The 57,671-nt window shown below is 64.4% G+C and carries 50 protein-coding genes and 1 pseudogene (2 of these 51 cut by a window edge); 45 read left to right on the top strand and 6 right to left on the bottom strand.

Going from position 1 to position 57,671, the window contains the following annotated elements; all coding sequences use genetic code 11:
* Nucleotides 1-2,964, top strand: partial view of an RCC1 domain-containing protein gene (locus tag ACSS7Z_RS09975; protein WP_438254492.1) — the 3' portion only. The gene continues 150 nt to the left of window position 1, outside the view; the window shows 2,964 of its 3,114 coding nt (coding positions 151-3,114); its start codon lies beyond the left edge, outside the window; its stop codon occupies nt 2,962-2,964.
* A gap of 63 nt (nt 2,965-3,027) precedes the next feature.
* On the opposite strand, the gene ACSS7Z_RS09980 is transcribed toward ACSS7Z_RS09975, so the two are convergent.
* The gene (locus tag ACSS7Z_RS09980; RefSeq protein ID WP_438254494.1) at nt 3,028-3,534 is read right to left on the bottom strand and encodes a hypothetical protein; all 507 of its coding nucleotides are present in this window, start codon (nt 3,532-3,534) and stop codon (nt 3,028-3,030) included.
* 237 nt (nt 3,535-3,771) lie between these two features.
* On the opposite strand from ACSS7Z_RS09980, the gene ACSS7Z_RS09985 reads away from it, so the two are divergent.
* From ACSS7Z_RS09985 to ACSS7Z_RS10000, 4 genes are all read left to right on the top strand, one after another.
* A complete protein-coding gene (locus ACSS7Z_RS09985) occupies nt 3,772-5,211 on the top strand; it encodes a cell wall-binding repeat-containing protein (RefSeq protein WP_438254496.1) in 1,440 nt (479 codons plus the stop codon).
* 126 nt (nt 5,212-5,337) lie between these two features.
* The gene (locus ACSS7Z_RS09990) at nt 5,338-5,790 is read left to right on the top strand and encodes an aromatic acid exporter family protein (protein ID WP_438254497.1); all 453 of its coding nucleotides are present in this window, start codon (nt 5,338-5,340) and stop codon (nt 5,788-5,790) included.
* Nucleotides 5,791-6,000: 210 nt separating this feature from the next.
* Nucleotides 6,001-7,938 (top strand): threonine--tRNA ligase, encoded by a 1,938-nt coding sequence (thrS, locus tag ACSS7Z_RS09995; RefSeq protein WP_438254854.1) that lies wholly within the window; start codon nt 6,001-6,003, stop codon nt 7,936-7,938.
* Nucleotides 7,935-8,489, top strand: a complete 555-nt coding sequence (locus tag ACSS7Z_RS10000) for an HIT family protein (RefSeq protein WP_438254498.1) — start codon at nt 7,935-7,937, stop codon at nt 8,487-8,489. Before thrS ends, ACSS7Z_RS10000 begins: the two co-directional genes overlap by 4 nt.
* On the opposite strand, the gene pdxY is transcribed toward ACSS7Z_RS10000, so the two are convergent.
* Both pdxY and ACSS7Z_RS10010 read right to left on the bottom strand, forming a co-directional pair.
* Entirely contained in the window at nt 8,477-9,328 is an 852-nt protein-coding gene (gene pdxY / locus ACSS7Z_RS10005; RefSeq protein WP_438254500.1) for a pyridoxal kinase PdxY, read from the bottom strand. The two genes, ACSS7Z_RS10000 and pdxY, sit on opposite strands and share 13 nt — an antisense overlap.
* A 40-nt stretch (nt 9,329-9,368) precedes the next feature.
* Complete coding sequence (locus ACSS7Z_RS10010) at nt 9,369-10,676, bottom strand: aminotransferase class I/II-fold pyridoxal phosphate-dependent enzyme (RefSeq protein ID WP_438254501.1); 1,308 nt, start codon at nt 10,674-10,676, stop codon at nt 9,369-9,371.
* A gap of 96 nt (nt 10,677-10,772) precedes the next feature.
* Between ACSS7Z_RS10010 and pdxS the strand changes: the two genes are divergently transcribed.
* From pdxS to ACSS7Z_RS10065, 11 genes are all read left to right on the top strand, one after another.
* Complete coding sequence (gene pdxS, locus ACSS7Z_RS10015) at nt 10,773-11,672, top strand: pyridoxal 5'-phosphate synthase lyase subunit PdxS (protein ID WP_438254503.1); 900 nt, start codon at nt 10,773-10,775, stop codon at nt 11,670-11,672.
* A complete protein-coding gene (pdxT, locus tag ACSS7Z_RS10020) occupies nt 11,662-12,279 on the top strand; it encodes a pyridoxal 5'-phosphate synthase glutaminase subunit PdxT (protein ID WP_438254505.1) in 618 nt (205 codons plus the stop codon). The genes pdxS and pdxT overlap by 11 nt, the downstream gene beginning before the upstream one ends.
* A 9-nt stretch (nt 12,280-12,288) precedes the next feature.
* Nucleotides 12,289-13,164 carry a ribonuclease FAU-1 family protein gene (locus ACSS7Z_RS10025; RefSeq protein WP_438254507.1) on the top strand — a complete coding sequence of 292 codons (876 nt, stop codon included), beginning with the start codon at nt 12,289-12,291 and terminating at the stop codon, nt 13,162-13,164.
* A 121-nt stretch (nt 13,165-13,285) separates the two neighbouring features.
* Nucleotides 13,286-14,053 carry a YebC/PmpR family DNA-binding transcriptional regulator gene (locus ACSS7Z_RS10030; protein ID WP_438254509.1) on the top strand — a complete coding sequence of 256 codons (768 nt, stop codon included), beginning with the start codon at nt 13,286-13,288 and terminating at the stop codon, nt 14,051-14,053.
* Nucleotides 14,054-14,110: 57 nt separating this feature from the next.
* Nucleotides 14,111-14,692 carry a crossover junction endodeoxyribonuclease RuvC gene (gene ruvC, locus ACSS7Z_RS10035; RefSeq protein ID WP_438254511.1) on the top strand — a complete coding sequence of 194 codons (582 nt, stop codon included), beginning with the start codon at nt 14,111-14,113 and terminating at the stop codon, nt 14,690-14,692.
* A gap of 9 nt (nt 14,693-14,701) precedes the next feature.
* Entirely contained in the window at nt 14,702-15,322 is a 621-nt protein-coding gene (gene ruvA / locus ACSS7Z_RS10040; protein ID WP_438254512.1) for a Holliday junction branch migration protein RuvA, read from the top strand.
* Nucleotides 15,315-16,358 carry a Holliday junction branch migration DNA helicase RuvB gene (gene ruvB, locus ACSS7Z_RS10045; RefSeq protein WP_438254514.1) on the top strand — a complete coding sequence of 348 codons (1,044 nt, stop codon included), beginning with the start codon at nt 15,315-15,317 and terminating at the stop codon, nt 16,356-16,358. Before ruvA ends, ruvB begins: the two co-directional genes overlap by 8 nt.
* A 71-nt stretch (nt 16,359-16,429) precedes the next feature.
* On the top strand, nt 16,430-16,831 hold the full coding sequence (locus ACSS7Z_RS10050; RefSeq protein ID WP_438254515.1) for a preprotein translocase subunit YajC: 402 nt from the start codon (nt 16,430-16,432) through the stop codon (nt 16,829-16,831).
* 43 nt (nt 16,832-16,874) lie between these two features.
* Nucleotides 16,875-18,605, top strand: a complete 1,731-nt coding sequence (gene secD / locus ACSS7Z_RS10055) for a protein translocase subunit SecD (protein WP_438254517.1) — start codon at nt 16,875-16,877, stop codon at nt 18,603-18,605.
* A complete protein-coding gene (gene secF / locus ACSS7Z_RS10060; protein ID WP_438254518.1) occupies nt 18,605-19,594 on the top strand; it encodes a protein translocase subunit SecF in 990 nt (329 codons plus the stop codon). The genes secD and secF overlap by 1 nt, the downstream gene beginning before the upstream one ends.
* A gap of 70 nt (nt 19,595-19,664) precedes the next feature.
* On the top strand, nt 19,665-21,914 hold the full coding sequence (locus tag ACSS7Z_RS10065; protein ID WP_438254520.1) for a RelA/SpoT family protein: 2,250 nt from the start codon (nt 19,665-19,667) through the stop codon (nt 21,912-21,914).
* On the opposite strand, the gene ACSS7Z_RS10070 is transcribed toward ACSS7Z_RS10065, so the two are convergent.
* From ACSS7Z_RS10070 to ACSS7Z_RS10080, 3 genes are all read right to left on the bottom strand, one after another.
* Nucleotides 21,884-22,462, bottom strand: coding sequence for a type IV toxin-antitoxin system AbiEi family antitoxin (locus tag ACSS7Z_RS10070; protein WP_438254521.1), 579 nt, complete (start codon nt 22,460-22,462; stop codon nt 21,884-21,886). The two genes, ACSS7Z_RS10065 and ACSS7Z_RS10070, sit on opposite strands and share 31 nt — an antisense overlap.
* Nucleotides 22,463-22,512: 50 nt before the next feature.
* Nucleotides 22,513-23,877: a DUF349 domain-containing protein gene (locus ACSS7Z_RS10075; protein ID WP_438254523.1), complete on the bottom strand. Its 1,365-nt coding sequence runs from the start codon at nt 23,875-23,877 to the stop codon at nt 22,513-22,515.
* A gap of 114 nt (nt 23,878-23,991) precedes the next feature.
* The gene (locus tag ACSS7Z_RS10080; protein ID WP_438254524.1) at nt 23,992-24,279 is read right to left on the bottom strand and encodes a hypothetical protein; all 288 of its coding nucleotides are present in this window, start codon (nt 24,277-24,279) and stop codon (nt 23,992-23,994) included.
* Nucleotides 24,280-24,376: 97 nt separating this feature from the next.
* Here ACSS7Z_RS10080 and ACSS7Z_RS10085 point away from each other — a divergent pair, with 97 nt between their 5' ends.
* The 29 genes and pseudogenes from ACSS7Z_RS10085 to ACSS7Z_RS10225 form a co-directional block, all read left to right on the top strand.
* Entirely contained in the window at nt 24,377-25,705 is a 1,329-nt protein-coding gene (locus ACSS7Z_RS10085) for a replication-associated recombination protein A (protein WP_438254525.1), read from the top strand.
* A 161-nt stretch (nt 25,706-25,866) separates the two neighbouring features.
* Nucleotides 25,867-26,496 carry a 30S ribosomal protein S4 gene (gene rpsD / locus ACSS7Z_RS10090; RefSeq protein WP_438254526.1) on the top strand — a complete coding sequence of 210 codons (630 nt, stop codon included), beginning with the start codon at nt 25,867-25,869 and terminating at the stop codon, nt 26,494-26,496.
* Between the two features lie 118 nt (nt 26,497-26,614).
* Nucleotides 26,615-26,803, top strand: a complete 189-nt coding sequence (locus ACSS7Z_RS10095; RefSeq protein ID WP_438254527.1) for a hypothetical protein — start codon at nt 26,615-26,617, stop codon at nt 26,801-26,803.
* Between the two features lie 67 nt (nt 26,804-26,870).
* Complete coding sequence (alaS, locus tag ACSS7Z_RS10100; protein WP_438254529.1) at nt 26,871-29,531, top strand: alanine--tRNA ligase; 2,661 nt, start codon at nt 26,871-26,873, stop codon at nt 29,529-29,531.
* Nucleotides 29,528-30,004, top strand: a complete 477-nt coding sequence (gene ruvX / locus ACSS7Z_RS10105; protein WP_438254530.1) for a Holliday junction resolvase RuvX — start codon at nt 29,528-29,530, stop codon at nt 30,002-30,004. Before alaS ends, ruvX begins: the two co-directional genes overlap by 4 nt.
* 2 nt (nt 30,005-30,006) lie before the next feature.
* Complete coding sequence (gene mltG, locus ACSS7Z_RS10110) at nt 30,007-31,377, top strand: endolytic transglycosylase MltG (protein WP_438254531.1); 1,371 nt, start codon at nt 30,007-30,009, stop codon at nt 31,375-31,377.
* Between the two features lie 4 nt (nt 31,378-31,381).
* Nucleotides 31,382-32,197: a shikimate dehydrogenase family protein gene (locus ACSS7Z_RS10115; RefSeq protein WP_438254532.1), complete on the top strand. Its 816-nt coding sequence runs from the start codon at nt 31,382-31,384 to the stop codon at nt 32,195-32,197.
* Between the two features lie 64 nt (nt 32,198-32,261).
* Nucleotides 32,262-33,491 carry a chorismate synthase gene (gene aroC, locus ACSS7Z_RS10120; protein ID WP_438254533.1) on the top strand — a complete coding sequence of 410 codons (1,230 nt, stop codon included), beginning with the start codon at nt 32,262-32,264 and terminating at the stop codon, nt 33,489-33,491.
* Nucleotides 33,478-33,996 carry a shikimate kinase gene (locus tag ACSS7Z_RS10125; protein WP_438254535.1) on the top strand — a complete coding sequence of 173 codons (519 nt, stop codon included), beginning with the start codon at nt 33,478-33,480 and terminating at the stop codon, nt 33,994-33,996. The genes aroC and ACSS7Z_RS10125 overlap by 14 nt, the downstream gene beginning before the upstream one ends.
* The gene (aroB, locus tag ACSS7Z_RS10130; RefSeq protein WP_438254536.1) at nt 33,993-35,081 is read left to right on the top strand and encodes a 3-dehydroquinate synthase; all 1,089 of its coding nucleotides are present in this window, start codon (nt 33,993-33,995) and stop codon (nt 35,079-35,081) included. Before ACSS7Z_RS10125 ends, aroB begins: the two co-directional genes overlap by 4 nt.
* Nucleotides 35,078-35,548: pseudogene (locus tag ACSS7Z_RS10135) on the top strand (GNAT family N-acetyltransferase); the annotation flags it as partial. The gene aroB and the pseudogene ACSS7Z_RS10135, both read left to right, overlap by 4 nt.
* Nucleotides 35,549-35,587: 39 nt before the next feature.
* The gene (locus ACSS7Z_RS10140) at nt 35,588-36,052 is read left to right on the top strand and encodes a type II 3-dehydroquinate dehydratase (RefSeq protein ID WP_438254856.1); all 465 of its coding nucleotides are present in this window, start codon (nt 35,588-35,590) and stop codon (nt 36,050-36,052) included.
* 92 nt (nt 36,053-36,144) lie between these two features.
* Nucleotides 36,145-36,705, top strand: coding sequence for an elongation factor P (gene efp / locus ACSS7Z_RS10145; RefSeq protein ID WP_438254537.1), 561 nt, complete (start codon nt 36,145-36,147; stop codon nt 36,703-36,705).
* Between the two features lie 3 nt (nt 36,706-36,708).
* Nucleotides 36,709-37,119 (top strand): transcription antitermination factor NusB, encoded by a 411-nt coding sequence (gene nusB, locus ACSS7Z_RS10150; RefSeq protein WP_438254538.1) that lies wholly within the window; start codon nt 36,709-36,711, stop codon nt 37,117-37,119.
* Between the two features lie 86 nt (nt 37,120-37,205).
* Nucleotides 37,206-40,466 carry a DEAD/DEAH box helicase gene (locus ACSS7Z_RS10155; RefSeq protein ID WP_438254539.1) on the top strand — a complete coding sequence of 1,087 codons (3,261 nt, stop codon included), beginning with the start codon at nt 37,206-37,208 and terminating at the stop codon, nt 40,464-40,466.
* Between the two features lie 86 nt (nt 40,467-40,552).
* Entirely contained in the window at nt 40,553-42,121 is a 1,569-nt protein-coding gene (locus ACSS7Z_RS10160; protein ID WP_438254540.1) for a Rieske 2Fe-2S domain-containing protein, read from the top strand.
* Nucleotides 42,122-42,421: 300 nt separating this feature from the next.
* A complete protein-coding gene (gene pyrR / locus ACSS7Z_RS10165; protein ID WP_438254541.1) occupies nt 42,422-42,952 on the top strand; it encodes a bifunctional pyr operon transcriptional regulator/uracil phosphoribosyltransferase PyrR in 531 nt (176 codons plus the stop codon).
* Nucleotides 42,949-43,911, top strand: a complete 963-nt coding sequence (locus ACSS7Z_RS10170) for an aspartate carbamoyltransferase catalytic subunit (protein WP_438254542.1) — start codon at nt 42,949-42,951, stop codon at nt 43,909-43,911. The genes pyrR and ACSS7Z_RS10170 overlap by 4 nt, the downstream gene beginning before the upstream one ends.
* On the top strand, nt 43,911-45,215 hold the full coding sequence (locus ACSS7Z_RS10175) for a dihydroorotase (protein ID WP_438254543.1): 1,305 nt from the start codon (nt 43,911-43,913) through the stop codon (nt 45,213-45,215). Before ACSS7Z_RS10170 ends, ACSS7Z_RS10175 begins: the two co-directional genes overlap by 1 nt.
* Nucleotides 45,212-45,721 (top strand): PH-like domain-containing protein, encoded by a 510-nt coding sequence (locus ACSS7Z_RS10180; RefSeq protein WP_438254544.1) that lies wholly within the window; start codon nt 45,212-45,214, stop codon nt 45,719-45,721. The genes ACSS7Z_RS10175 and ACSS7Z_RS10180 overlap by 4 nt, the downstream gene beginning before the upstream one ends.
* The gene (carA, locus tag ACSS7Z_RS10185; RefSeq protein WP_438254545.1) at nt 45,718-46,860 is read left to right on the top strand and encodes a glutamine-hydrolyzing carbamoyl-phosphate synthase small subunit; all 1,143 of its coding nucleotides are present in this window, start codon (nt 45,718-45,720) and stop codon (nt 46,858-46,860) included. Before ACSS7Z_RS10180 ends, carA begins: the two co-directional genes overlap by 4 nt.
* Nucleotides 46,860-50,147 carry a carbamoyl-phosphate synthase large subunit gene (carB, locus tag ACSS7Z_RS10190; RefSeq protein ID WP_438254546.1) on the top strand — a complete coding sequence of 1,096 codons (3,288 nt, stop codon included), beginning with the start codon at nt 46,860-46,862 and terminating at the stop codon, nt 50,145-50,147. Before carA ends, carB begins: the two co-directional genes overlap by 1 nt.
* Nucleotides 50,144-51,007 (top strand): orotidine-5'-phosphate decarboxylase, encoded by an 864-nt coding sequence (pyrF, locus tag ACSS7Z_RS10195; RefSeq protein WP_438254548.1) that lies wholly within the window; start codon nt 50,144-50,146, stop codon nt 51,005-51,007. The genes carB and pyrF overlap by 4 nt, the downstream gene beginning before the upstream one ends.
* Entirely contained in the window at nt 51,000-51,905 is a 906-nt protein-coding gene (gene gmk / locus ACSS7Z_RS10200; RefSeq protein WP_438254550.1) for a guanylate kinase, read from the top strand. The genes pyrF and gmk overlap by 8 nt, the downstream gene beginning before the upstream one ends.
* An 83-nt stretch (nt 51,906-51,988) precedes the next feature.
* On the top strand, nt 51,989-52,246 hold the full coding sequence (gene rpoZ, locus ACSS7Z_RS10205; RefSeq protein ID WP_438254551.1) for a DNA-directed RNA polymerase subunit omega: 258 nt from the start codon (nt 51,989-51,991) through the stop codon (nt 52,244-52,246).
* A gap of 14 nt (nt 52,247-52,260) precedes the next feature.
* Nucleotides 52,261-53,457 (top strand): methionine adenosyltransferase, encoded by a 1,197-nt coding sequence (metK, locus tag ACSS7Z_RS10210; protein ID WP_438254553.1) that lies wholly within the window; start codon nt 52,261-52,263, stop codon nt 53,455-53,457.
* Nucleotides 53,458-53,479: 22 nt separating this feature from the next.
* Nucleotides 53,480-55,420 (top strand): primosomal protein N' family DNA-binding protein, encoded by a 1,941-nt coding sequence (locus ACSS7Z_RS10215; protein ID WP_438254554.1) that lies wholly within the window; start codon nt 53,480-53,482, stop codon nt 55,418-55,420.
* 23 nt (nt 55,421-55,443) lie between these two features.
* Nucleotides 55,444-56,361: a methionyl-tRNA formyltransferase gene (gene fmt / locus ACSS7Z_RS10220; protein WP_438254556.1), complete on the top strand. Its 918-nt coding sequence runs from the start codon at nt 55,444-55,446 to the stop codon at nt 56,359-56,361.
* Between the two features lie 92 nt (nt 56,362-56,453).
* On the top strand, nt 56,454-57,671 hold the 5' portion of the coding sequence (locus ACSS7Z_RS10225) for an RsmB/NOP family class I SAM-dependent RNA methyltransferase (RefSeq protein ID WP_438254558.1). The gene runs 135 nt beyond the window's last position; 1,218 of the gene's 1,353 nt are visible here — the first part of the coding sequence; its start codon is at nt 56,454-56,456; the stop codon falls past the right edge of the window.

Here is a 57,671-nt window from a genome sequence, read left to right on the forward strand (position 1 = left end):
GTGACAGGGGGTACCGAAGTCACGATTACACCACCTCCCGGGGTGACCTTCACGCAGGTGAGTGCAGGCCGTGAACATTCGGTCGCGCTTGCTGAAGACGGCACCGCGTATGCCTGGGGAGATAACAACCTCGGGCAGCTGGGTGACGGCACAAGCGGGGACAGTCTGGTGCCGGTGCGGGTGGATATGCCTGATGGGGTGAAATTTACGCAGGTGAGTGCAGGCGGCTCACATTCGGTCGCGGTTACTGCAGACGGTACCGCGTATGCCTGGGGAGACAACAGCCGCGGGCAGATGGGTACCGGTGAAGGCTCGGTTATTGTGCGGGCGCCAGTGGAGGTAGAGATGCCTGGCGGGCTGGCCTTTACGCAGGTGAGTGCAGCTTATCTTCATTCGGTCGCGCTTGCTGCAGACGGTACCGCGTATGCCTGGGGATACAACCGCGACGGGCAGCTGGGTAACGATTCACTCGTTGGCAGCTCCGTGCCGGTGCGGGTGCATATCCCTGATGGGGTGACTCTTACGCAGGTGAGTGCAGGCTCTTCACATTCGATCGCGGTTGCTGAAGACGGTGCCGCGTATGCCTGGGGAAACAACACCTACGGGGAGCTGGGTAACGGTAGAACCGCGTTCATGCCGGTGCAGGTGCCGGTGCAGGTGTCTGCTGAGGTGTCTTTTACACAGGTGAGTGCAGGCAGTGCGTATTCGCTCGCGGTTGCTGACGACGGTGCCGCGTACGCCTGGGGATCCAACAGGTTCGGGAGGCTGGGTAACGGCACAGCCACGGAGATTCAGGTGCCGAATCCGGTGCCGGGGCGGGTGCAGATGCCTGATGAGGTGACCTTTACGCAGGTGAGTGCAGGCATGTTACATTCGGTCGCGGTTGATGAAGACGGTACCGCGTATGCCTGGGGATACAACTACGTTGGGGAGCTGGGTGACGGCAAAAACACGGACAGTCATGTGCCGGTGCGGGTGGAGATGCCTGATCAGGCGACTTTTACGCAGGTGAGTGCAAGCTCTGCGTATTCGGCCGCGCTTACTGAAGACGGTACCGCGTATGCCTGGGGAGACAACGACTACGGGCAGCTGGGCGACGGTACCAAGGATCAGAGGAACGTGCCGACCCCGGTTCTTACGGATGCGACAGTAACGGGTGTTTCGTTTGGCGGGGCCGGTGCGGTCGCCCCCGTGAATAACGACGACGGGTCGTGGACGGCCACTACCCCGCCTCACGATGCTGGCCCAGTTGATGTTGTTGTGTCGTGGGAGCTGAACGGTGTGGCCCAACCAGACATCACGTATGCGGACGCGTTCACCTATGTCGCTCCCGATGTGGCTCCGACGGTTTCTGATCCTGCAGACCAGGTGGTGACGGCGGGGGACGCTGCCTTGTTTACGGTCGAGGCGACGGGAACCCCGGAACCTAGCTTGTTGTGGGAGTTCAGCGCCGATGACGGCGCCACCTGGAGTGCGGTTGGTGCAGCAGATGGCACGGTCAGTGTCGACGGAAAGACCCTGACCGTTGCAGCGACGGAGGCATTGTCTGGCTTCCAGTATCGGGCGACAGCCGAAAACACGGTTGGCGCAGCGTCCAGTAATGCGGCGACGCTGACGGTGTCTGCAGTGCCGGTAGCTCCGACAGTCACTGACCCTGTGGATCAGGTGGTGACAGCGGGAGATCCTGCCACGTTTACAGTCGACACGACGGGCACCCCGGAACCGAGCTTGTTGTGGGAGTTCAGCGCCGACGACGGCGCCACCTGGAGTGCGGTTGGTGCAGCAGATGGCACGGTCAGTAGTGACGGAAAGACCCTGACCGTTACCGCGACCGAGGCATTGTCTGGCTTCCAGTATCGGGCGACAGTCGAAAACACGGTTGGCGCAGCGTCCAGTAATGCAGCAACGCTGACGGTGACCGCAGCGCCGGTAGTACCGACGGTGACTGACCCTGAAGACCAGGCGGTCACCGCGGGAGATCCTGCCACGTTTACAGTCGAGGCGACGGGCACCCCGGAACCTAGCTTGTCGTGGGAGTTCAGCGCCGATGACGGCGCCACCTGGAGTGCGGTTGGTGCAGCGGATGGCACGGTCAGTAGTGACGGAAAGACCCTGACTGTTACGGCGACGGAGGCATTGTCTGGCTTCCAGTATCGGGCGACTGCCGAAAACACGGTTGGTGTGGTGACGAGTGCTGCGGCGACGCTGACGGTGACTGCAGCGCCGGTGGCGCCGACGGTGACTGACCCTGAAGACCAGGCTGTAACCGCGGGAGATGCTGCCACGTTTACAGTCGAGGCGACGGGCACCCCGGAACCTAGCTTGTCGTGGGAGTTCAGCGCCGATGACGGCGCCACCTGGAGTGCGGTTGGTGCAGCGGATGGCACGGTCAGTAGTGACGGAAAGACCCTGACTGTTACGGCGACGGAGGCATTGTCTGGCTTCCAGTATCGGGCGACTGCCGAAAACACGGTTGGTGTGGTGACGAGTGCTGCGGCGACGCTGACGGTGACTGCAGCGCCGGTGGCGCCGACGGTGACTGACCCTGAAGACCAGGCGGTAACCGCGGGGGATGCTGCCATGTTTACGGTCGAGACGACGGGCACTCCGGAACCGAGCTTGTTGTGGGAGTTCAGCACCGATGACGGTGTCACCTGGAGTGCGGTTGGTGCAGCGGACGGCATGGTCAGTGATGACGGAAAGGCCCTCACCGTTACCGCGACGGAAGCATTGTCTGGAACCCAGTATCGGGTGACTGCCGAAAACACGGTTGATGCGGTGACCAGTGCTCCGGCGACGCTGACGGTGTCTGCTGTGCCGGTGGCACCGCCGGTCACTGATCCTGTGGGTGAAACGGATCTAGCACGCACGGGCAGTGATCCTGCGACGTCTATCGTGGCAGCAGTTCTCCTTGCGCTAGTCGGAGCTGGCCTGGTGCTCACCTCGCGGCGCAAACAGGCGTAGGTGTGTGGCGCATTCGCCCCAAATTGTGGGGTCGAATGCGCCAGTTGCACTGCGCAGGAACCATCACGCCAACGGCCCGTATGCCTTGACGAATCGAGGAGGAAAGTCGGAGAGCACGAGTGCGTCTTCGCTGCTTAACTCGTCGTCTGCATTATCGAGTTCATAGATGTCGCTGAGTAGCCTGTCAATGATGGTGTTGCTCGCATGACAGAGAGGACCTTTGATGAGGTCGTTCGCGCGCACTTGAGCAGCGCGCTTTTCGGGGCTCAGCGACTCAGCGTCGTCTTCGTCGTTTTGCTCGCTGTCGAGCGCCCAGTCAATGCCGGTGAGTAGATGTGCATGGCGAGCGATGCGTTCCTCGCCGGAAATATCGTCGCAGACCGCAGAAGTGACCACCGAGGATGCTGTCCTAACGCTGGTGGGAGCGGGGCACGACTGCGGGTCAGAGTCGGACCAGAGCACCGATATGGAGGCACCGGACACTTCCGCAGCATCGTTTTCCTGCAGGACCGCGAACTCATCCAATAAACAGTAGAACGCTCCGTATAGATGAACGTCGAGATTTTGCACACCAACGCACACTAGATGGTGGCGACGATTGGACGCCGGTGTCTCGAAATGGCACAATTACACGACCGGGAACTGTCGTGAATCTGGGACAAAGTCGGACATCGTGACCGTGAACGGTCAGGATGTCATGGTGCTCACACACCTTCGATCCCAGTATCGCGCACAGAGAACCCCGGTTGCGCCGGGTTTTTTTATGCCCGGATGGGTATCGGCGGGGGCTGATCAGAAAGACACACCATGCGATTCAAGATCGTCCTCGCTGCAGCCGTTGCTGTGCTGCTCGGCCTCACAACGGCCGTTCCCGCCAACGCCGCTGACACCAACGCAGATTCACCGAACGTCGCATACAACGAGGTGCTCAGCGTTCAGCAAGCGCGCCAGCTGATTTTCAACGAGACCAATGCTGCGCGCGCAAGCAAGGGCCTCCCCGCGCTGAAGCAGTCCAGCGGCCTGACCGACTTGGCGCAAGGCTGGTCACAACAGCAGGCCCGAGCCGATCGGATGTATCACAACCCGAACTACGCCTCCGGGTCACCGGCAGGCTGGTTCTGGCTGGCGGAGAATGTGGCCGCCGGCTACAACTACACCGATGTCGTCGATGCGTGGCTGCGTTCTCCCGGTCACTACCGCAACATCATGAACGCCAACGCCACCCATATCGGCATCGGCATCGCCTACAGCGCGACACGAGGCACGGCCTACTTCACCCAGAACTTCGGCGGGTACTCGTCATCACCCGATTCGGGAATCGACGACGTCGTTGTGACGCCGTCGACGGTGAAGGTCTCACGATTGTGGGGCGCTGATCGCTATGAAACGGCGCGCCGCATCCTCTCGCAGTTCCCCAAGAGCGACACGTTGTATGTTGCATCCGGTCAGGTATTCGCCGACGCTCTGTCGGCAGCAGCCATCGCTGGACGAAGCGGCGACCCTGTGGTCATCACACCGTCACAGGGGCTCACGGACAACCTCATCCACTCCATCTGGAAGCGCAGCCCGAAGCGCATCATCATCATGGGCGGTACAGGGGCTGTCAGCGAGAACGTCGTCAACCAGCTTCGTCGGTATCTGCCGAACACCGAATACATCCGTATGGCAGGGGCCGACCGCTATGCGACGAGCATGATGGCGGTGGAGAAGCTCTGGCAGGGCAAGCTTGAGCACGCCTACCTCGCGGTGGGATCCAACTATCCGGATGCCCTCGCAGCTGCCCCGGCCGCGATCAAACAGGGCGCGACCGTCATCCCCGTTCGGGGCGCTAAACCTGACGCTCAGCTGTTGTCGCTGTTGCAGAAGAAGGGCGTGAAGAAGATCACCCTCGTCGGCAGCACAGGTGTCATTCCGAGCAGCTTCGAGCAGAGTCTCAGGTCGAAGGGATTCAGCGTCACTCGTCTGGGCGGTCAGGATCGGTACGCCACCGCCGAGGCGATCGCGAAGAAGGTTTTCCCCGGCGCACAGGAGAAAGCCTTCATCGCAACCGGCTCCAACTTCGCGGATGCTCTGGCCGCTGCGCCACTGGCCGGCAAGACGAAATCACCGCTGCTGCTGTCTCGGACGACATGCTTGCCCGCAGGAACATCTGCCTATCTGAAGAGCAGTACAACCCGTCAGGTCGTGCTGTTGGGCGGTTCAGGTGTTCTCACGAACGCGATTGAACGACACCTCGCCAGCTGCTGACCCGCGAACCCTCATCGGGCGCGGTGTCAATGGGGCAGTCGCATTCGGCGACACGGGCGATGATCTGATTCTGCACACAGATCGTATTACGCGCCTCTCGGCGTTCTCGTCAGCATGTATCCGACGTTGGCAGGGTCCGCGCGGGCGGGGGCGCAGTCGCTGGCGGGACTCGCGATCGGCATCGCGCTCGGAGTCGGAGGATTGGGAATCGTGCTCCTGGGCGGTCCCGCCGTCGTCGCCGTCGCCGTTGTCATCGCGGCCGGGATCATCATCGGAGGAATCAGGGTTCTCGGTGCCGGCAGCGACTGGGTAGCCATCGCCGGACTGTTCGTCCTCCTGCTGGGTGGCACCGCAGCCGATGAGTTCTCCGTGTCTTATCTGCTGACGATGGCCTTCGGCATCATCGTCGGAGTTCTGACGAACCTTCTTGTGTTCCCTCCGCTTCATCTTCGACGTGTTGCTGCACGCCTATCGGCTTTGCGTGATGCGACGGCCACGGCGCTGGATGACATCGCGGATGCATTGCAGCGCGATCGCGCCAGCGCGGAACCGGCATCCGAATTCCGCGACGAAGCCTGACTATTCGCCCGCGTATGCGTACGCCGCCATCGTGTGTGCGAGGCGCATCGTCGACACCTGCAGGGCGTTCGCCATCGGAACCCGCTGAACGTGCGTCGAAGCATCCCTCGGGCGAGTAATCTGGACGAAGACCTAGTGGAGTGATCTGTGCCTGAAAATGCCCAGCCGAAAGACGGCTTCGCCCTGTTCTCTGACCGTTCCGTCGTTGCCATGCGCGTCGACGGCGAGCTGAAGGATCTCGCGGCTACCGTGACGGATGCCGATGTTGTCGAGCCGGTCACGATCGATAGTGAGGATGGGCTCGCGATCCTGCGGCACTCTGCAGCTCACGTGCTCGCCCAGGCTGTTCAGCGGATCAACCCGCAGGCGAATCTCGGCATCGGCCCGCCCGTCACCGACGGCTTCTACTACGACTTCGGCGTCGAAACGCCCTTCACTCCCGAAGACATCAAGGCCATCTCGAAGGAGATGCAGCGCATCATCCGCGAGGGACAGCGCTTCACCCGTCGTGTCGTCACCGAGGCAGAAGCACGCGCCGAGCTGGCGGACGAACCGTTCAAGCTCGAGCTCATCGAACTCGCCGGTGGCCCCGGTTCCGGGGCGAATGCCGCTGAGGGCGCGTCTGCGGAGATCGGCGCGGGCGAGCTGACCATCTACGACAACGTTTCCAAGGACGGCGAGGTGGTCTGGAAGGACCTCTGCCGGGGCCCGCACCTGCCGAGCACGCGCATGATCGGCAATGGTTGGGACCTCACCCGCATCGCTGCCGCATACTGGCGCGGTAGCGAGAAGAATCCGCAGCTGCAGCGCATCTACGGAACGGCCTGGCCGAGCAAGGATGAACTGAAGGCCTACAAGGACCGTCTCGCCGAGGCCGAGCGCCGCGATCACCGCAAGCTCGGCGTCGAGATGGATCTGTTCTCCTTCCCGGACGAGATCGGCTCGGGACTCGCGGTCTTCCATCCCAAGGGTGGAATCATCCGCTACGAGATTGAAGAGAACCTGCGCAGGCATCTGCTGCGCAACGGCTACGACGTAGTCAACAGTCCGCACATCACCAAGAAGGATCTGTTCCAGACTTCTGGGCACCTGCAGACCTACTCGGACGGCATGTTCCCTCCGATGCACCTCGACGAGATTACGGACGAGGACGGCAACGTCACGAGGCAGGGCCAGGACTATTACCTGAAGCCGATGAACTGCCCGTTCCACAACCTCATCTATCGCTCGCGCGGACGTTCATACCGTGAGCTGCCGCTGCGATTGGCCGAGTTCGGAACCGTATACCGCTATGAGAAGAGCGGCACACTGTCGGGCCTCACCCGTGTGCGCGGTCTCACCCAGGATGACGCGCACATCTACGTCGCCCAGGACCAGGTGCAAGAAGAGCTCACAACGAACCTCAATCTCGTGCTTGATCTGCTCCGCGATTACGGTCTGAATGACTTCTACCTCGAGCTGTCGACCAACGAGGAGGGCAACCCGAAGTTCCTGGGCGAGCCGGAGCAGTGGACAACTGCGATCGAGTCGCTGCGTCAGGTCGCCGTGGCATCCGGTCTGGAGCTCGTCGCCGATCCCGGAGGCGCCGCGTTCTACGGCCCGAAGATCTCGGTGCAGGCGCGTGACGCGATCGGACGCACCTGGCAGATGTCGACCATTCAGCTCGACTTCAACCAGCCTGAGCGCTTCGAACTCGAATACACCGGCTCCGACGGCCAGAAGCATCGTCCGGTGATGATTCACCGTGCACTGCTCGGGTCCGTTGAGCGCTTCTTCGCGATCCTCCTCGAGCACTACGCCGGCGACTTCCCGGTATGGCTGGCCCCGATGCAGGTTGTTGGTGTGCCGGTAGCAGAGCAGTATTCGGAATACCTCGACGGCGTGATCGCCCAGCTGCGCCAACAAGATGTGCGTGCGGAAGTGGATCACTCCGATGACCGGATGCAGAAGAAGATTCGCAACCACACCACGGCCAAGGTCCCGCTGATGCTCATCGCCGGTGAGCAGGATCGGGATGCCGGTACCGTCTCGTTCCGCTTCCGCGACGGCACGCAGGAAAACGGTGTGCCGATTGCGGATGCTGTCGCCCGCATCCGTGCGGCCATCGCATCGCATGCGCTTGTGCACACGGCGGAAGACCTCGCATGATCGATAGGGATGCCGTCGAGGATGCCGCACACCTCGCCGGCGTCCCCGACGAGTTTCAGCGGCTGTGGACCCCGCACCGGATGGCATACATCCAGGCGGGGCCTGAGCCGCTGCGCGAAGAGTGCCCGTTCTGCGAGGCGCCGAAGCATCCCGATGCCGAGCGTCTGATCGTCGCCCGCGGGAAGACTGCCTACGTGCTGCTGAATCTCTTTCCGTACAATTCCGGCCACCTGCTGGTCTGCCCGTATCGGCACATCGCCACCTACGATCAGGCCACGGCAGAAGAGGTCGCTGAAATCGGCGAGCTCAGCCAGATCGGCATGCGTGTGCTGCGCCAAGTCTCGAACTGCGACGGCTTCAACCTGGGCATGAACCAGGGTGCGGTGGCGGGGGCAGGCGTCGACGCCCACCTTCATCAGCACATCGTGCCGAGGTGGACGTCGGATGCGAACTTCTTCCCGATCATCGCCAAGACGAAGGCGCTGCCGCAACTGCTCGGCGAGGTGCGCGAAGCGGTGGCCGCGGCGTGGTCGAGCGGTCAGCGGACCTGACGCGCAGCGAACTGCATCTTCGGGTGCGCGTAGTACTCCTGCGCCTCGATGAGCTTCAGCTCGCGGGCGTCGGAATCCAGCGTCAGCTGCAGCAGATCGAACACGCTTGACGCGGTGCGCTCCAACGCCACCTGAGCGCTCCGGGTCGAAACGTAGTGCGCGGTGAAGAGCGCCGCGGTGACATCTCCGGACCCGTTGGCCTTCATCGGCAGGAACGGGGTCTGCACGATCCAGGCGCCGGCATCGTCGGCGGCGAGCATTTCGATGGTGCCCTCTTCACGGTCAGGACGCTCCACACTGGTCACCAGAACGATCGACGGGCCCATGGCACGTGCCAGATCAACGGAATCGAGCGTCGACTCCAGTGTGTCCGGCTCAGTTCGGGTGAGGAACCCCAACTCGAACTGATTCGGCGTGATGATGTCAGCGACGGGAACCACCCGCTCGCGCAGAAGCTCAGGGATAGCCGGTGCGACGAAGCATCCGGACTTGGCATTGCCCATGACCGGATCGCACGCGTACAGCGCGGCCGGGTTCGCCGACTTGACTCGCGCGACGGCATCGATGATCACGTCGCCGATGCCTTCGCCGCCCTGGTAACCGGAAAGAATCGCGTTGACCTCGGGGAAGACCCCGCGCTCTTCGATGCCGGTGATCACGTCTGCGACGTCGCTGGGAGCGATCAGCGGACCACGCCAGGCGCCATAGCCGGTGTGGTTCGAGAAGTTCACAGTGTTGACCGGGAGGACATCGACGCCGATGCGCTGCAGGGGGAACACCGCGGCCGAGTTGCCGACGTGGCCGTAGGCGACAGCTGACTGGATCGAGAGGATCTTCATCCTTGAATCTTCTCACTGCCGGCGGCGTGCTTCGCGCACATCAGTCGATAGCCGCGGCGATATCTGCGACGAGTTGCTCAGCATCGGTGGGGGAAAGGTCATGCACGGTGAGGCGCAGGTGATGGGAAGGCCTGTCCGTGTCGATGAGCGAGAAGCCGTCGCCGGTCCTCACCAGCCACCCTCGTCGCATCAACCGTTCTGACACAATCTGGGCTGGCTGGGGCAACTCGACCCAGAGGTTCATACCGTCGGAGTAGTGGGTGCCGATGCCGTGATCGCGCAGCCGCCCGGCAAAGGCCGTATTTCGCTCGACGTAGTGCGCTCCGGAGGCGCGGATCGACTCTCGCACCTGTTCATTGCTGAGCAGGCCGAGCGTCAGACGCTGCAGCAGGTGACTCACCCAGGTGGTTCCGGGGCTCAGCCGCATCGCGAGTTGGCCGGCTGTTTCCCGGTCGGTGGCAGCCACGGCCAGGCACATGTCGGGACCCAGGAACTTCGACACCGAGCGCAGCAGGGCGAACCGCTTGTGCTCGGGGCCGATCAGAGACTCGTATGGTCGTGATGACAGCATCGAGAAGTGGTCGTCTTCGATGATCAGAACGTAGGGATGCTCCGCCATCAGTTCCCGTAGCGCCGCAGCACGTGCTTGCGAGAGGCTCGCACCGGTCGGATTCTGCGCGCGCGGTGTGCAAATGACTGCGCGCACACCGGCATCCAGCGCCGCCTGCAGTCCCTCGACGGTCATGCCCTCGTCATCGACCGGGACAGGGACCGCGCGATAGCCACCCAGACGAACGGTATGGATGCTGGCAAGAAAGCACGGATCCTCCAGAGCGACGGCATCGTCGCGCATCAACGCCTGCGCGAGCAATCGCTCGACGGCATCCACTGCGCCACTAGTGATCGTGATCTGAAAGTCAGACGAGTGCAGGTCTGGAGAGACCCAATCCCGCGCCCAGGCGTCAAGCGCAGTGTCGATGACCGGCTCCCCGTACAGCACCGGCCGGCCGGTCACGCTCGCCAGGACGGGGGACGGGTCCGGGATCAGTCGGGGGTCAGGATTTCCGGTGCCGACATCGCGCAGGACAGTGTCGGCGGCATACCCTTCCTGCGCGACAGCGCTGTGCTCGACGAGCATCGTTCCGGCACGCCCGCGACTGATGACCAGACCGGCTTGGGCGAGTTGCCGGTACGCGGACACAGCTGTGTTGCGGTTGACGCCGAGGCGTGCAGCGAGCTCGCGCACCGGCGGAAGAACCGCGCCCGGGGTCAGGACACCGCGCTGTCGCAGTTCACGCACGCTCGAGGCGATATCGGCTGCCGTCGTACCCGTGATCTGGTCGCTCATGTCACCTCTCGACATATGAGTCTAGGCGGTCTCGAACTGGTGCTATCTTTTGGCATAGATCAATGAATCTGTTTGGATGATTGAAAGGAGCAGCTCATGGCTGCAGACCAGAATTCCACCACCGGATCATCCCGCGTCAAGCGCGGACTCGCTGAGATGCTCAAGGGCGGCGTCATCATGGACGTTGTCACTGCGGAGCAGGCAAAGATCGCGGAGGATGCCGGCGCTGTCGCCGTCATGGCGCTCGAGCGTGTTCCGGCAGACATCCGCGCGCAGGGTGGAGTTTCGCGCATGAGCGACCCGGACATGATCGACAGCATCATCGACACCGTCTCGATCCCGGTTATGGCCAAGGCACGCATCGGTCACTTCGTTGAGGCTCAGGTGCTGCAGGAGCTCGGCGTCGATTACATCGACGAATCGGAGGTGCTCTCGCCTGCCGACTACGTCAATCACATCGACAAGTTCGGCTTCACCGTGCCCTTCGTCTGCGGCGCCACGAACCTCGGTGAGGCCCTGCGCCGCATCAACGAGGGTGCCGCCATGATCCGCTCCAAGGGGGAAGCGGGCACCGGCGATGTCTCTGAGGCGACGAAGCACATTCGTAAGATCCGCTCCGAGATCAACGTGCTGCGATCTATGACCAAGGACGAGCTGTTCGTCGCGGCCAAAGAACTGCAGGCACCGTACGAGCTCGTCGCCGAGATCGCTGAGACGGGCAAGCTCCCGGTCGTGCTCTTCGTCGCCGGGGGAGTCGCAACCCCCGCCGACGCCGCGATGATGATGCAGCTCGGCGCTGATGGCGTCTTCGTCGGCTCGGGCATCTTCAAATCGGGTAACCCCGCCGAGCGTGCGGCGGCAATTGTGAAGGCGACGACCTTCTATGACGACGCGAAGGTGGTCGCAGAGGTGTCACGCGGACTCGGCGAGGCGATGGTGGGTATCAACGTCTCGGATCTGCCTGCGCCGCACCGGCTCTCCGAGCGTGGCTGGTAACCCCGACGCTCCACGGATCGGCGTTCTCGCGCTGCAGGGCGATGTGCGCGAGCACGAACGCGTGCTGCACGGACTCGGGGCGGACGTAATCCGCGTGCGCCGCCCCGAGGAGCTCGCGACGGTGAGCGGCCTCGTGATTCCCGGCGGCGAATCCACTGTCATTGACAAGCTGTCGCGGCAGTTCGGATTGCAGCAGCCGATCCGGGATGCGATCGCCGGGGGGATGCCCGTACTCGGCACCTGCGCCGGGCTGATCATGCTCGCCGACTGTGTGCGCGACGGCATCGACGGTCAGCAGAGCTTCGGCGGGTTGGACGTGGTCGTCCGGCGCAACGCGTTCGGTCGACAGCTCGAGTCATTCGAAGCCGAACTTGATGTCGCCGTGCTCGGGGCTCCGCCGGTGCGGGCGACCTTCATCCGCGGTCCTGTCGTGGAGTCCGTCGGCACGAGCGCCACGGTGCTGGCCTCGCTGCCGGATGGTCGCGTCGTCGCGGTCGGGCAGGGCCATCTCGTCGCGCTGAGCTTTCACCCGGAGCTCACGGGGGAGTACCGGTTCCACGAACGGCTGCTGAGGGTTGCTGCCGTTCACCACTCCGTCACACGATAGCGTGGCGGGATGCGATTGCCGATCGGATCCACAGCTGTCAGCGCGAGTGGTGGAAACGCCGAACTCATCGGCCGGATCGGCAGCGGGTGGCTCCCGATCTCTGCGGGAACCATGACGCTGGATCAAGCGATCTCCCTCCTCGATGATTCCGGCCGCGACGAGTACGTCGACCCGCTCCTGCGCAGCGCGGTGCCCTCATCCGACGAGGATGCCCCGCGCTTCACACCGGGAGAAGCGATTCTCTGGCGGTACTCGCGCCATATCGAAGCGGCACGGGTGGTCCGTGATGATGCCCAGGGTCTGGTGATCTGGATCCCCTCCGGATCGGCACGTCTGGAATCAGTTCCTGCCGATGGCCGGCGCCCGCGCGAGGTGTCGCTGGATGAACGCTTCAGCGTTCCCTGGAAGATGCAGGAGTCGACGTGGACGGGCCCCGGCATCGTTCGAGTGGCTCCTGCCGGTCGCCCCTGGTCGATCTGGTTCTTCCGTCGCCCGGACGGTACGCCCGACGGCGCCTACGTGAACGTGGAGCTGCCCCACCGCCGCGTCGCCGGTGAAGCCGGCGGAATCTTCTCGCGCGACCTCGTGCTGGACGTCTGGATCGATGCCGAGCACCCGGGAGCGCAGGATGTCTGGCTGAAGGATGCCGACGAACTGGAAGCAGCGGTCGCGCAGGGACGCTTCACGGCAGAACAGGCCGAAGCCGTGCGCGTACTGGCTGATCACGCCGGCGCGGAATTCATCGCCACAGGCGGTTGGCCGCTCGATGAGCAGTGGGATGAATGGATGCCAGATGCCGCATGGGATCTGCCGGTGCCACTGCCGGACAGCTCCGTCATCGACTCCGCACGCCGACGATCAGGGCGGTCGAGCCTGGAGGGCTGAACAACTGGCAGACGGTCCCGCGGACCGTCTCGGTGGGGGCGTTCCCACACGTCACGACCAGATTCTTTAGAATGGACCATGCGCTGCGACGTCAGCAGAGCGAAACGAAGAGCGGAGAAACATGGCCGGGCACTCTAAATGGGCAACTACGAAGCACAAGAAGGCTGTCATCGACTCCCGTCGTGCGAAGTCGTGGGCAAAGCTCATCAAGAACATCGAAGTTGCGGCCAAGCTCGGTGGTGCCGACCTGGCTGGCAACCCGACGCTCTATGACGCGGTGCTCAAAGCGAAGAAGATGTCGGTCCCGAAGGACAACATCGACCGTGCCGTCAAACGCGGCGCCGGTATCGGTGGCGAAGCGATCGAATACACCTCGATCATGTACGAAGGCTACGGTCCCAACGGCGTCGCACTCATGATCGAGTGTCTGACCGATAACAAGAACCGTGCAGCCGCTGAGGTGCGTACGGCGCTCACCCGCAACGGTGGCACCCTCGCCGACCCGGGCAGCGTCGCCTACAATTTCACCCGCAAGGGCCTCATCGTTGTCGGTGCGGAAGACACGACCGAAGATGCCGTGATGGAAGCGGTCCTGGAAGCCGGTGCTGAAGAGATCGAGCCGCACGGCGACGGCTTCGGCGTCATCACCGAGGCAACGGATCTGGTCTCCGTGCGCACCGCCTTGCAGGAAGCCGGTATCGACTACGACTCGGCTGATGTGGAGTTCATCCCGAACCTCAAGGTCGAGATCGATGCTGCGACCGCTCGCAAGATCTTCCGCCTCATCGATGCACTCGAAGACAGCGAAGACGTGCAGAACGTGTACAGCAACTTCGACCTCACCGCTGAAGTGCAGGCCGAACTCGAGGAAGACAGCGACGAGGACTGACCTGCCTTCACAGCGCGCCGCTGAAGCCGTCGCTCCTCGGGCACCTAGCCTGGGGGAGTGACGGCTTCTTCTTTGCGCGTGCTCGGTATCGACCCGGGACTGACCCGGTGCGGCATCGGCGTCGTCGACGTGGACCGCGCACGCCGAGGAACCCTCGTGCATGTCGGGGTGATACGAACGGCGCCGGATGCTCCGATCGGCGAACGACTGGCCGGAGTTGCCGCCGGCATCCGAGAGGTTCTCAACGAACATCAGCCGGATGCCGTAGCCGTCGAGCGGGTGTTCGCACAGCACAACAGCCACACGGTGATGGGCACGGCGCAGGCCAGCGGGGTGGCCCTGCTGATCGCCGCAGAGGCGGGCTTGCCCGCGGCGACCCACACCCCGAGTGAGGTAAAAGCGGCAGTCACCGGGTACGGATCGGCCGATAAGAAGCAGGTACAGGCGATGATCGCCCGTATCCTGCGGCTGGATGCCCCACCGCAACCCGCGGACGCGGCCGATGCCCTCGCCATCGCCCTGTGTCATGCGTGGCGGCGAGGCGGTGTTGCAGCGGCAGCTGGTGCGCTGACCCCGGCCCAGCAGGCCTGGGCCGATGCTGAGCGTGTCGCTCGAACATACATACGATCCGGCTCGTAGGCTGGGGAGATGATCTCCTCTCTGCACGGAACCGTGCTGGCCACCGGTGCGGACCATGTCGTCATCGAAGTTGGCGGGGTCGGATTCTTCGTGTTCGTGCCCGGAGACGTCGCTCACACCGCGCGCACTGGCGCTCAGCTGCGGTTGCACACGAGCCTCATCGTGCGCGAAGACGCTCTCACGCTGTTCGGCTTTGCCGAGCCGACGGAGCTGGAGGTCTTCGGACAATTGCTCAGTGTCACCGGTGTCGGTCCGAAATCTGCGTTGGGTGTGCTCGGACACCTCAGCGTCGATCAGATCGCTACGGCAGTCATCGACGACGATGACGCACCGTTCCGACGTGTCTCCGGTATCGGACCGAAGACGGCGAAGTTGATCGTCGTGCAGCTTGCCGGAAAGCTGCAGCCGCCGTCTCCTGCTGCCGCGTCCACCGCCCCTGGTGCTGTGGACATCACGGCCCAGGTGACCATCGCGCTGGTGGGTCTCGGCTGGTCGGAGAAGGTCGCGGCTGAGGCTGCCGAGGCCGCAGCTGCCGCTGCCAGCGAGTCTGACCGCGGCTCTGTCTCACTGCTGCTGCGCCAGGCACTTGCTGCGCTGGGGCCGGCCAAGGCGGGAGCAGCACGTGGCTGAGGAGAACTTCTCTGAGGGTCGCGATGCGGCCGAGCCGATCGACGAAACAGAGCTCGCCATCGAAGGTGCGCTGCGGCCGGAGAGCCTCGGCGAGTTCGTCGGGCAGCCGAAGGTGCGCGGACAGCTGCAACTGCTTCTAGACGCGGCACGCATCCAGAACCGGCCACCCGATCACATTCTGCTCGCCGGCCCTCCCGGGTTGGGTAAGACGACTCTCGCGATGATTGTCGCGTACGAGAGTGAACGTCCGCTCCGCCTTTCCAGCGGCCCCGCGATCCAGCACGCCGGCGACCTCGCGGCGCTGCTGTCCAGTCTCATTCCCGGGGAGGTGCTGTTCATCGACGAGATCCACCGGATGGCGCGCTCGGCGGAAGAGATGCTCTACCTCGCGATGGAAGACTTCCGCATCGACATCATGGTCGGGAAGGGCGCGGGCGCCACCAGCATCCCGCTGGATCTTGCGCCCTTCACGCTCGTCGGGGCCACGACGCGCTCTGGTCTGCTGCCGAATCCTTTACGCGACCGCTTCGGATTCACCGGTCATCTGGAGTTCTATGACGACGGTGACCTCGAGAAGGTGATCGCGCGCTCGTCGAGCGTTCTCGGTGTCGGGCTGCCTGACGACGCGCTGAATGAGATCGCTCGCCGATCCCGAGGTACCCCGCGAATCGCGAACAGGCTTCTGCGCCGGGTCCGCGACTACGCCCTTGTGCACGGAGATCACGGATCGGCATCGATTTCGGACGTCAACGCGGCGTTGGAACTCTACGACGTCGACCCGATCGGCCTCGACCGCCTCGACCGTGCTGTTCTCGACATGCTCGTGCGGCGCTTTCGCGGTGGTCCGGTAGGACTGAGCACGCTCGCCGTGGCCGTCGGTGAAGAGGCGGAGACCGTTGAGAGCGTGGTCGAGCCCTATCTCGTCCGAATCGGATTCCTCGGTCGAACGCCACGCGGACGCGTTGCGACTCCTGAGGCATACCAGCACCTCGGCCTTCAGCATCCGGAAACGGCGACATTGCTCAATGACCTATAATCGCTGGAGACTTCCCCCCGAACTCTCTGCGCGTCCACCGTTGGCGTGCGCACTTTGAAAGGCCCTGCCTGATGGAAATCATCCTCTTCGGCGTACTAGCCGTCCTGCTCGTCTTCATGTTCCTCAACACGCGCAAGCGCCAGAAGCAGATGAAGGCCGAACAGGAAGAGAAGGCCACGAAGACGGTTCCCGGCGTCAAGGTGCTGATGCAGGGTGGTCTCTACGGAACCATCGTCGCGTACGACCCTGAGGACCTGGACTCGCCGGCTCTCGTCGAGATTGCCCCGGGAACGGTCATCGAGGTACACAGCCAGGCGATCCTGCGCATCGTCGAGCCGAACGTGGTCGACGACCTCGAAGGCGAAGACCTCGGTGAGGTTGAAGATGAGGCCATTGCATCCGAGGCAGATCTTGCCGCCGAGACTCCTGAGGAGACCCGCGCCCGTCTGGATCGGGACTCCGACAGCAAGTAATTCGTCCGACCGCCTGACCGGCATCGTAGAAAGCTGAACATACGTGGCTTCGTCTTCTCCCGTCCGTCATGCCTGGAAGGTTCTGCTCAGCCTTCTGATCGTGACTGCTGCGCTGTTCGGCGTGAACGCAATCGGTGTCTATGGCTTTGAAAAGAGCTCGTGGACACCTGAGCTCGCGCTTGATCTTCAGGGCGGCACACAGATAGTCCTGAGTGCCGTCACTGAGGACGGTGCCAATCCCACGCAGGAGCAGCTCGATCAGGCTGCGGCGATCATCCGCCAACGCGTCAACGCGTCTGGTGTGACAGAGGCCGACATCACGACCGAGGGCGGACGCAACATTGTTGTGCAGATCCCCGGTGTCGCTGATGAGGAGACGCGCGCGCGTATCGAAGCGAGCGCGCAGCTCGAGTTCCGCTCCGTGATCTTCTTCGGAAGCCCCGCGACCGAGTTCGTCGGAGAAGACGGCAACGCAACGCCGTACCCGGCCCCGGACCCGACTGCGAACGCGATCCCCACGCCGGAGCCGACCGACGGCAGCGATATGGCCTGGGTGACGGAGAAGCTCCAAGCCGAGTTCCTCGCCTACGACTGCGCGAACCCCGACAACGAGTCTGCCGATACACCTGCGGACCAGCCCCTGATCACCTGTGACGACCTCGGTCAGGCCAAGTACATCCTCGGACCGACCGAGCTCACCGGCGATGCGATCGATGATGCCACCAGCGGTCGCGACCAGCGCAACGGTGCATGGACGGTCAACCTCACCCTCGATTCGCAGGGTGCCAAGACCTTCGGCGAGATCAGCCAGCGCCTCTACCAGAACCAGCTCGCCGGCCTCACCCCGCGCGACCAGTTCGCCTTCGTTCTCGATGGCAAGGTCATCTCCGCTCCGCAGATGAACGGTGTGATCCTCGACGGCAAGCCCAGCATCTCCGGCTCGTTCACGCAGGAGAGCGCTGAAGCTCTCGCGGATCAGCTGAAGTACGGTGCGCTGCCGCTGAGCTTCACCACCGAGAGTGCGTCGAGTGTTTCGGCGACGCTGGGTTCGCAGCAGCTCATGATCGGTCTTATCGCCGGACTCATCGGTCTTGCGCTGGTGGCTGTGTACTCGTTGCTCAGTTACCGAGCACTCGGCGCGGTGATCATTGCATCCATCGCGGTCATGGGCGTGTTGACCTACATCATCGTCTGCATCCTGGCCTGGCGCCTCGGCTTCCGCCTGTCGCTGGCCGGCGTGGCAGGTCTGATCGTGTCGATCGGTTTCGTCGCTGACTCGTTCATCGTCTACTTCGAACGAATACGAGATGAGCTGCGCGACGGCAAATCCATCACGAATGCGGTGGAGGACGGCTGGGGACGCGCCAAGCGCACGATTTACATCTCCAAGTCGATCAACATCCTGGCCGCAGTCGTGCTGTACATCCTGGCTGACTCCACGGTGAAGGGCTTTGCCTTCACCCTGGGACTCACGACGATCATCGACATCTTCATCTTCGTCATCTTCACGCACCCGGTGATGCAGATCCTGGCGCGCACCAAGTTCTTCGGAGGCGGGCACAAGCTCTCCGGCCTTGACCCCGACGCGCTGGGGGCGGTTTACCACGCCCGCTCGCAGTATCGGACTGTCGAGCCTGTGCGCGGTGGACGAGCAGGAAAGATCAACCGTTCTCGAAACGAGGCTGAGCGCCGGCAGACCATTGCGGAGCGCAAACGTGCCGAAGCCCTCATCGGAAACAGTCATACCAACGCCGGAAGCGAGGGAGAGCGCTGATGGCCTCCATGAATGAATTCGGCAACAACCTGTACACGGGAAAGACCTCTTTCCCGTTCGTCGGCAAGCGCCGTCTGTGGTTCATCATCGCGATCGCACTGATCGTGGCATCCGCCCTTGTGCCGTTGCTGCGCCCTGTGCAGTTCTCGATCGAGTTCACTGGCGGGTCGCAGTTCACGGTCGTCGCGCCCGAGTCGACTGATCAGGCCAAGGCATCCGACGCCGTGCAGTCGGTCGTGCCGAATGCCGCCGTCAAGGTCGCCATCGTCGGTGAGAGCGACGTGCGCGTGCAGACGGATCAGATGACGCAGAGCGAGACTCTCGCCGTGGCGCAGGCGCTGGCTGACCAGTATCAGGTGGATGCTGACGAGGTGAACACATCGTTCATCGGCCCGCAGTGGGGGGAGAACGTCACACGACAGTCGCTCTGGGGCCTGGTGGTGTTCCTGATTCTGACGTTCCTGATTCTCGCGGTGTACTTCCGCACGTGGAAGATGTCGGCCGCTGCCATCATTGGTCTGCTCGATGTGCTCGTGATCACCGTGGGCATCTATGCACTGGCCGGGTTCGAGATCTCGCCCGCGGCCGTCATCGGGTTCCTCACGATCCTGGCGTACTCGTTGTATGACACGACGGTGGTGTTCGACAAGATTCGAGAAAACACCACGGAGGACGGCGAAAACTCCTCACGCACCTTCGGAGAATCGGTGAACCTCGCGGTGAACCAGACGCTGGTGCGCTCGATCAACACTTCGATCGTCGCAGCGCTCCCCGTCGGCGCGATTCTGTTCATCGGAGCGTTCTGGCTCGGGGCGGAGACGCTGACCGATATTTCGCTGTCGATCTTCGTGGGCATCATCGTCGCGACGTACTCCACGCTGTTCGTTGCAGCACCGCTGTACTCGCTGTTCCGGGAGAAAGAACCGGACATCATCGAGCGCGACAAGCGCGTGCTCGAGCTGCGTGAACGGGCCGCCGCTGACGCCTGAACGCGTAATCGTTCGAGCGCAGCCGATGTGCTGGCACACGCGTAAGATGTTCTGACCCGGAGGTGAAGTGATGGCGGAGGCGAACGCGTCGACGCAGGGATCGAGTTTGAGAAGACTCGTGCCCCGAATCTTCTCGCGTGCGCCCCGGGTCAACGATCTCGACAACCTGATCCGCACGGTTCGGGCCAGCCACCCTAAGGGTGACCTGGCGATCATCACGCAGGCCTACAACGTCGCGAAGCAAAAGCACGAGGGTCAGAAGCGGCAAAGCGGTGAGCCATACATCACCCACCCGCTCGCCGTCGCCCAGATCCTGGCCGAGATGGGGCTGGGGCCACGAGCCATTGCGGCAGCGCTGCTTCATGACACCGTCGAAGACACCGGGTATGCGCTGTCTGAACTGACGGAGACCTTCGGTGACGAAGTCGCCATGCTCGTGGATGGCGTCACCAAGCTCGACAAGGTCAAGTACGGCGAAAGCGCGCAGGCCGAAACAGTCCGCAAGATGATCGTCGCAATGTCGAAAGACCTGCGTGTTCTGCTCATCAAACTCGCCGACCGGCTCCACAACGCACGTACCTGGGGCTTCGTTCCACCCGAGAAGGCGGAGAAGAAGGCCAGAGAGACGCTGGAGATCTACGCGCCCCTTGCTAACCGCCTCGGTATCCAGACGATAAAGTCCGAGCTCGAAGACCTCTCGTTCGCTGTTTTGCACCCCAAGATCTATGTCGAGATCAACAGTCTCATCGCGCAGCGCACCCCGCAGCGGGAGAAGTATCTGAAGCAGGTCATCGAATCGATCAATGAGGACCTGCACGACCTCCGTATCCGCGGCAAAGTGGGCGGACGACCGAAACAGCTGTACTCGGTGTACCAGAAGATGGTTGTGCGCGGACGGGAGTTCGATGACATCTACGACCTCATCGGGATCCGGGTGCTCGTAGGCTCCGTGCGTGACTGCTACGCGGTTCTCGGTGCTATTCACGCACGCTGGACGCCGCTGCCCGGCCGGTTCAAGGACTACATCGCGACGCCGAAGTTCAATCTCTACCAGTCACTGCACACCACGGTGATCGGCCCGAGCGGCCGTACGGTGGAGATTCAGATCCGCACGCACGAGATGCACCAGCAAGCGGAATTCGGTGTTGCCGCACACTGGATGTACAAAGAGCGGATGGCCGGTGGCAAGCCCGGTACCGTGCCGACCGACACCGATATGACCTGGCTTGCGCACATCTCGGACTGGCAAGCAGAAACCGCGGATCCGAGCGAGTTCCTCGACTCGCTGCGCTTCGAAATCGGTGCGAAGGAAGTCTACGTGTTCACGCCGAAGGGGCGGGTGATCGGGCTGCCTGCCGGCGCGACACCGGTCGACTTCGCCTACGCCGTGCACACCGAGATCGGCCACCGCACAATGGGTGCGAAGGTCAACGGCCGGCTCGTCCCGCTGGAGACCGAGGTCAAAAGCGGCGACGTCATTGAAGTGTTCACCTCGAAGAACCCGGACGCCAGTCCGAGCCAGGACTGGCTGAGCTTCGTCAAGAGCACCCGTGCCCGCAACAAGATTCGCGGCTGGTTCACGAAGGAACGTCGCGAAGAAGCCATTGAGCAGGGCAAGGAATCCATCGCACGGTCGATGCGCCGGCAGAACCTGCCGCTGCAACGGCTGATGGGTCAGGACTCGTTCGCCCAGGTCGCTCAGCAGTTGCATTACGAAGACGTCGACGCGCTGTACGCCGCCGTCGGTGAGGGCCACGTCTCCACGCAGTCCGTGCTGGAGAAGGTTACTTCCCTCACCGCGGCGAACGACACCGGTACCGGGGCGATCACGATTCCGGGCCGTCCGCACCTGCGCGAACCGCGCGCGGGCGATTCCGGCATCCTCGTCCGCGGCGCGGACGACATTCTCGTGAAGCTCGCCAAGTGCTGCACGCCGGTTCCCGGTGACGAGATCGTCGGCTTCGTGACCCGCGGCAGTGGTGTCTCAGTTCATCGCGTCGACTGTGCCAACGTGAAAGCCCTCGGTGCCGAGCAGGAACGTTTCGTCGAGGTGTCTTGGGCACCAACGACCAAGAGCGTGTTCCGCGTTCAGATCCAGGTCGAAGCGCTGGATCGGGCTGCACTGCTCTCCGACGTCACCCGGGTGCTCAGCGAGCACCATGTGAACATCCTGTCTGCGACCGTGAACACGAACGACAGTCGCTTGGCGATCAGCCGTTTCGTATTCGAGATGGGCGACTCCGTGCACTTGGATCGTGTACTCAACGCCGTGCGTCGCATCGACGCGGTTTACGACGTGTACCGCGTCACCACGTCCTGATGCGCTGACTCCAGGAGGTCGTTCAGCCGTCGCAGGGCCGAACGTTTGCCGGGTACTCTCGAACGCGTCTCGAGGCAGTCGATGGCGACGGCTACGAGATGCGGTTGCTGTTGCGCCACCAGAAGCAGCCAGGCGCGGCTCTCGGTGTCTTTCTCTGCGCGGATCGCGAGGTCCGTCAGCGTCCGCAGCGGCGTTGTCACCAGTGTCGACGAGATCAGCTGCACGTCCTCCTCAGGAAGTTGCACCTGGTGGACGACCACATCTCGGTGCGGCGCTACCCGGTGACGACGCATCGACGTGCGCTGAATATGGTGGCGAAGCGGAGCGCGACTGCCGATGCCCTGGAGCCAGGCTGCGGTCGTGCCGCTGGCCGCATAACCGGGGGAGAGGATCGGTGCCAGCGCCGTGACGCGAGCATCCGCATCCTCCGGGATGTCGGCGGGCATATAGGCATCGTCGATCTCGAACAGCAGACCATCCAGGCGCGCAGAGCACAGTTCCGGCTGGGACAGCAATGCCCCGGGTCGATACAGCAGCAGCGGGTTCACACTTTCAGTGTGCCGTGCTGACGCCGTTCCCGGGGCAGCTGTGGATAAGATCAGCCTTCGAGAGCGCTCAACCACGCCTTACGTGCTTCGAGTGCTTCGGTGGCTTCCTTGAGCGCCTTTGCATCTCCAGCCTTCTCGGCGGCGTCGCGCTCTGCCTCCAGCTTGGTGATGGTGTCCAGCAGCTGCTGGCTCATGTCGTTGGCGCGCGCCTTGGTCTCCGGGTTGTTGCGCTTCCAGTCGACCTCTTCGCGTGACTTCAACGACTGCTCGACGGTGCGGAGCTTGTCATCGAGTGCACGCTCCTTCTCGCGAGGGAAGACGCGCCCGATCTCGTCCCACTGGCGCTGAATGCGTGTCAGCAGCGCACGAGCCTGCTTGATGTTCGACTCATCAGCGACAGCCTTCGCTTCATCCAGCAGGGCGTTCTTGGCCTCGATCTTCGGCGCGGACTCGGCTTCTTCCGCGGCCGACTGCTCGGCACGAGCCGCATACAGTGCGTCGCCTGCGGCCTTGAAACGCGCCCACAGCGCGTCATCGGCCTTTCGGCCGGCGCGGCCGGACGCCTTCCACTCGTCGAGAAGATTGCGATACGCGGGGATGCCGTCGACGCCCTTCGGCGCGAGGGCTTCCGCACGCTCGATCAGCTGATTCTTCTCGCTGCGAGCATGCTTGTGGGTCTCATCGAGCTCTGCGTAGAAACTGCGACGGCTCTTGTCAACGACGGAGCGTGCGTCGCGGAATCGCTTCCACAGCTGCTGCGAGATGCCCTTCGGAAGGCGCGGTCCGCTCTGCTGCTGCGCCTGCCAGGTATCGAAGAGCGCGGTCACTTCGGCGGTGACCTGCTTCCACTGCACCTTCGAGAGGTCGCGGGCTGCGATCTGCTCGATGGCGTCGACGAGCAGGGTTCGCTCGGCGATCGCGGCGTCGACAAGAGCCTTCGCCTGCTGGGCCTCGGCCTCGCTGGCCTCAGCCAGCGTGCCGGTGAGAGTGTCGAGACGCTCCCGCAGCGACGCCAGGTCGCCGACGGCAGCGGCCCCGGTGACGTCGTCCACCAGGCGCTTCGCCTGTGTGGTCAGATCGCTCGCGGAGGCCCCGCCGGCCTGGTGACGCTGTTCGAGCGTGTGCACCTTGAATGCCAGATCGTCGAACTTGCGCACGTAGTAGGCGAGTGCTTCATCACTCGTGCCGTCCGGGTACTGCCCGACGACGCGCCATTCATCACCTTCACGTACCTCAACGGTGCCGTCTTCGGCGACGCGGCCGAAGTTCGCAGAGTCAGCAGAGGCGACGGGCGCCACGGGAACCACAGGTGCGGCGGGCGCGGCGGCTGCCGGTGCCGGCATGCGCGGCGGCGTCGGAACGCGCGGCGGTGTGGGGACCGGTGGAGTCGGCGTCGAAGGTTCGGTGGCAGACACGATGTGCTCCTTGCGCGGTCAGCCCGCGTGAGGGGGAAGGGACGTTGATCAGCCTAGTACGCGCAGCGGCGGTCTTGATGGCACCGTTCCGTCCGGGAGGTCACGGACCTGCGACTATTCGGCAGGTGCTTCGGTGAAGAACAGGTCGGAGAAGGGATTCTCCAGTGGTGTCGGCGAAGATGTCTCCGTCGGATCCGGCTCGGGAGCAGTCACAGCAGCATGCACGGACTGGCTGGCGATGGCCGCCACGATGATGAGCCCACCGGTGACGCCTGCGATGGTGTTGTCGCGGATACGGCGGGTGATCTGCCCGTCATACCACGTCGTGCGAGCGGCATACAGGCGCGCACGCTCGGTCTCGGCGCGTGAGCGCTTGGCGTTCTTGGATCCGCGGCCGGCCATCGTTTTCCTCCCTGTGGCGCCTCGCCTGGGCACCGCTGTGAGCCTACCGCGATTGCCACGGTGCGCCGGAGTCAGAGGGGCGCATTAGCCTGGAGGCATGACATCCGCGCCACTACTCTCGGGACAGACGCCCCTTGCCGTGCGGATGCGTCCGGTCTCCCTCGACGAGGTGGCCGGTCAGCAGCATCTTCTGCGGGCCGGCTCGCCGATCGTGGCGCTCGCTGACCCCGAAGCATCCGCTCCCGGGGCTGTATCGATCATCCTGTGGGGGCCACCAGGCACCGGGAAAACCACCGTCGCGCAGGCGATCGCGCGTTCGTCCCGCCGGCGGTTCGTGGAACTTTCGGCGATCACTGCCGGCGTCAAAGACGTCCGAGAGGTGATGCAGGAGGCGATCACTCAGCGCGATCTCTATGGTCAGACCACGATCCTGTTCCTCGACGAGATCCACCGCTTCACCAAGGCTCAGCAGGATGCCCTGCTGCCCGGCGTCGAGAACGGCTGGGTTCTCCTGATCGCCGCCACCACCGAGAACCCGTCGTTCTCCGTGATCTCACCGCTGTTGTCCCGGTCATTGCTGCTGACGCTGCAACCGCTGACCGACGAAGACATCGGGGTGCTCATCGATAGAGCACTCTCGGATGCCCGCGGGCTCAACGGCACCGTCACCGCGGGCGACGACGCGCGGCGCGCACTGATACGTCTGGCCTCTGGTGACGCCAGACGAGCGCTGACCGGATTAGAAGCTGCCGCAGCCGTCGCGCTGTCGACAGCTGAAGACGCTTCCGTCCCCGAGATCACCGACGAAGACGTGGCGCAGGCGGTTGATCGTGCACTGTTGAGATATGACCGTCAGGGTGACGAGCACTATGACGTGATCAGCGCGTTCATCAAGTCGATTCGCGGCTCAGATCCGGATGCTGCGCTGCACTATCTCGCCCGCATGATCGAGGCGGGGGAGGACCCGCGTTTCATTGCCCGCCGGCTGGTGATCTCGGCAGCAGAAGATATCGGACTCGCCGACCCGCAGGGGCTGGTGATCGCCAACGCTGCTGCCGACGCTGTCGCGTTCATCGGGATGCCCGAGGGGCGGATCCCACTGGCAGAGGCAACCGTCTACCTGGCGACCACTGCGAAATCGAACGCGGCATACGCCGGTATCAACGCCGCGATCGCCGATGTGCGCGCCGGTAACTTCGGGCGTGTCCCCGCTCACCTGCGAGACGCCCACTACGCCGGAGCCAAGCGACTCGGCCACGGCAAGGGATATCGCTACCCGCACGACAACGAGTTCGGCATCGTGCCTCAGCAGTATCTGCCTGATGAACTTGACGGACGTCAGTATTACCAACCGAAGCCTCTCGGCGCCGAGCGCGACATCTCATCGCGGCTTGAACGCATCCGGCGCATCCTCGGCGATCGCTGAGAAGCCGTCTGCTAAGCTGAATCGGCTCGAAACCGTGTTTTCGGGCATCTCTTCGTTCACACCCACCTTTTCTGCGCCCCGACGTGCGCACGAAGGCAGAACGCAGAAGATACGTCCGTGAGATGTGAAAGTCACGTCCACGTCATCGGAAGGAATACTTCGTGGTTACGAAGTCCCAGGACCGCCGCAAGGTCCGCCTGTCCCGTGCCCTCGGCATCCCGCTGACGCCGAAGGCTGCCCGTTACCTCGAGAAGCGTCCCTACGCTCCCGGTGAGCACGGCCGCACCAAGCGCAAGACCGACAGTGACTACGCCGTTCGTCTGCGTGAGAAGCAGCGTCTTCGCGAGCAGTACGGTATCCGCGAGAAGCAGCTGCGCATCGCGTTCAACGAGGCTCGTCGCGTTGATGGCCTGACCGGTGAGAACCTTGTCGAGCTCCTCGAGATGCGTCTTGACGCTCTCGTGCTGCGTTCGGGCTTCGCCCGCACCACCGCACAGGCTCGCCAGATGGTTGTGCACCGTCACATCCTCGTCGACGGCCAGCTCGTCGACCGCCCGTCGTTCCGCGTGAAGCCGGGTCAGCTCATCCACGTCAAGGCCAAGAGCGAGGGCACCGAGCCCTTCCAGGTCGCAGCAGCCGGCGGCCACGCCGAGGTCCTGCCTCCCGTTCCTGGTTACCTTGAGGTCGAGCTCGACAAGCTTCAGGCTCGCCTGGTTCGTCGTCCGAAGCGCGCTGAGGTCCCCGTGACCTGTGAAGTGCAGCTCGTCGTCGAGTACTACGCAGCTCGCTGATTCACTGACTGGTCCCTGACTGGTCAAACCAAGAGGCGTCGGGATTCCCGACGCCTCTTGTCGTTTCCGCATACGATGGAGGCACCGCGTTTTGCGGGCTGAGGGCGAGGAAGAACACATGAAGAAGCTGTCGTGGTTCCTGATCGGTGTGATCGGCGGGTTCGTAGCTGCCCACTTCATGAACAAAGATCCGCGCGGACACGTCCTTCTGGCCGATGTTGACGCGCGCATCAGCGAGTTCACCGCGATCCTCAGCGATTCGTACCGCGAGCAGCAGGCTCGACTGGTCGATTCCGCCGACAACTGATCATCCGCGCCGGTCGCAGCACTCTGTGCTGCGATTATTCGTCTCACACAAGGACAGCCGTACCCCTATGAAAACCGCGGACATCGCGCAGCGCTACCTGAATTTCTTCGAAAAGAACGACCACACGATCGTTCCCTCCGCGTCGCTGGTGAGCGACGACCCGACGGTGATGTTCACCATCGCCGGAATGGTCCCGTTCGTGCCGTACCTGACCGGCGTCGTACCTGCTCCGTTCCTGAGAGCGGCCGATGTGCAGAAGTGCATCCGCACCAACGACATCGAAGAGGTCGGCAAGACGGCTCGTCATGGAACGTTCTTCCAGATGCTGGGCAACTGGTCTTTCGGCGATTACTTCAAGGAAGGCGCGATCTCCTACGCGTGGGAGCTGCTCACAACGTCCGAGGCCGATGGCGGACTCGGCTTCGCGGAGAAGGACATCTGGGTCACCGTCTACGAGACAGATGACGAAGCAGCGCTGCTCTGGCAGAAGATCGCTGGCCTCCCCGCCGAGCGCATCCAGCGGATGGGGCGCGAGGACAACTACTGGCACACCGGTCAGCCAGGACCCGGTGGCCCCTGCTCAGAGATTTACATAGACCGTGGTCCGGCGTACGGCCGCGACGGTGGTCCGATCGTGGATGACAACCGCTTCACCGAGATCTGGAATCTCGTGTTCATGCAGGATCTGCTTTCGGATGTGCGCACGAAGGTCGACTTCGACATCGCCGGGTCGCTGCCCAAGCGCAACATCGACACCGGCATGGGGCTTGAGCGCGTTGCGATGTTCAAGCAGGGCGCCGAGAACATGTACGAAACCGATCAGGTGCGTCCGGTTCTGGACCGCGCGATGGAGATCTCCGGACGCAAGTACGGCGTCGATCACACCGATGACGTCCGTTTCCGCATCGTTGCCGATCACGTGCGCTCTTCGCTGATGCTGCTCTCTGATGGAGTGAAGCCTGCGAATGACGGCCGCGGGTATATCCTCCGTCGTTTGATGCGCCGCACCGTTCGCTCGATGCGGCTGCTCGGCGTTGACGCTCCGATCTTCCCCGAGCTGTTCGCCGCTTCGCGCGATGCGATGAAGGCGTCGTACCCGGTGTTGGAGACGGAGTGGGATCGTCTGTCCGGTCTCGCGAACGCGGAAGAGGTCACCTTCCTTCGTACGCTGGCACAGGGCTCGACGATCCTCGATCTCGCACTGGATGCGACGAAGCAGGCTGAGAAGAAGACTCTGGCCGGCCCCGAGGCCTTCCTGCTGCACGACACCTACGGCTTCCCGATCGACCTCACCCTGGAGATCGCCGAAGAAGCGGGACTCAGTGTCGACCGCGAGTCGTTCGACTCGCTGATGCTGGAGCAGCGCACCCGGGCGAAGGCGGATGCGAAGAGTCGCAAGCGCCAACTCGCCGACGTTTCGGTGTACCGCGAGTTCCGTGCCCTGGGTGAGACCGGGTTCGCCGGGTACTCGGATCTGAACATCGACTCTCGTGTGCTCGGCATTCTTGTGGACGGTCAGCCCGCAACCTTCGCCACGGAGGGGCAGGTTGCCGAGATCATCCTCGCGGAGACCACCCTGTACGCGGAGTCCGGGGGACAGGTCTCCGACAAGGGCAGCATCGTCGGCGCCGGTTTCGAACTCGACGTTCTCGACGTGCAGAAGCCGGTTGCCGGCCTCATCAGCCACACGGTGCACGTCACCAGCGGAACCGTCGCGGTCGATGATCGAGCCACTACGCAGGTGGATGCCGCGAACCGTCGCGCAGCTCGGCAGGCGCACTCGGCAACGCACCTGGTCCACGCAGCCCTGCGCGACACGCTCGGCTCGGGCGCCACCCAGGCGGGCTCCCTCAACCGCGCCGGTTACATGCGCTTCGACTTCTCGTGGTCACAGGCGCTGTCTGCCGAGACACGCACCGAGATCGAAGACATCACGAACCGCGCGGTTCAGGACGCTCTTGAGGTCACCACACGAATCGTTTCTCTTGACGAGGCCAAAGAAGCCGGAGCAATGGCTCTGTTTGGTGAGAAATACGGAGATGTCGTGCGCATGGTCGACATCGGCGGTCCCTGGTCACGGGAACTGTGCGCAGGGACGCACGTGAATTCCAGCTCGGAGATTGGTCTGGTCAGCGTGGTCGGTGAAGCATCGGTCGGGGCATCCAACCGCCGTATCGAGGCGCTGGTCGGTCAGGACGCGTTCCGCGAGCTCGCCGCCGAGCGTGCCATCGTCTCGCAGCTGACGACGGCGCTCAAGACCCCCCGTGAGCAGCTGCCGGATCGGATCGCGGAGATCGCCGCGAATCTGAAGGCCGCTGAGAAGCGCATCGCACAGTTCGAAGCGAAGGAACGCGAAGGGCGTGTCCCCGCGATTGCGGAGGCTGCGCAGCAGGTTGGCGCCTACCGGGTCGCTGCGGTGTCTGTCGGCGAAGTGGGCTCAGCGGACGATGTCCGAGGCCTGGCGCTCTCGGTGCGCGAGCGCCTCGGATCGACTGCTGCAGTGGTCGCCCTGGGCGGCATTGCTGGCGGACGCCCGGTGGTCGTAGTCGCGACGAACGACTCCGCACGCTCGGCGGGCGCGAAGGCCGGTGCGCTGGCGAAGCGTGCGGCGGGTGTGCTCGGTGGTGGCGGCGGCGGACGCGATGACGTGGCCCAGGGCGGTGGAACGGATGCCTCGGCACTCGACGCAGCGCTGGACGCGGTGGTCGCGGAGCTTCGTAGCGCGTGAGCGGCGGCTTCCGCCGCGGTGTGCGGCTTGGCATCGATGTGGGCAAAGCCCGCGTCGGCGTGGCGCGATGCGACCCGGACGGCATGTTGGCCGTCCCGGTTGAAACTGTGCCACGATCGGACACCTCTCTCACCCGCATCGCAGAGCTTGCGGGGGAGTACGGGCCGATGGAGTTCGTCGTCGGGCTGCCAGTGAACATGCAGGGTGCTGATACCCCGTCAACCACGGATGCCCGTGAGTTCGCCGCCGCGTTGCAGCGGCTGACCGGTGTGCCCGTACGCATGATGGATGAACGGCTGAGCACCGTCACCGCACACTCGGCTTTACGGTCTTCTGGGCGAAATCAGCGAAACTCTCGTAGCATTGTCGATCAGGTCGCGGCGGTGGTTCTGCTGCAGCACGCGATCGACACGGAGAAGAGCACCGGTATCCCGGCCGGTGTCGCTGTGCCGCTTGATGAGGAGCCCGCCTGAGCATGCCCGAACGTGAGACCCCCGACCACGATTCGCATTCAGTTTCCGACGCACTGTTCGAAAACCTGCCGGCGCCGGCGCATCGCGCACCCGCGTCTGATTTTGCCCCGCCGACGCCCGGATCACGACGGGCGCGTCGAGAAGGCGTAGCGCCGACTGCCGCAGCAGCTGCGTTGCCAGAAAGTCACGGCGCTGCCCGCGAAGGCACCGCCCCGACTGTCGCCGCACCCGCACCCGCGCAGCAGCCGACTCTCGATGACCTGTTTCAGCCTGAGCATGAAGAAGCACACCACGCCGCGCCGAAGAAACGACGCCGCAAGGGATGTCTGATCGCGCTGCTGGTTCTGCTCGTCCTTATCGGCGGCGCCGTCTACGGCGGTTTCTGGGCGATGAACAACTACGGCGACAGGATCAACGAGGTGATGGGCTGGGGAGAGCCGGCGGACTGGGAGCCGGGCCTGGCAACAGGCGAGACAACGGTGACAGTCTTCGCCGGTGATACCGGAAGCCCGGTCTCCACAGCCCTGTACGAAGCCGGAGTCACCAAGACTGAAGATGTCTTCTATGACTATCTCGTCAAGGAGAACATCGATTTCACGATCTATCCGGGCATCTACACGCTTCAGCAGAAGATGACGGCGCAGGCCGCTCTCGAAGCTCTCAACAATCCCGCCAACAAGGTGGAGAATTCGGTCGGAATCGCCGAAGGCGGCACCGTCGAGCCTTCGTTGATCGCGATCAGTGAGAGCCTCGGCATTCCGTTGGAGGAGATGAAGGCTGCGGTGGCCGATCCACGGGCGTACGGTGTGGATGCAGACAGCCTCGAGGGCTGGCTGTTCCCGGCTGTCTATACGTTTGACCCCGATGTGACTGCTCAGCAGGTCATCCAGCGGATGGTGGATCGCACGCGTGAGTCCCTGGCCGAGGCGGGAGTTCCGGCGGGGGACGAGAATCGGGTATTGACGATCGCATCCATAATTCAGCGTGAAGGTCGCCTCGACGACTTCGCGAAGGTATCTCGCGTCATTCAGAATCGTCTCGATGACGGGATGATGCTGCAGATGGATTCCACATCGCAGTACGGCTACGGCGAATTGCATGCCGGCGTTGTCAGCACTTCTGAAGAGGCGCAGTACGACGACAACCCGTGGAACACATACGTTCACACAGGACTCCCGGTCGGTCCGATCGCCAGCCCCAGCAGCGCAGCAATCGAGGCCGCGATGCATCCGGTCGATGGCCCCTGGTTCTACTTCGTGACGATCAACATGGCGACGGGCGAGACGGTGTTCTCCACGACGTACGAGGAGCATCAGGCGGCGATCGAGCAGTGGGGTCAGTGGTGCGACGCCAACCCCGATCAGGGGTGTTGAACGAATGATGTCTCGTCGCCTCGCGGTCTGGGGCGATCCGATCGCTCACAGCAAATCTCCGCTCCTGCACAGCGCTGCCTATCGTGCACTCGGGCTGGACTGGGCGTATGGCCGACAGCGGGTGGATGCCCACGGCTTCATCGAGGCGTTCGAGGAACTCGATGGCACATGGCGCGGCCTGTCGGTGACCATGCCGCTGAAGGAGCAGGCCTATGCGGTCGCATCCGTGCGGGATCGCCACGCGGAGTTGACGGGAGCGGTGAACACACTGCTCCTCGGTGACACCGTCGCGGGATTCAACACCGATGTCGGGGGAATCGTCGATGCTTTCGCTGAGAACGGCATCCGCTCCTGCCCCAGCGGGCGTGTGCTGGGCGCCGGTGCAACGGCCTCCTCGGCTCTGGTGGCTCTTGCCGAGCTCGGCGCCGAGCAGATCGACGTACGCGCGCGCCGGCCTGAGCGCGCCGCTGGGCTGGTCGCGCTGGGAACCAGCCTGGGCACCACCGTGGTGGTCAGAGACTTCGCTGCCGATGCCGCGCCGGTGAGTGCGACGGTGGCGACGCTTCCGAGCGGCACCGTTCTCGATGACGGGGTTGCGGCGAAGTTCGCAGAAACCGGCGGCGCACTTCTGGACGCGGCCTATGCGCCCTGGCCGTCGGCGCTGGCAGCGCGATGGGCTGCGCCGACGGTGATCTCGGGGCTGGAGATGCTTCTGCATCAGGCTGTACGTCAGGTGCGCATCTTCGTCGCAGGCGATCCGAGTGCCGAGCTCGTCGATGAGGCAGCAGTGGTCGCTGCGATGCGCGCGGCACTGATCTGACCGGGCGTGTTCGCCGGGGCGTCACGCGGCCGGGCTGAGACCAAACACATGCCAAACTAGAGGCATGCTCCGCGTGCTCACGGCCGGCGAATCGCACGGTCCCGAACTCATTGCCGTCATGGAAGGGCTGCCCTCCGGCGTCCCGATCTCCTCCGAGGCCATTCAGGCCGATCTCGCACGCCGAAAGCTCGGCTACGGTCGCGGCTCGCGCATGAAATTCGAGCAGGACGAACTGAGCATCTCCGGTGGCGTCCGCCACGGTAAGAGCCTGGGAAGCCCGATCGCCCTGCGCATCGGCAACACCGAATGGCCGAAGTGGGTAGAGGTGATGAGTCCGGAGCCGGTGGAGCTCACCGACAAGTCCCGCGGCCGCTCCGCTCCGCTGACCCGTCCACGACCGGGCCACGCTGACCTGGTCGGAATGCAGAAGTACGACTTCGATGAGGCGCGTCCGATCCTGGAGCGTGCCAGCGCGCGTGAAACCGCGGCGCGTGTCGCGCTGGGGGCCGTCGCGCGTTCGTTCCTGAGCGAGCTGGGCATCCGCCTCGTCAGTCACACGCTGTCGATCGGTCCGGTCCAGGCCCCTGACGGTGCGGTGCTCCCGACGCCGGACGATGTCGATGCGCTCGACGCCGATCCGCTGCGGTGCTTCGACGCGGAAACCTCCGCACGCATGGTTGCTGAGATCGATGATGCGCGCAAGCACGGCGATACCCTCGGCGGCATCGTCGAGGTGCTCGCTTACGGGCTTCCGCCCGGCCTCGGCTCCCACGTGCACTGGGACCGTCGTCTGGATGGCCGTCTCGCGCAGGCTGTGATGAGCATCCAGGCGATCAAGGCCGTGGAGATCGGCGACGGCTTCGAGACCACCCGCCGCCGTGGCTCGGCCGCACACGATGAGCTTTTCGCCGCAGAACGCGGCATCACACGCGCTTCCGATCGTGCTGGCGGTACCGAGGGCGGCATGTCCACCGGCACCGTGCTGCGCGTTCGCGCAGGTATGAAGCCGATCGCGACAGTGCCGCGCTCCCTGCGCACTATCGACGTCGCCACCGGTGACACCGCAACCGCGCACCATCAGCGTTCAGATATCAGCGCGGTGCCCGCAGCCGGCGTTGTGGCCGAGGCGATGGTGGCAGTGGAACTGGCGAACTCCGTGCTGGAGAAGTTCGGCGGCGACAGCATCCGCGAGACGCTTCGCAACCTCAACAGCTATCTCGAAGCGATTCCGGCGGAACTGCGCACGGCTCCCGCTTCCGAGGCCGCGCTGATCGCCCACGATGAGCAGTCCTGAGCAGTTGACTCTCGTGCTCGTCGGCCCGATGGGCGCGGGAAAGACGAGCGTGGGTCGCCGTGTGGCCAAGACGCTCGGCGTCGGCTTCACCGACACCGACAAATACATCGTTGCCGAGCACGGACCGATCCCAGACATCTTCGCCGCGCACGGCGAACAGCGCTTTCGCGCGTTGGAGTGCGCCGCTGTGGCTGCAGCGCTGAAACACGGGGGAGTGATCTCCCTGGGTGGAGGCGCCGTCACTTCGGCGGACACCCGGAAACTGCTGCATGAGCATCCGGTTGCGTTCCTCGCTGTCACACCGGAAGCAGTCGCAGCACGGATCCGATCCGGTGGGCGCCCGATGCTCGCGGGAGATGAAGACCCGCTTGAGCGGTGGAAGAGCATCTACGAGCAGCGTCGCGGCTGGTACGACGAGGTCGCGACCGAAACATTCGACACGTCACGTCGACCGATGCAGCGCATCGCCGACGAGATTGCAGCCTGGAGGAAGAACCTGAGATGAGTACCACCACGATCAGCGTGACCGGACAGGCAGCGTACGACATCACCGTCGGCCGTGGCATCCTCGACCAGGTCTCTGCCGCCCTCGACCCGGCTGTGCGCAAGATTCTTGTGGTGCACCCGCCGACGCTGGCGGTGCGTGCCGCCGAGTTGCGCGATCGCCTGCTCGCCGACACGACGGACGGGCCGCGGGAAGTTCTGCTCGCCGAGATTCCGGATGCTGAGCAGGGCAAACGCATCGAGGTCGCAGCCTTCTGCTGGCAGGTTATGGGACAGGCGGACTTCACGCGCACGGACGCGGTGATCGGCTACGGCGGCGGTTCTGTGACCGATGTCGCCGGATTCGTCGCCGCCACCTGGCTGCGCGGTGTGCAGGTCATCCAGGTTCCGACCACCGTGCTCGGCCTGGTCGATGCCGCCGTCGGCGGAAAGACCGGCGTCAACACCGCCGAGGGCAAGAACCTGGTCGGCGCCTTCTGGCCGCCGCAGGCGGTGATCGGAGATCTGGATGAGCTCGCCAGCCTGAGCGCCCACGAGGCAACCGCAGGCTTCGCCGAGGTGGTCAAGGCCGGATTCATCTGGGCTCCAGAGATTCTCGACATCATCGAGGCAGATCCCACCCGCGCTGTCGACCCGACAACCGCAGAGTTCCGCCGTGCTGTGGAACTCGCCATCGGTATGAAAGCCCAGGTCGTCTCGGAAGACTTCCGCGAGGCCGGTCAGCGCGAGATCCTCAATTACGGGCACACGCTCGGGCACGCGATCGAGCACGCTGAACGGTACCGCTGGCGTCATGGCGCTGCGATCTCGGTCGGCATGCTGTTCGCCGCCGAGATCTCCCGTCTTGCCGGTCGACTCAGTGACGCATCCGCGGACCGGCATCGCAGTGTGCTCGAGTCGCTCGGACTGCCGACCAGCTATCGCGCCGGAGCCTGGCAGACTCTGCTGGCCAGCATGCAGCGGGACAAGAAGAGCCGGGGCGGGATGCTGCGCTTCATCGTGCTCGACGAGATCGCCAAGCCCACCGTGCTGCAAGCTCCGGATGAAACCCTGCTGTTCGCCGCCTACCAGGAGGTCGGGGCGTGAGCGTCGAAGTTCGGCGTGTTCGCGCTGATGACTGGCGCCAGGTGCGGGCCAGCCGACTGGAGGCACTCGCGGACGAGGCAGCGCCGATCGCGTTTCTCGACACCGTCGACAACGCCACGGCGCAGTCCGACGAGTTCTGGCAGGAACGCGCTGCGAATGCCGCCAGCGGCGATGCCGTGGCGCAGTTTGTCGCCGTCGACGGTGATGTCTGGGTCGGGTCCGCAACGGTGCTGCGGCGTGAAGCCGGGGAAACCGATCACCATGGCCGGACCCTCACTGCCGCACGTGGGGATGTGGTCGGTGTATTCGTGCGCCCATCCCACCGCGGCCAGGGTGTTGTCGATGCCCTGTTCGCGGCGGCCGCCGGATGGGCGCGTTCGCTGGGCGATGCAGCTCTCACGCTTGACGTGCACGCCGACAACGCGCGGGCACAGGGCGCGTACCAGCGCGCCGGTTTCACCCCGACCGGGCTCCAGTTCACCGGGACGATCGGAGCAGAGCTGGAGATGGCGCAAGACCTGGCTGTAGCCACACCGCATCGCCGCATCCTGCTCGTGAACGGCCCGAACCTCAATCTGCTCGGCACTCGTCAGCCGGAGATCTACGGTACCGCCACGCTGACCGACGTCGAGCAGATCACCGCTGACGCTGCAGCACAGGCGGGCTTCCAGGTGCGCAGCATCCAGAGCAATCATGAGGGCGTGCTGATCGATGCGATTCACGCAGCACGGGAAGACTGCCTAGGAATCGTGATCAACCCGGGCGGGCTGACCCACACCTCGGTTGCGCTGCGCGATGCCCTCACCGGGGTCTCGCTGCCTTTCGCTGAGATTCACATCTCCGACGTGAACGCCCGAGAGGAATTTCGACGCTTCTCCTACCTCCACGATGTGGCGGCGGTGCGGGTCATTGGCGAGGGCGTCGACGGCTACGCGAGCGCAGTTCGTCAGCTCGCGGCGCTCATCGCGTAGAATCGACTGTCGGCCCCCACTAACTCGGTCCCTGAGCCTGTCGAAGGGCAGTGAGCGGTCCTTCCCAATAAACGAAACGGAACTCTGAACGCATGGCATCCACCGCAGACATCAAGAACGGCGTCGTCCTCAGCATCGACGGACAGCTCTGGAACGTCATCGAGTTCCAGCACGTCAAGCCCGGCAAGGGTGGCGCGTTCGTGCGTACCAAGCTGAAGAACGTCGTCTCCGGCAAGACCGTCGACCGCACCTACAACGCGGGCGCGAAGATCGATATCGAGAACGTCGATCGTCGTGACTTCACCTACCTGTACGCAGACGGCGACGGCTTCGTGTTCATGGACACGACCGACTACGACCAGATCACGGTCGGCGCTGCCACCGTCGGCGACGCGAAGAACTTCCTGCTCGAGAACCAGCAGGTCACGATCGCGCTGAACAACGGCAACCCGCTGTACCTCGACCTTCCGACATCCGTCATCCTCGAGGTGACCTACTCGGAGCCTGGTCTGCAGGGCGACCGCTCCTCGGCCGGCACCAAGCCCGCCACCGTCGAGACCGGTTACGAGATGCAGGTTCCGCTGTTCGTCGAGACCGGCACGAAGATCAAGGTCGACACCCGCACGGGTGAGTACCTCGGTCGCGAGAAGTAAGGCGTGAGCGCTCGGACGAAGGCGCGCAAGCGCGCACTCGACATTCTCTTCTCGTCAGACGTACGCGGCGATGACCTCGCCGTGACGCTGGCGGCAGAAGCAAAACGTGCTGCCAGCGAGCCTGCACGAGAGGCCTCCTGGCTCTACGCCCGCGAAATCGTCGACGGAATCTCCGATCACCGCGATGAGATCGACGAGAACATCATCACGCACAGTCGTGATTGGAAAATTGAGCGGATGCCGGCCGTTGACCGCGCTCTGCTGCGCATCGGCGTGTGGGAGATCGTCTACAACGATGAGGTCCCGACGGCCGTTGCTATCGATGAGGCAGTGGAGCTTGCCAAAGAGTTCTCCACGGACGATTCCGGTGCATTCGTGCACGGCGTTCTCGCTCGGGTTGCTCGCTCGAGCTGAGCCTCACCATCGCCATCGCGACTTCGCGGTGATATCGGCCTTGTCGATGTCACCGCGCTGTCTGCCGTCACGGAGAGGATGCCATCATGTCTGCTCCGTACATTGATGAATCCGATCTTTCGCGGATGATCGATCGTGGAAGCTATGAGCGTGGCCGTGCGTACTTCCTCGAGGGGATGGTCTCCGAACTGCGTTGGAGTGCAGATTCGGATACTTTGACCGCCAGCGTCCGCGGATCGGGTAACGCGCTCTACCGCTGCGTCGTGCGAATGAAGCCGGGAACCGCGCAGATCACGGTAGCCACCTGCTTGTGCCCGGTTCCGCGCACCTGCAAGCATGTCGTCGCGGTTGTGCTCACAAGCAACGCAGAACACGACGATGTCGCGGACGAATCCGTGGCAGCAGCGGAGCCGGCACGCCCAGGATGGCGCACTCTGCTCGAGGGCTCGACATCGGGAAAGACGCCCACCGCTCTGGCGTTGGGTATCGAACTTCGACACCGTTCCGCGCAGGGCGTCCATCAGTGGGCGCGGCGGCCGATGCGACCCGCCACAGCACGAGATGTCGCGCGCGGCGAGGGAGAACTTCTCGTCGGCATCCGACCGCTCATGCGCAGCGAGACAACAGGCTCATGGATCCATGGGACGGTGTCATGGGACTCCGTGCGGCGCTCAGGTACGCAGTTCGGTAAGGATCGCGTGCGGTGGTTCGCAGACTTGCTCAGCATCTCGCGTGATTCGCTGCTATCGGGCACTGCGGGTGATTGGCTCGTGCTGGACCACGTCGAATCGAACCTGCTCTGGGCGCACCTGCGCGCCGGAGCGGCACTGGGTATCCCGCTCGTCTCCACGCAGAAGAGCTTCACTTTCGCGATGGCCGAGGAAGGCTCGGTCACCGCTCAGGTCGTGCGGGCCGAAGACGGCGATCTGTCGGTGAGTGCCGAAGTCACTCTCGACGGTCGGAGCATGGATGAAAGTCGTATTCATCCGATCGGTCATTCCGGGATATTCGCGGTCACGTCGATCGGGGCCAGAGTCTCCGTAACACTGGCCGAAGTGCCGCTGAGCGCTCCGGTGCGTGCACTGCTCGACGCGGGCGAGCCGCTGTCCGTCCCTGCTGAAGAAGAAGCCGTGTTCCTCCGTGACGCCTACCCGGTGCTGGCGCGCCGGGTCCACGTGCAGGCTGTCGGAAAAATCGAACTGCCGACGATCCCGCAGCCGATACCGACACTCACGATCTCCCACCACCCCGGAGACACGGTCCGCTATCGATTCGACTGGACCTATCGAGGGTTCGGACGCTTCCCGTTCACCGCCACCACGGATGCGGTTCGCGACGAAGACGCCGAGGCACAGCAACGCCCAACCCTCGAGGCACAGTGGAGCGAGGCAACAGGCCTGCGCTTCGCAGACAGCGGCGCGTTCGAAGATGTCGAGGCGGCCGAGTTCGTTACTCATATCGTCCCGGCGCTCGAGAAGCAGGGCATCACGGTCGTCGTATCAGGAAAGCGCAAGTCCTATCAGGAGCTCAGCGGAGTGCCGGAGATCACCGTTTCCACGGTTGAGAGCGCTGACTCGGACTGGTTCGATCTCGGTGTCCTGGTCAAGATCGATGGGCGGACCATCCCCTTCACTCCGCTGTTTCGCGCGCTGAGCATGCGCCGGACGAAGCTGCTTCTTGTCGACGGCAGCTACTTCTCGCTGGCACATCCGGCACTGGATACACTGCGTGAACTCATCGACGAGGCCACCGAACTGTCGGAATGGGAAACCGCTCCGCGCATCAGCAGATACCAAACCGATCTCTGGGAAGAGTTCGAGGATCTTGCCGACGAAGCGCTACCTGCGACGAGCTGGCGCGCCACCGCTAACGGACTTCGGGCTGCGAGCGGAGTGCCACCGGCCGAGCTGCCTCAGGGGCTGAACGCTGAGTTGCGTCCCTATCAGAAGGCAGGGTTCGACTGGCTCGCCTTTCTCTGGGGACATCGCCTGGGCGGCATCCTCGCCGATGACATGGGTCTCGGAAAGACCCTGCAGCTGCTGACGCTCATCCTGCATGCACGCGAATCGGGCGAAACGCGACCGTTCCTCGTCATCGCTCCGACGTCCGTGCTGTCGACCTGGCAGGACGAAGCGACGCGATTCGCCCCGGGGCTGCGCGTTCAGATCATCGACGGCACGAGTGGCAGACGGGTCTCCTCGATCGCAGAGACCGCGAAGGATGCCGATCTCATCGTCACTTCGTACACATTGGCCAGGCTGGACGCCGATGAGTACGAATCGATCGAGTGGGCAGGTCTCATCCTCGATGAGGCGCAGTTCGTGAAGAACGCGTCGACGAAACAACATCGTGCTGTGGCCTCGCTGCGCGCCGATGTGACATTCGCTGTGACGGGCACGCCCATGGAGAACAGCCTCAGCGATATCTGGGCGTTGCTGAAACTCGCAGCTCCCGGACTCTTCCCCTCAGCCCGGAAGTTTCGGCAGGACTACATCCAGCCGATCGAGAAGGGAAAGGTGCCGGAGAACGAGGAAGGCAGTGAGTATCGCCAGCGGCGTCTGGAACGGCTGCGCCGCCGAATCCGTCCGCTGATGCTGCGCCGCACCAAGGAACTCGTCGCGACCGATCTTCCGGAGAAGCAGGAACAGCTGCTGCATGTCGAGCTGAGCCCGGCGCATCGGGCGCTCTACGACACTGTGCTGCAGCGTGAACGCCAGAAAGTGCTCGGGCTGCTGAAGGATCTTGATCGTAACCGGTTCATCGTGTTTCGTTCGTTGACGATGCTGCGGATGCTGAGCCTTGCGCCGGGGCTGGTGGACGAATCCGATGCGAAGATCGGTTCGCGCAAGCTGGACGCTCTGATCGAGCGAGTCATCGAGTTGCAGACCGAACATCATCGCGCGCTCGTCTTCAGCCAGTTCACCTCGTTCCTGCAAATGGCCGCGGCTCGTTTGGATCGAGCGGGGATCCCGTACGTATATTTGGACGGCTCCACACGAAACCGGCAGAGCGTCATTCAGGAGTTCCGCACAGGTGAGCAGCCGGTGTTCCTGATCAGCCTGAAATCCGGTGGGTTCGGGCTCACTCTGACCGAGGCCGACTACGTCTTCATGCTCGACCCGTGGTGGAACCCAGCGGCCGAGTCGCAGGCCGTCGACCGTGCTCATCGCATCGGCCAGGACAAACAGGTGTTCGTCTATCGGATGATCTCTGCGGGCACCATCGAGGAGAAGGTGCTGGCGTTGCAGCAGCGCAAGGCGCGTCTGTTCACGGCCGTGATGGATGACGAGGCGTTGTTCTCCCAGGCGCTGACCGCTGACGACATCCGCGGACTCTTCGAGGACTGAGCCACCGGGAGTATCTCCGGCCCATCGCGGCGGATGCCCGGGCGTCCCCGGGTAGAATCGAGGCTTGCACAGCGGGAGGAAAAGCAATGCGGATCACGGGACTCGGCCACGCCGGGATGTTCATCGAGACGGTCGGCGGAAACATCATCTGCGACCCGGTGCTCGGCCCATCCTTCTACGGTTCGTGGTTCCCGTTCCCTGACAACCGTGGCCTGGAGTGGGAACGACTGGGCCGCGAAGCGGACTTCCTCTACATCTCGCACCGCCACCGTGATCACTTCGATCCGGCGCTGTTGGAGCGGTATATCCGCAAGGATATCGAGGTGCTCTTGCCGGAGTACCCGATCGATGACCTCGAGCAGGACATCCGAGCGCTCGGCTACCACAACATCACGTATGCTCCCGCCGGTGAAGTCATCGAGCGTGGCGATCTGAAGATCATGATTACACCGTTGCGTGCGCCCAGCGACGGCCCGATCGGTGACTCGTCGCTGAGTGTCGACGATGGCACCGCGTCGATCCTGAATCAGAACGACTCGCATCCCCTGGACCTGGAGACGCTGCTGAGCTTCGGCAAACCCGACGCCTATTTCACGCAGACCTCCGGCGCTATCTGGTGGCCGATGGTGTACGACCTGCCGCAGGACGCCAAGCAGAACTTTGCTCGTCTCAAGCGCGACGCGCAGAACAAGCGGGCGATGTTCTATATCGAGAAGGTCGATGCGCCGCACGTGTTCCCGATGGCGGGGCCACCGATGTTCCTGCGAGATGACCTATTCAAGTACAACGGCTTCGGCAAGGACGACGACTCGATCTTCACCGATCAGAAGCAGTTCATCGCGCATATGAAGGAGCTCGCTCCCCAGTACAACGGGCAGCTTTTCGTGCCCGGAACCGTCGTCGAATTGCAGGGCAGCGACCTCACCATGTCGCAGTCGCTCTACACGGATGACGAGATCGCGCACATCTTCGATGAAAAGTGGGACTACCTCGAGTCTCAGCGCGCGAGCCGGCAGCAGGAGATCCTTGACGAGGAAGCGTCCCGCGCCGAGGTTCTTCCGCCCGACGAGATGCTCGCCGCGATCAAGGCGTGGTGGGAGCCGCTGCTGAAGAAGTCGCGCACCATCCGGCTCGGTGTCGGAGGAAATGTGCGGTTCCGGATCGGTGAGCTCGACATGGTGGTCGACTTCCCCAAAGCGAAGGTTCGCGAGTATGCGGGGGAGGAGTGCATCTACTGGTACACGATTCCCGCCGACCTGGTGTCGACCAACATCGCCGACCACGAGATCGACTGGTCGAACTCGATCTTCCTCTCCATGCAGTTCTCGGTCGGCCGCAGCGGGAAGTTCAACGAGTTCCTCACCACGTTCCTCAAGTGCCTATCGGTGGACCGCATCGAGTACGTGGAGAACTGGTACTCCGAGCAGACCGACCAGACCGAGGATGCCGAGATCGGCGACTGGACCGTGCAGCGCCGTTGCCCGCACCTGCGCGCAGATCTCACCAAGACAGGCAAGGTCGATGAGGACGGCGTGCTCACCTGCAGCATGCACGACTGGAAGTGGGATCTGAAGACCGGTAAGTGCCTCAGCACCACCGGCCACGAGATCCGTGCGACGAAGTCCGCCGACGCGGCGCAGCCTCCGTCGTCCTGATTCATCCGATGCCATCCGCTCGCGTGTCTCAGTACGTGCGGGTCTCCGGCTCGATATCTGCACGTACTGTGACACGTGCGGCGGTGCGTCTCACTTAGTGTGGGAAGACCCCGGCCGAAGTCGCACGTACTGTGACACGGTCCGGCGGTGCGTCTCACTTAGTGTGGGAAGACCCCGGTCGAAGTCGCACGTACTGTGACACGGTCCGGCGGTGCGACCGGCGACGCTCGTGGGCACCTGTAGAATCAGAGGGTAAGCAACCTTTAACACCGTCCAGAGAGGCGGAGAAGGGAGCGGTAAATGAGCACGCGCACTGTGCTGCATGAAGCCGATATTTCCCGGGCTCTGACCCGTATTGCCCATGAGATCCTCGAATCCAACCGGGGAGCAGCCGATCTGGTGCTGCTGGGCATTCCTACTCGAGGCGTCGCCCTCGCACAGCGCCTCGGCGCTCTGATCAGCGATATCGCACAGACTGAGGTGCCGGTCGGCTCGCTGGATGTCACGCTGTTCCGCGACGATCTGGCCAAGCATCCGACGCGGTCGCCGCGACCGACCGAGATCCCCGCCGGCGGCATCGGCGGTAAGACGGTCGTGCTCGTTGATGACGTGCTCTTTTCCGGGCGCAGCATCCGCGCCGCGCTCGACGCGATCCAGTCGATCGGACGCCCATCCGTCGTCCGCCTCGCGATCCTCGTCGACCGTGGGCACCGTGAACTCCCGATCCGACCGGACTTCGTCGGCAAGAACATCCCGTCCGCACGCACCGAGCGCGTAAACGTGCGCCTGCACGAGTACGACGGCGCCGACGAGGTGACGATCGAATCATGAGGCACCTGCTCGATACAAAGACGCTCGACCGCGAGACGGCCCTGCGGATCCTCGATGTCGCGGAAGACATGTCCGACACGCAGTCGCGGGAGGTGAAGAAACTCCCCACCCTTCGCGGCAAGACCGTGGTCAACCTGTTCTTCGAAGACTCCACGCGCACGCGCATCTCGTTCGAGGCGGCCGCTAAACGGCTGTCGGCTGACGTGATCAACTTCGTGGCCAAGGGCTCCAGCGTCTCCAAGGGCGAAAGCCTGAAGGACACGGCGCAGACCCTCCAGGCGATGGGCGCGGATGCCGTGGTCATCCGGCATCCGGCATCTGGCGCACCGCGCACACTCGCCACCAGCGGCTGGATCTCCGCCGGCGTCGTCAACGCCGGTGACGGCACGCACGAGCATCCCACCCAGGCCCTGCTGGATGCCTTCACCATTCGCAAGCGACGCTTCGGCGCCGATAGCCGGGGGCGAGACCTCGCCGGGGTCACCGTCGTGATCGTGGGTGATGTGCTGCACTCCCGAGTCGCGCGTTCGAACGTGTGGCTACTGGCGGCCCTCGGCGCTGAGGTGACTCTCGTTTCGCCGCCGACGCTGCTGCCGCAGAACGTCTCGCAATGGCCGGTTCGCGTTCTCTACGACTTCGATGAGGCCCTACGCGAGGGACCGGATGCGGTCATGATGCTGCGCATCCAACTGGAACGCATGGGCGCCGCATATTTCCCCAGTGAGCGGGAATATTCCCAACGTTGGGGCCTGGATGCTGTGCGCGCAGCATCACTTCCGGGCGATAGCATTGTTATGCACCCGGGACCCATGAATCGCGGCCTGGAGATCTCCTCCGCAGCCGCTGACTCTCCGCGCTCCACGGTGCTGGAACAGGTCACCAACGGGGTGTCTGTGCGCATGGCGGTGCTGTACCTGCTTCTTGCCGGAGAACGAAACGACGAACGAGGGGAAAACTGATGACTGAGACCCTCGTAATCACGGGCGCCCAGTTGCTCGGAACCGACAGCGCGGACATCGTTGTCGAGGATGGCATGATCGCCGAGATCGGAACCGGCCTCAGCCGTTCCGGCGCGCGCATCATCGATGCGGCGGGGCTCGTTGCCCTCCCCGGCCTCGTGGATCTGCACACCCACCTGCGCGAGCCCGGGTATGAAGCATCCGAAACGATCCTGACCGGCACGAGAGCCGCGGCAGCAGGCGGCTTTACCGCGGTCTTCGCGATGCCGAACACGATGCCCGTCGCCGATTCCGCGGGAGTGGTAGAGCAGGAACTCGCCCTTGGCGAAGCTGCCGGCTACGCCACGGTCCAGCCGATCGGTGCTGTCACCGTCGGCCAGAAGGGCGAACGCCTCGCCGAGCTCGGCGCGATGGCATCCTCCCGGGCGAAGGTTCGGGTATTCAGCGATGACGGCTTCTGCGTCTTCGACCCCCTGATCATGCGCCGCGCACTCGAGTATGTGAAGTCCTTCGGCGGCGTCATCGCCCAGCACGCACAGGATCCTCGCCTGACCGAAGGCGCCCAGATGAACGAGGGTGCTGTCTCTGCCGAACTGGGCCTGGCCGGCTGGCCCGCCGTCGCCGAAGAGTCGATCATCGCGCGCGACGTGCTGCTGGCCGAACACGTGGGTTCGCGCCTGCACGTGTGCCATCTGTCCACCGCAGGTTCGGTCGACATCATCCGTTGGGCCAAGAAGCGCGGCATCAACGTCACAGCTGAAGTCACGCCGCACCACCTGCTGCTGACCGAAGAGCTGGTGCGCGGCTACGACCCGCGGTACAAGGTGAATCCTCCGCTGCGCCGCGAAGAAGATGTTCTCGCCGTGCGTGAGGGTCTCGCCGACGGCACGATCGACATCGTCGCCACCGATCATGCCCCGCACCCGAGTGAGAGCAAGGCCTGCGAATGGCAGGCTGCCGCCAACGGCATGGTGGGTCTCGAAAGCGCACTGCGTGTCGTGCATCAGTCGATGGTGCAGACCGGCCTGATCGGCTGGGCGGATGTGGCCAGGGTGATGAGCGCGGCTCCGGCACGAATCGGGATGCTGGAGGGCCATGGCACTCCGCTTGAGACCGGCCGGCCGGCTCAGATCACGCTGTACGATCCCAGCATCGCCGGCACATTCACCGCAGCCGACTTGCACGGTCGCAGCGAGAACTCGCCGTACCTCGGGCGTGAGCTTCCCGGTCGCGTGGAGTACACCGTGCACCACGGCCTGGTCACACTCGCATCGGGCATCGTTGTAGAGGAGTTGGGCGCGTGAGTACCCGCGATATTGCCATCGCGATCACGATCGCGGTCGCACTGCTGATTCTTCTTGCCATGCTCTTCGCGTGGCGACGACGATTGCGACGCGACTCGCAATTCTCGGCTCCGTTAGGAGTGCCCGAGCATGCCGAGGTCCGCTCCCGCCACGAAGTTCTCTACGTCTCCACAACGCGGCACGACGAGCCACTGGAGCGCCTGGCGATCTCGCCGCTGGCATACCGCGCCAGGGGAGAAGTAGCAGTCACCGACCGCGGGGCAGCCCTCTGTCTCGACGGCTCGCCCACCGTGTTCATCGCTTCTGCGTCACTCGTCGCGGTGGACCGCGCCTCCGTCACGATCGACCGGGTGGTCGAACCGGGCGGTCTCGTGCGATTGGCCTGGAAGCTCGACGACAACACGATCGTCGACTCGTATCTGCGCGCCACCAGCGGCGCCCCCGAAAACCTCATCTCAGATCTGCAGCGGCTCACCCCTGCTCACAACTCAGGAGCTACGTCATGACATTGCCTGAACCCGCCGTCCTTGTCCTGGAGGACGGAACCCGTCACACGGGCCGCGCCTACGGCGCACGCGGCACCACGCTCGGCGAGGTCGTCTTCGCCACCGGTATGAGCGGCTACCAGGAGACACTGACCGACCCGTCCTACGCCGGCCAGATCGTCCTGCAGACAGCACCGCACATCGGCATCACCGGGATGAACGAGGAAGACTCCGAGTCTCACCGCATCTGGGTCGCCGGCTACATCGTCCGCGACCCTTCGCGTGTCGTGTCCAACTGGCGCGCCGAGTCATCGCTCGACGCGGGCCTCATCAACGACGGCATCGTCGGCATCAGCGGTATCGACACGCGCTCGATCACCCGCCGTATCCGCTCGGCGGGATCCATGCGCGGAGGCATCTTCTCGGGTGCGGATGCCGCGCTCGATCCCGATGAGCAGCTGCGCATGGTGCAGCAGGCTCCGCAGATGAGCGGGCGTAACCTGTCGGCAGAAGTCTCTGTCGATGTCGTCACCGTGACGACCGCGGTGGGGGAGCGCCTGGGCAATCTCGCCGTGCTCGATCTCGGTGTCAAGCAGGCGACGATCGACAACCTCGCCGCTCGCGGCTTCGAGGTGCACGTGCTGCCGCAGACCTCGACGATCGAGGATATCCGCGCGATCGACCCGGCAGCAGTGTTCTACTCCAACGGCCCGGGCGACCCGGCTGCATCCGACGGCCACGTCGCGCTGCTGCGCGAGGTACTCGACGAGGGCCTGCCGTTCTTCGGCATCTGCTTCGGCAACCAGCTGCTCGGGCGGGCCCTGGGACTGGGCACCTACAAGCTTCCGTTCGGCCACCGAGGCATCAATCAGCCGGTGCTCGACAAGTCGACAGGCAAGGTTGAGATCACCGCGCACAACCACGGGTTCGCCGTAGAAGCGCCGCTGGAAGGGTCCTTCGAGAGCCCCAACGGCTACGGGCTGGTCGAGGTCAGCCACGTCGGCTTGAACGACAACGTCGTCGAGGGCCTCCGCGCCCTCGACATCCCGGCATTCTCGGTGCAGTACCACCCCGAGGCCGCTGCCGGTCCGCACGACGCCAACTATCTCTTCGACCGCTTCCGCGATCTGGTCATCGCCACCCAGGGAGACAAGAACTAATGCCCAAGCGCGACGACATCAAGTCCGTCCTCGTCATCGGCTCCGGCCCGATCGTCATCGGCCAGGCCTGCGAATTCGACTACTCCGGAACCCAGGCGTGCCGCGTGCTGCGCGAAGAGGGCGTGCGCGTCATCCTCGTGAACTCCAACCCGGCCACGATCATGACCGACCCTGACTTCGCGGATGCGACCTACATCGAGCCGATCACCTGGCAGGTCATCGAGACGATCATCGCCAAGGAGCGCCCCGACGCGATCCTCCCGACGCTTGGCGGTCAGACCGCCCTGAACGCCGCGATCGAGCTGCACAACCACGGCATCCTCGAGAAGTACGATATCGAGCTCATCGGCGCGAACTTCGAGGCCATCAACCGGGGCGAGGATCGTCAGATCTTCAAGCAGCTCGTGCTGGATGCCGGTGCCGATGTCGCTGACAGCCGCATCGCCCGCACCATGGACGAGGTGCTCGCCGGTGCTGCAGAGCTCGGATACCCGTTGGTCGTCCGCCCCAGCTTCACCATGGGCGGCCTCGGCTCCGGCTTCGCCTACGACGAAACCGACCTCCGTCGCATCGCCGGCGCCGGTCTGCACGACTCACCGACCAACGAGGTGCTCCTGGAGGAGTCGATCCTCGGCTGGAAGGAGTACGAGCTCGAGCTCATGCGTGACACGGCCGACAACACGGTCGTCGTCTGCTCCATCGAGAACGTCGACCCGGTCGGTGTGCACACCGGCGACTCGATCACCGTGGCACCCGCGCTCACCCTGACCGACCGCGAGTATCAGAAGATGCGCGACATCGGCATCGACATCATCCGCGCCGTCGGCGTGGACACCGGTGGATGCAACATCCAGTTCGCCGTTGACCCGTCCAACGGCCGCATCATCGTCATCGAGATGAACCCGCGCGTTTCGCGCTCGAGCGCGCTCGCTTCCAAAGCGACCGGTTTCCCGATCGCCAAGCTCGCCGCCAAGCTCGCGCTCGGCTACCGTCTCGACGAGATCCCGAACGACATCACCGGCGTGACGCCGGCGAGTTTCGAGCCCACGCTCGACTACGTCGTGGTCAAGGTTCCGCGCTTCGCGTTCGAGAAGTTCCCGGCGGCCGATGCCACGCTGACGACCACTATGAAGTCGGTCGGCGAGGCGATGGCCATTGGCCGCAACTACGCCACCGCGTTGCAGAAGGCGCTCCGCTCGCTGGAGAAGCGTGGTTCGAGCTTCCACTGGGGCGAGGAATCCCGCAGCGTCGAAGAGCTTCTGAATGTTTCGGAGACCCCCACCGACGGTCGAATCGTCGTGCTGCAGCAGGCGCTGCGCAAGGGCGCGACGATCGAGCAGGCATTCGAAGCCACGGCGATCGACCCCTGGTTCATCGACCAGATCGTACTGATCAACGAGGTCGCCGAGCACGTGCGCACGGCCGCGGAGCTCGACGCCGACACGATCCGTTATGCCAAGGATCACGGCTTCTCCGACGCGCAGCTCGCAGAGATCCGCGGTATCGACGAGGCAGCGGTTCGAAGCATCCGCCATGGTTTCGGTGTGCGCCCGGTGTTCAAAACCGTCGACACCTGCGCCGGCGAATTCCCGGCCACGACGCCGTACCACTACTCGAGCTACGACCTTGAGACCGAGGTCGCTCCCTCCGAGCGCACCAAGGTCGTCATCATCGGTTCCGGCCCGAACCGCATCGGCCAGGGTGTCGAATTCGACTACTCCTGCGTGCACGCATCCTTCGCGCTGTCGGATGCCGGATACGAGACCGTCATGGTCAACTGCAACCCGGAGACCGTCTCCACCGACTACGACACCTCGGACCGTCTCTACTTCGAGCCGCTGACGCTTGAGGACGTCCTCGAGGTGCTCGACGCGGAAGCTGCCAGCGGCACGATCCTCGGCGTCGTCTGCCAGCTCGGCGGACAGACCCCGCTGGGTCTCGCGAAGGGGATCCAGGCCGCCGGCTACACGGTCTTGGGCACCAGCCCCGAGGCGATCGACATCGCCGAGGAACGCGAGCTGTTCTCGCAGCTGCTCGACAGGGCCGGCCTCGTCGCGCCCCGCCACGGCACGGCGACGGACGCCGACGGCGCCGTTGTGATCGCCGAGGACATCGGATACCCGGTGCTCGTGCGCCCGAGCTTCGTGCTCGGCGGCCGCGGCATGGAGATTGTCTACGACACCCCGAGCCTGCGCGACTACTTCGTGCGCACCGCCGGTGAGGTCATCGTCGGTCCCGGCACCCCGCTGCTCGTCGACCGGTTCCTGGACGACGCCATCGAGCTCGATGTGGACGCACTGTACGACGGAAGCGAGTTGTACATCGGCGGTGTGATGGAGCACCTCGAAGAGGCTGGCATCCACTCCGGCGACTCCAGCTGCACGCTGCCCCCGATGTCGCTGGGTCGCAGCGACGTAGACCGTGTGCGTGAGGCGACTCTCGCGATCGCCGAGGGCGTCGGTGTACGGGGCCTGCTCAACGTGCAGTTCGCCGTCAGCGCGGATGTGCTCTACGTGATCGAGGCGAACCCGCGCGCAAGCCGCACCGTTCCCTTCGTGTCGAAGGCACTCGGCATTCCGATGGCGAAGGCCGCGAGCCGCATCATGGTGGGTGCAACGATCGCCGAGCTCAAGGACGAAGGTCTGCTGCCGCAGTCTGACGGCTCCCGCGTCCCGCTGGATGCTCCAGTTTCCGTCAAGGAAGCGGTGCTTCCGTTCAAGCGGTTCCGCACCAAGGACGGCAAGATCGTTGACTCCGTGCTCGGCCCGGAGATGCGCTCCACCGGTGAGGTCATGGGAATCGACAAGGACTTCCCGACCGCATTCGCGAAGAGTCAGGCTGCCGCGTACGGGGGCATGCCCACGTCCGGCACGGTGTTCATCTCGGTCGCCGACGCAGACAAGCGCGCAGTGATCCTGCCCGCGCACCGTCTGCAGCAGTTGGGCTTCGACCTTGTCGCAACCGAGGGCACGGCCGAGATTCTCTCGCGCAACGGCATCAAGGTGCAGGTCGTGTCGAAGTTCAGTGAGACCCAGCAGGACGGCCGCGAGAATATCGTCGACCTCATCAACAACGGCGCGATCGACATCATCGTGAACACGCCGTCCGGTGGGGCCGCACGCGCAGACGGTTACGAGATCCGCGCGGCAGCCGTGGCCGCAGACAAGGCGCTGTTCACGACCATCGCCGTGCTCGGCGCTGCCGTCAGCGGGATGGATGCCGCAGACCAGGGCTTCAGCGTCAAGAGCCTGCAGGAGTATGCGATCGACCGACAGGCAGCCCTGTGACCGAACGCTTCGGAGAGCGGGTCCGCGCAGTGCTCAGCACACGCGGCCCGCTCTGCGTGGGTATCGATCCGCACGGATCGTTGCTGCAGGCTTGGGGCCTGCCTGATTCAGCGGCAGGCGTACGCGATTTCGGCTTGCGGACCGTGGATGCTGCCATCGGACGCGTCGGTCTGGTGAAGCCGCAGGTGTCGTTCTTCGAGCGCTTCGGTTCGGCCGGATTCGCTGCGCTGGAAGATGTGCTCCGAGCCGCTCGTGACGCCGATCTGCTCGTGATTGCGGATGCCAAACGCGGCGACATCGGCACCACGATGGATGCTTATGCTGCGGCCTGGTTTACGCCCGGCTCGCCGCTCGAGGCAGATGCGCTCACGGTGAACCCTTATCTGGGCATCGGCACGCTGGATCACACGTTCTCGCTCGCGGAGAGTCATGGCAAGGGCGTGTTCGTCCTGGCCGCGACAAGTAACCCCGAGGCGCACGGTGTGCAGCGGGCGCGCACGATTGCGGATTCGGGCGTGGATGTCGGGCAGACCGTCTCCGGATCGATCATCGAACAGGTCAGCAGTCGTAACGCCCAGGTCACACCAGCCGGGCACTGGGCGAGCGTTGGTTTCGTCATCGGCGCAACCGTCGAATGGTCGGATGCCGGCATTTCACCGTTCGCCCCACCGGCACCCATCCTCGCGCCCGGGTTCGGCGCGCAGGGTGCAGGACCTGCCGATCTCTCCGCACGCTTCGGCGATGCAGCAGCGATGGTTATTGCGACCGAGAGTCGGAGCATCCTGTCAGCCGGTTTCGAGGCTCTGACCGCGACAATAGACTCCCGTGTTGCGGAGTATCAGGAGGCTCTGAATGGCTGAGCGCAGCATCCCCGAAGTAGATCGCGCCGCCGCGGCCCGTCGCGCCGTCGAGCGTCGTCGTGCGCGTGCTGCTGTGAAGCGTTCGCTCACGATGCGTGTCGTAGCGCCGCAGGCTGTCGCCCGGCAGGCATTCGATGATGCGGACTCGGTTGCCGGTTCCATGCGCATCACGGATTTTCTGATCGCGCTGCCAGCCATCGGTGTCGGCAAACGCGACCGGATTCTGCTTGACCTCGATATTTCGCCTGTGAAGCGCTTGGGCGGTCTCGGCGTCCGCCAGCGCACGAGCCTCCTGCAGTGGCTTGATCTTCGATTCCCTGAGCACGGTCCGCGCGCCGGACGCAGCCGACTGTTGGTTCTTGCCGGGCCCACTGCGGTCGGCAAGGGCACCGTTGCCGCCTACATCCGCGAGCATCACCCTGAGATCCACCTCTCGGTATCGGCGACCACCCGCGCGCCGCGCCCCGGCGAGACCGACGGCGTGCACTATTTCTTCGTCGACGAGGCCGAGTTCGATCGGATGGTTGCAGCGGGAGAGCTCCTGGAGCACGCGGTCGTTCATAATCGTTCGCGGTACGGCACACCGCGGCGCCCGATCGATGCCGCCCTGGCCGAGGGCAAGACTGTGCTGCTCGAGATCGATCTGCAGGGAGCGCGTCAGGTCCGTGCGGCAGAGCCTTCGGCGACGCTGGTGTTCCTGCTGCCGCCATCGTGGGATGAACTCGTGCACCGGCTGGTCGGCAGAGGGACCGAGGACGAAGAAGAGCGCGCCCGTCGACTGCGCACTGCGAAGGTCGAATTGGCCGCCCAGAATGAGTTCGATTATCTGATTGTGAACGAGGAAGTCGCCCGAGCTGCGCGCGAGGTCGTAGGATTGTCTGAGGCGTCTGCGCGCTGAGCGTTCCCTGAGCCCGTCAAAGGGTCGCGCGCCCGCCGATTCGACTTCGCGACGAACCCGTCGCCTGATCTGGAGGTCCCACCATGGCCGGACACCACACCAAGGGCATCATCGATCCCCCCATCGACAACCTGCTCGACCGCGTCGACTCGAAGTACGAGCTCGTGATCTACGCGTCCAAGCGTGCACGTCAGATCAACGACTACTACGCAGATCTCCACGAGGGCAACCTGTTCGACAACGTCGGACCGTTGGTCGACTCGTCCGTCGAGGACAAGCCGCTCACCATCGCGCTTCACGAGATCAACGAGGACAAGCTGCGCCTTCGCCACGTCGAGTGAGGGCTGCTTCGTCGATGAGCGCGCTGCGCCTTTTCACGTCTGAGTCCGTCACCGAGGGACACCCTGACAAGATCTGCGACCAGATCTCTGACAGCATCCTCGATGGGCTGATCGCTAAAGACCCCGGTTCACGAGTCGCGGTGGAGACCCTGGTCACCACCGGACTCGTGCACGTTGCAGGAGAGATCCGCACCGAGGCGTACGTCGATATTCCGACGATCGTCCGCGAGGTCGTCAACAGCATCGGATACACGTCCAGTGAGACCGGCTTTGACGGCGATTCCTGTGGCGTGAGCATTTCGGTGGGGGAGCAATCCGCCGATATCGCCCACGGCGTTGACCAGGCACAGGAACAGCGTGATGGCAGCTCGGTCGATGCGCTCGACAGCCTGGGCGCAGGCGATCAGGGCATCATGTTCGGGTTCGCGACGATCGAGACGCCGGAACTGATGCCGATGGCGGGGCACACTGCGCACCGGATCGCGGAGCGCCTCACCGAGGTGCGCCGTTCCGGCGAATTGGCCTTCCTGCGGCCGGACGGCAAGACCCAGGTCACACTCGGTTACGAGGGCTTCACGCCCAAGACGATCGATGCCGTCGTACTCTCCACGCAGCACCACCCCGACATTGCACAGGATGAGCTCAAGGAACAGGTTCGGCGCCTCGTCATCGACCCGGTTCTGGAGAGCACGGGCCTGGAGATGCCGGCAGCTGACCGCTACTTCATCAACCCGGCGGGCCCCTTCGTGACCGGTGGCCCCAAGGGCGACGCCGGGCTGACCGGTCGCAAGATCATCATCGACACCTACGGCGGTGCAGCGCGCCACGGCGGTGGTGCGTTCAGCGGCAAGGATCCGTCCAAAGTCGACCGCTCGGGCGCTTACGCGATGCGCTGGGTGGCGAAGAATGCCGTGGCAGCCGGCCTGGCCGATCGCCTCGAAGTGCAGGTCGCCTATGCGATCGGCGTCGCGCGTCCGGTCGGACTGTATGTCGAGACATTCGGAACCGGAAAGGTCTCCGACGAGGTGATCACCGAGGCGATTCGCACCGTCTTCGACCTCCGACCCCAGGCGATCATCGAAGAGCTGCAGTTGCTGCGTCCGATCTACCGGCAGACCGCAGCATACGGACACTTCGGCCGTGAGCTTCCCGACTTCACATGGGAGCGAACCGACCGCGCAGACGAGTTGCGCCGCGCCGCAGGACTGTGATGGGCACGCGCGGAGCCCGGCGATGAGCCGGCGCATCGCGCGGGTGCAGCTGGATTCTCCGCTGCCCCAGCTGGACCGGCTGTTCGACTACGCGCTACCGGCGGAACTCGGCGACGTCTCTCCCGGGGTTCGGGTGCGGGTGCCATTGCGCAGCGCCGGACGTCTTGTCGATGGTTACGTTGTCGAGGTGGCTGAAGAGGATGACGCTGAGCGTCCACTCTCCGAGGTGGACAACGTCGTATCGCAGGTCGCCGTTCTACCGGATCGCCTCTACAGGCTCGCGCGTCGTACCGCGGACCGGGCAGCAGGGTCGGCATCCGACATTCTGCGTCTGGTGATCCCCAAACGACAGGTGCGTGTAGAGAAGGCCTGGAAGGCGGATGCACCGGTTCCTGTGTTGGGTCCGGATGCGATCGCCCGAGCCACCGCAGTACTCAGCGAGTACGAGGGACTGAGCGCCGTGCTCGATGAACGTGGACGAGCAGGGGTCGAAGCGATCCCCGGAATCCGCGACGATATGCCGCGGTGGACACAGCTGCTCGCGGCCGCCGCCACCCACACCCTTGCTGCCGGTGCATCATCGATCCTCGTGGTTCCCGATCACCGCGATCTGGATCGTCTTTTGACGGCGTTGGAGACGATGCTGCCCGCCGAAGCCATCGTGCGCCACGATTCGCGGCAGACAAATCCAGACCGCTATCGCGGGTTCTTGCGATCACTGGAAGACGCGCCCTGCGTGGTTGTCGGAAACCGCTCGGCCGTGTATTCGCCGGTGCGTGCGGGACTCGTGGCGATCTGGGATGACGGCGACTCGCTCCTCGGCGAGCCCCTCGCACCCTACGTGCACGCTCGGGACGCGGCGCTGCTGCGGCAGGAGCAGGAATCCTCTGCGCTGCTGGTGGCTGCGCACAGCCGGACCACCGACGTTGAGCGACTGGTGATCCACGGCTGGCTGCAGGACGTCCGTGCAGCGCGCCGGGTCCTGCCGAAGGTCGTGCTGAGCACACAGCATGAACTGGAAGCGCCCACGCAGCGGGTGCACTCCAGCGCTTTCGCAGCGGCCCGCACTGCCACCGAATCCGGCCCGGTGCTGGTTCAGGTTTCCCGACCCGGATTCTCGCCCACTCTCGTCTGCGCTGAATGCCGCGCGCCCGCACGCTGTGCACCCTGTGGCGGCCCGCTGGGCGCGCGCCATCGCGGTGCCGTGCCGGTGTGCGGCTGGTGCGGACGGTCGGCTCGGGCGTGGGCGTGCCCCTCGTGTTCATCCACTCAGCTGCGGTTGGCGTCATCCGGGAGTGAGCGAACCGCAGACGAGCTGGGGCGCGCATTCCCCGGCGTGCGCGTGATCATCGCCGATGGCGCCCACCCGGTCGAATCGGTGTCGGACAAGCCCGCACTCGTTGTCGCCACCAGGGGAGCGGAGCCGATCGCCGAGGGCGGATATCGTTCCGTTGTGCTGTTGGACGGCTCCCGAATGCTGCAGGCCCCCGACCTCCGCGTCGGTGAGTCGTGCCTGCGCTGGTGGTCGAATGCCGCCGCTCTGGCAGCTCCCGGAGCACCGATCCACCTGGTCGGCGTCGATGGACCGGTGGCTCGGGCGCTGGCGACCTGGAACCAGTCCGGTTACGCCCGTTCCGAGCTGGCGGAGCGTGCACCGCTGCACATGCCGCCGGCAGCGAGAGTCGCCCTGATCGAGGGGATCGGGGCATCCGTGGAGCGCGCACTCACGAGCCTGCGTGCACTGCCGTTACCGGCTGACGCCATTCTCGGCCCGGTGCCGATCGAATCCGATGAGGACCGTGTCCGGGCGCTCGTCCGCTTCGAGTACGCCGCCGGCGCGACAGTGGCGACGACACTTCGTGCCGCGGTCGTTGCCGAAGCTGTCAAACGGCGACGGGGCAAAGCAGGCAACAACCGCATCCCGCTGTCACTGCGGCTCGATATCCTCGATCCAGAGCTTTAATCCCTTCCTTCCGGAGAACCTTTATGCGCCTCGTCTTCGCCGGCACCCCTGCCGCAGCCGTCCCGACTCTGCGAACCCTCGTGCGTTCGCACGAGATCGCAGCCGTCATCACCCGACCGGATGCCCCGCTGGGGCGTAAACGCGTCCTCACACCCTCGCCCGTGGCTCAGGCTGCCGAGGAGCTGGGGCTGCCGATCATCAAGGCCGCACGCCTGGATGACGAGGCCACCGAAAAGATCACGGCGCTGGAGCCTGAGCTGGGCGTTATCGTCGCCTATGGCGGGCTGGTGCGCGAGCCATTGCTGTCTGCTCCTGAACACGGGTGGATCAACCTGCACTTCTCGTTGCTGCCGCAGTGGCGGGGCGCTGCCCCCGTGCAGCGCGCGCTGATCGCCGGAGGTACCGAACTCGGCGCCAGCGTCTTCCAGCTGGTTCCCGCGTTGGATGCCGGTGACGTCTATGCCGCTCGCACGGTGCCGGTTGCGGCGGACGCGACCGCGGACGTCGCCCTGCGGATCCTCGCGGACGACGGGGCAGGCCTGACAGCAGATGTCGTCGCATCCATCGCTGATGGCACCGGCGTGGCTGTTGCGCAGCAGGGCGAGGCCACCGTCGCCCCCAAGCTCACCCTCGAAGACGGTGCGCTGGAGTGGACGCAGTCCGCGGCCGAGCTGTTCGCCCGGTTCCGCGGCGTCACGCCCGAACCCGGCGCCCATACGACGGTCGAAGGACTTCGCGTGAAGGTCTTGGAGATGGCGCCGATCGACGCCGAGGCGCAGGCGCCCGGAACTGTCTGGACGACGAAACAGGCGCTGCTGGTCGGCACCGGAACAACACCCGTGGCGGTGACCCGCGTGCAGCCCGCTGGCAAGGGCGCGATGAATGCCACCGACTGGTGGCGGGGTCTCCGCGCCGACGAGAACGTGCGGTTCGGCGCATGACCGGCCAGCAGAGGCGCGGTAACGCCAGACAGAGTTCCCCGGCACGCGGAGCACAGCAGCGCCGCCCCGCGCGTGCGCCACAGGCACGCCAGGTGTCTCCTGCGCGCCGCGTCGCCTACGACGTTCTCCGCGCCGTCAGCGACTCTGATGCCTATGCGAACCTGCTGCTGCCCTCGGCGATCGCCGAGGCCCAGCTGAACCCGCAGGATGCGGGGCTGGCGACCGAACTCACCTATGGCACGCTCCGCCGACGCGGCACCTACGACGCGATCATCGCCGCCGCTGCCGGCCGGCCAGCGGACGAGATCGACGCGCCGGTGCTCGACGCTCTGCGCCTCGCCACCCACCAGTTGCTCGCTACCCGCGTCGCCTCGCACGCAGCGGTCAACGAGTCCGTGAACCTCGTCTCTGATGCTGTCGGTAGGGGACCGTCCGGATTCACCAATGCCGTGCTACGTCGAATCTCTCAAGACACACCCGGTGTGTGGCAGGAACGCATCGAAGCGGCGGCACGCTCGGACGATGAGCGGCTGGGGCTTCGCACCGCGCACCCGGTTTGGATCATCCGCGCGCTGCGGCGTGCACTCGCTGCCGAAGGCCGAGTCGAAGAGCTGGAAGAGCTCCTCGAGGCCGACAACGTCTCGCCTCAGGTCACCCTCGTCGCCCTTCCCGGCCTCGCCGAGCGCGGTACTCCCGCCCGTCCCTACGCACCGACCGCATTCGCTTCACCGGGCGGAGACCCGCTGAAGATGATCTCCGAAGCCGGCGGCAGGATCCGCGTGCAGGACGAGGGCTCGCAGCTCGTCGCCCTCGCGCTAGCCGCTGCGAAGCCGATTGCGGCGGGGGAGCAGTGGCTCGACCTCTGTGCCGGCCCCGGCGGCAAGACAGCACTGCTTGCGGCCATCGCGAACCAGCACGAGGTTACGCTCGAAGCCAACGAGGTGATCCCGGCACGCGCAGGGCTCGTCCGCAAGGCGTTGCAGGCCGTGCCCGGTGAGGTCACTGTCCACGAGCAGGACGGGCGTGACCTGGTTGCAGCGAACCCTGCGCGGTTCGACCGGATCCTCGTCGACGCGCCCTGCACAGGGCTGGGCGCTCTGCGTCGTCGCCCCGAAGCACGCTGGCGCAAGACGCCGGCCGATGTCGCCGAGCTGGTTCCGCTGCAGGAGCAGCTGCTCGCCGGTGCCATCGATGCTCTCGCACCGGGCGGTGTGGTCGCGTACGTCACGTGCTCGCCGCACCTCGCCGAGACCAGCGGCGTGGTCGCCGAGGTGCTGCGCACCCGCGATGACGTCGATGAACTGGATGCC

This window comes from Microbacterium wangyouchuni, assembly GCF_051546305.1.
Taxonomy (GTDB): Bacteria; Actinomycetota; Actinomycetes; order Actinomycetales; family Microbacteriaceae; genus Microbacterium.

What these genes read in the sequence shown, in the direction of transcription:
- metK (WP_438254553.1), top strand. Translation starts at nt 52,261, where the DNA reads ATGAGCGCGCTGCGCCTTTTCACGTCTGAGTCCGTCACCGAGGGACAC.
- ACSS7Z_RS10160 (WP_438254540.1), top strand. Translation starts at nt 40,553, where the DNA reads ATGCGGATCACGGGACTCGGCCACGCCGGGATGTTCATCGAGACGGTC.
- ACSS7Z_RS10025 (WP_438254507.1), top strand. Translation starts at nt 12,289, where the DNA reads ATGCGATTGCCGATCGGATCCACAGCTGTCAGCGCGAGTGGTGGAAAC.
- ACSS7Z_RS10155 (WP_438254539.1), top strand. Translation starts at nt 37,206, where the DNA reads ATGTCTGCTCCGTACATTGATGAATCCGATCTTTCGCGGATGATCGAT.
- carB (WP_438254546.1), top strand. Translation starts at nt 46,860, where the DNA reads ATGCCCAAGCGCGACGACATCAAGTCCGTCCTCGTCATCGGCTCCGGC.
- ACSS7Z_RS10010 (WP_438254501.1), bottom strand. Translation starts at nt 10,676, where the DNA reads ATGAGCGACCAGATCACGGGTACGACGGCAGCCGATATCGCCTCGAGC.
- ACSS7Z_RS10215 (WP_438254554.1), top strand. Translation starts at nt 53,480, where the DNA reads ATGAGCCGGCGCATCGCGCGGGTGCAGCTGGATTCTCCGCTGCCCCAG.
- thrS (WP_438254854.1), top strand. Translation starts at nt 6,001, where the DNA reads ATGCGCGTCGACGGCGAGCTGAAGGATCTCGCGGCTACCGTGACGGAT.
- ACSS7Z_RS10140 (WP_438254856.1), top strand. Translation starts at nt 35,588, where the DNA reads ATGGCGCAAGACCTGGCTGTAGCCACACCGCATCGCCGCATCCTGCTC.
- ACSS7Z_RS10170 (WP_438254542.1), top strand. Translation starts at nt 42,949, where the DNA reads ATGAGGCACCTGCTCGATACAAAGACGCTCGACCGCGAGACGGCCCTG.
- gmk (WP_438254550.1), top strand. Translation starts at nt 51,000, where the DNA reads ATGGCTGAGCGCAGCATCCCCGAAGTAGATCGCGCCGCCGCGGCCCGT.
- ACSS7Z_RS10065 (WP_438254520.1), top strand. Translation starts at nt 19,665, where the DNA reads ATGGCGGAGGCGAACGCGTCGACGCAGGGATCGAGTTTGAGAAGACTC.
- ACSS7Z_RS10085 (WP_438254525.1), top strand. Translation starts at nt 24,377, where the DNA reads ATGACATCCGCGCCACTACTCTCGGGACAGACGCCCCTTGCCGTGCGG.
- ruvA (WP_438254512.1), top strand. Translation starts at nt 14,702, where the DNA reads ATGATCTCCTCTCTGCACGGAACCGTGCTGGCCACCGGTGCGGACCAT.
- aroC (WP_438254533.1), top strand. Translation starts at nt 32,262, where the DNA reads ATGCTCCGCGTGCTCACGGCCGGCGAATCGCACGGTCCCGAACTCATT.
- ACSS7Z_RS10030 (WP_438254509.1), top strand. Translation starts at nt 13,286, where the DNA reads ATGGCCGGGCACTCTAAATGGGCAACTACGAAGCACAAGAAGGCTGTC.
- ACSS7Z_RS10115 (WP_438254532.1), top strand. Translation starts at nt 31,382, where the DNA reads ATGATGTCTCGTCGCCTCGCGGTCTGGGGCGATCCGATCGCTCACAGC.
- ACSS7Z_RS10080 (WP_438254524.1), bottom strand. Translation starts at nt 24,279, where the DNA reads ATGGCCGGCCGCGGATCCAAGAACGCCAAGCGCTCACGCGCCGAGACC.
- ACSS7Z_RS10125 (WP_438254535.1), top strand. Translation starts at nt 33,478, where the DNA reads ATGAGCAGTCCTGAGCAGTTGACTCTCGTGCTCGTCGGCCCGATGGGC.
- pdxS (WP_438254503.1), top strand. Translation starts at nt 10,773, where the DNA reads ATGGCTGCAGACCAGAATTCCACCACCGGATCATCCCGCGTCAAGCGC.
- rpoZ (WP_438254551.1), top strand. Translation starts at nt 51,989, where the DNA reads ATGGCCGGACACCACACCAAGGGCATCATCGATCCCCCCATCGACAAC.
- secF (WP_438254518.1), top strand. Translation starts at nt 18,605, where the DNA reads ATGGCCTCCATGAATGAATTCGGCAACAACCTGTACACGGGAAAGACC.
- mltG (WP_438254531.1), top strand. Translation starts at nt 30,007, where the DNA reads ATGCCCGAACGTGAGACCCCCGACCACGATTCGCATTCAGTTTCCGAC.
- ACSS7Z_RS10000 (WP_438254498.1), top strand. Translation starts at nt 7,935, where the DNA reads ATGATCGATAGGGATGCCGTCGAGGATGCCGCACACCTCGCCGGCGTC.
- efp (WP_438254537.1), top strand. Translation starts at nt 36,145, where the DNA reads ATGGCATCCACCGCAGACATCAAGAACGGCGTCGTCCTCAGCATCGAC.
- ACSS7Z_RS10095 (WP_438254527.1), top strand. Translation starts at nt 26,615, where the DNA reads ATGAAGAAGCTGTCGTGGTTCCTGATCGGTGTGATCGGCGGGTTCGTA.
- ACSS7Z_RS10050 (WP_438254515.1), top strand. Translation starts at nt 16,430, where the DNA reads ATGGAAATCATCCTCTTCGGCGTACTAGCCGTCCTGCTCGTCTTCATG.
- fmt (WP_438254556.1), top strand. Translation starts at nt 55,444, where the DNA reads ATGCGCCTCGTCTTCGCCGGCACCCCTGCCGCAGCCGTCCCGACTCTG.
- ACSS7Z_RS09985 (WP_438254496.1), top strand. Translation starts at nt 3,772, where the DNA reads ATGCGATTCAAGATCGTCCTCGCTGCAGCCGTTGCTGTGCTGCTCGGC.
- alaS (WP_438254529.1), top strand. Translation starts at nt 26,871, where the DNA reads ATGAAAACCGCGGACATCGCGCAGCGCTACCTGAATTTCTTCGAAAAG.
- ACSS7Z_RS10175 (WP_438254543.1), top strand. Translation starts at nt 43,911, where the DNA reads ATGACTGAGACCCTCGTAATCACGGGCGCCCAGTTGCTCGGAACCGAC.
- carA (WP_438254545.1), top strand. Translation starts at nt 45,718, where the DNA reads ATGACATTGCCTGAACCCGCCGTCCTTGTCCTGGAGGACGGAACCCGT.
- aroB (WP_438254536.1), top strand. Translation starts at nt 33,993, where the DNA reads ATGAGTACCACCACGATCAGCGTGACCGGACAGGCAGCGTACGACATC.
- pdxY (WP_438254500.1), bottom strand. Translation starts at nt 9,328, where the DNA reads ATGAAGATCCTCTCGATCCAGTCAGCTGTCGCCTACGGCCACGTCGGC.
- pyrR (WP_438254541.1), top strand. Translation starts at nt 42,422, where the DNA reads ATGAGCACGCGCACTGTGCTGCATGAAGCCGATATTTCCCGGGCTCTG.